The following is a 57,671-nucleotide window of genomic DNA, read 5'->3' as shown; positions in this document are numbered from 1 at the left end:
TGCGGGTGAGCGGGCCGAGCAGGAGCAACGCGGTCAGGTACTGGGAGGACTGGCCGGCGTCCAGCACCACCTCGCCGCCGTCGACGCCGTTCGCGGTGACCGTGAGCGGGTGGTGGCCCTCCGCCTCCTCGTGCCGCAGGTCCACGCCGAGGTCGTGCAGGGCGCGGGTGAGCGGCAGCAGGGGGCGGCGGCGCATCTGGGCGGAGGCGTCGAAACGGTAGGTGCCGTGGCCGGCGGCGGCGAGGGTCGGCAGGAAGCGGGCGGTGGTGGCGCCGTCCCTGCAGTACACGTCCGCCTCCGGGAGCGGGGGGCCCTGCGGGCGGCCGTCGACCTGCCAGGCGTCCGGGGTGCGGCCGACGCGGTAACCGAGGCGGACCAGGCCCTCCGCGAAGCCCTCCGTGTCGTCGGACCTGAGGGGGCGTACGAGGGTGGTGACGCCGTCGGCGGCCGCCGCGAGGAAGAGGGCGCGGGCGGTGAGGGACTTGGAACCGGGGATGTCGACGGGGGGCATGCGGGTCATGGTGAACCGTGGGGTGGGGTGGGTGTGGATGTGTCCGGGGAGTGGACCGGGGTGGGGTGGGGGCGCCTGGGAGCTCGGGGGGTGCTGGTGCGTCGGCGGCCGCGGGCCCGGTGGGGCTTCTCGCGCAGTTCCCCGCGCCCCTGAAAGCCCAGGCCCTGCGGGCCTGAACGACCACGGCCCTGCGGGCCCGAAAAGCACGGGGCGCAGCCCCTGCTTTTCAGGGGCGCGGGGAACTGCGCGACCAGCCCCCACTCAGCCGCACCCGCCGACGAACCGCACCCCCCGAGCCCCAAGGCGCAACACCCACCCCACCCGCACCAACTTCCGAAAACGCCCCCTCCCCGGGAACCCGAACCCACCCCACCCCGTCCAACCCCCATGCCGCCGGATGAGTCTCCGCAGTGCGGTGTCGGCCTCGCTACTGGCTGCGATCGCTGACCAACCCTCTCCGCCGCCTGCGGCCGGCCGCACGCCGTCACCGGCGCGCCCCCCTCCACTGCGCCGGTGACGGCCCCTCAGTCCCCGTGCGTGCGTTCCCTTGACCGGAAGAAACTTCCCGGATAATCGTGACACCTTGGAAGTTTCCTTCAGTCCTCCGGAAGGAGCGACGCACGTGCCCTCCAGACGTACCGTTCTCGCCGCCACGGCAGGCGTCACCTCGGCCCTGGCCCTCGGCACCGACGCACAGGCCGGCGCCCGCCCTCACGACACGAAGCTCCGTGCCCTGGTCGCCCGCATGAGCCTCGAAGAGAAGGTCGGCCAGCTCTTCGTGATGCGGGTCTACGGGCACTCGGCGACCGCGCCGGACCAGGCCGACGTCGACGCCAACCTCCAGCAGCTGGGCGTGCGCACGGCCGCCGAGTTGCTGGAGAAGTACCGGGTCGGCGGGATCATCTACTTCTCCTGGGCGCACAACACCCGCGACCCGCACCAGATCGCCGCCCTGTCGAACGGCATCCAGCGGGCCTCCCTCGGCCTTCCCCGGGGCCTGCCCGTCCTCGTCTCCACCGACCAGGAACACGGCATCGTGGCCCGGGTCGGCGAGCCCGCCACCCTGCTGCCGGGTGCGATGGCCCTCGGCGCGGGCGGGTCCCGTGCGGACGCCCGCGAGGCCGGACGCGTCGGCGGAGCCGAGCTGCGGGCGATCGGCATCCGGCAGGACTACGCCCCCGTCGCCGACGTGAACGTCAACCCGGCCAACCCCGTCATCGGCGTACGCTCCTTCGGCGCCGCCCCGGAGGCGGTCGCGGGGCTGGTCGCCGCGCAGGTGAAGGGGTATCAGGGCGCCGGGGTCGCGGCGACCGCCAAGCACTTCCCGGGCCACGGGGACACGGCCGTCGACAGTCACTACGGCTTTCCTGTCATCGAGCACACCCGGGAGCAGTGGACGGCTCTGGACGCCCCGCCGTTCCGCGCCGCGATCCGCGCCGGCATCGACTCGATCATGACCGCGCACATCATGGTCCCCGCCCTGGACCCCTCCGGCGACCCGGCCACCCTCTCCCGGCCGATCCTCACCGGCATCCTGCGCGGCGAGCTGGGTTACGACGGGGTCGTCGTCACCGACTCGCTCGACATGCGGGGCGTGCGGGAGAAGTACGGGGACGCCCGGGTGCCGGTGCTGGCGCTGAAGGCGGGCGTGGACCAGCTCCTCAATCCGCCCTCGATCGACGTGGCGTGGAACGCGGTCCTCGCCGCCGTACGCGCCGGCGAACTGACCGAGGCGCGGCTCGACGAGTCGATCCTGCGGATCCTGCGGCTCAAGGCGAAGCTCGGGCTGTTCGAGCGGCCGTATGTGAGTGACGCCGGCGTCGAGCGGGTGGTGGGGATCCGGCGGCATCTCGACACCGCCGACCGGATCGCCGAACGGACCACCACCCTCCTGGTCAACGAGGGTTCGCTGCTGCCGCTGTCCCGGCGTACGCACCGGAACGTGCTGGTGGTGGGCGCCGACCCGACCTCGCCGTCCGGCACCACGGGACCGCCGACGGCCGTCCTCGCCGCCGAACTCGCCTCCCTGGGCTTCACGGCGACCAGCCTGTCGACCGGTACGGCACCCACGCAGGCCCTCATCGACCAGGCCGTGGCGGCGGCCCGGGGCAAGGACGCGGTGGTCGTGGGGACGTACAACGTGACGGCGGGCAGCACCCAGCGGACCCTGGTCGCGCGGTTGCTGGCCACCGGGGTGCCGGTGGTGGCCGTCGCGATCCGCAACCCGTACGACGTGGCGCAACTACCGGAGGTGAAGGGCTACTTGGCGGCGTACTCCTGGACGGACGTCGAGGTGCGGGCGGCGGCGCGGGTGCTGGCCGGGCGGGTGGCGCCGCACGGGAGGCTGCCGGTGCCGGTGCAGCGGGCCGACGACCCGGCGCGGGTGCTGTTCCCCCTCGGGCACGGCCTGACGTACGAACCCTGACGTCAGGAACTGATGTACGGCCCTGACCTGCGGACCCCGGCGTAAGGCCCCTGACGTACGGGGCCTACGCCGCACTCCTCGCGCACCACCCCCAAGTGGCGCAAAGCACACGGTATGTCTGGCGTGGCCCTCGCCACGGGGTCACGCTGGACAGGGGTTCGTCGGGGGGTGGCCATGCGAAGGGTGTGTCTCGTTCGACAGGTGTGTCTCGTTCGACAGGTGTGCACGGAGGTGCTCGTGGCTGCCGTGATACTCGCCGTCGCGGCACTCTCCGGCTGTCAGGCCTGGTCGGGCGGGGTCGGCGAGGAGCAGCCCGGGGAGCGGGCGGCCGCGACCACGACGGACCCGCCGACCCGGCCGGCCGGGTACGGGACGGTGTTCCTCGGGGTCGACGAGTGCAGTTCGTTCGGGACGACCAGCTTCACCGAGGTGCCCTGCGCGAGCGAGCGGGCCGCCGCCCGGGTCGTGGCCCGGCACGACGGCCGGGTGGGACAGGGGCCGCTGTGCCCGCCGACGACCGACTTCGTCCTGCACATCAGCGAGTCCACCGGGGAACAGGACGGCTACGACGAGGACGGCGACGGTTCCGTACCGCAGGGCTACGCCTGTATGCGGGGGCTCCAGCCGCCGCACCCGGGCGATCCCGGCGGCGGTGGCGGCCCCCGCACCATCGTCGGCGACTGCGTCTACGGCGCCGGCCGGGGCGAGGTCCGTGAGACCGCCTGCGACGGCGGGGGCAAGCACGCTCCCGAGTACGAGGTGACGACGGCCGTCGACACCGAGGCGCAGTGCCCGGCCACGACCGGCCTGTACGTGCGGTTGGGCGGCAGCCGACCGGTGGGGTGCGCGGTACCCGTATGACAGGGGTCGAGCCCCGGGCCGCTGTTCGGCGGTCCCGGGGCTCGACTTCTGTGCTGCTGTGACGCTCAGGCGTCCTACGGCCGCAGCGCGGGCTCCCGCTCGACGTCACGCTTGTCGAGCTTGGAGTCGAACTTCGCCAGCGGCTTCGCCTTGCTCGGGTCCTGCTGGACCGTGGCCGGGGCGACGCCCGCCCACTGCAGGATCCGGGCGGTGGCCAGGTCCTTCTGTGCCTCGACGAGACCGGCGACGTTGGCACCGTGGTTGGCGCCGGGGGCCGTGAACACGTACGAGTCGCGGGCCTTCTTGCCCAGGTGGAACGGCTCGGCGCCCCACGGGTCGTTCTGCCCGTAGACGAAGAGCATCTGCTTGGCGTTGTTGCGGACCCAGGTGTCGACGTCCCGCATGGCGTACGGCTGGAACTTCATCTTGATGTCCCGGGGCACGAAGTTCCGGGGCGGCTGGTAGCCGTAGCGGATGTACTTCTTCTCGATGTGCGGGAAGTGGATCGTGGGCGCGCCCAGCTGCGTACCGGCCTGGTAGAAGTACGGCGTGTACGGCTCCAGGCCCTGGTCGGTGTAGAAGGAGAAGCCGGAGATCGTGTCGACGGACGTCCAGATCTCGTCGTCCGTGGCCTTCTTGGCGTCCTTCGGGATGACGTCGCTGTCACAGTCGGCGAGCTTGCTGTACTGCCAGAAGCCCCAGACGTAGTCGAGGACGACCGCCTCGTACGCCTTGTCGAGGCTGCCGACCGTCTTGAAGGTGAAGCCCTCGGCGGCGGCGACCTCCGCGTACTTCTTCTCCAGCGGCTCACGACGGACGAGGGCCTCGCGCTGCACGGCGTTCAGCCGGTCGCGGCACTCCTTGGTGCCGACCTTGGCGAAGAACCGGTCGTACGCCGAGTCCTCCTTGTTGACGACGTCGTTGGGGGCGACGTACGCGACGACGCCGTCCATGTCCTTCGGGTAGAAGCGCTCGTAGTAGGTGGCCGTCATGCCGCCCTTGGAGCCGCCGGTGGAGATCCACTTCTTGCCGTAGATCTTCTTCAGCGCCTTGAAGATCCGGTGCTGGTCGCTGGCCGCCTGCCAGATGTCGAGCTTGGACCAGTCGGCCGGGTCGGGCCGGGACGGGTTGAAGAAGCGGTACTCCATGGAGACCTGGTTGCCGTCCACGATCTGCGTGGGCTCACGGCGGCCGGGGTTGGTGGAGACGTTGTAGCCGCCGGTGTAGAAGACCGTCGGACGGGCCGTGTCCTTGTGCAGCATGGTGATCCGCTGCTGGAACGTGCCCTTCTTCGGGTTCCTGTGGTCCACCGGCTGGGTGAAGTTGAGGACGAAGAAGCGGTAACCCGGGTACGGCTTCTCCTCGATCAGGCTCACCCCCGGTATCGCGAGCAGTCGGTCCTTGATGTCACCGGCGTCCGACCCCGCGGCGTGGGCCGTCCCCGCCGTGCTCAACGTGCCTATGAGCACCACGAGCGACAGCACCCATCCGAGTGCTTTGCGCATGCGTTCTCTCCCCTATGCAGCTGCTGTGCGCCGGAAGCTATCGGAGCGAGTGCCGGGGCACCAGGGAAGAAAGGGGCCAACTGGACTGCTTTCGGCCGCAGATGGGAGCGATAGGGAAAACCCTGTGCGGCGGGGGAGGTTCAGCGAAGGATCCAGCCCGAGTCGAAGGTCTCGCCGCCGGCGCGGGCCTTGATCCACACGGCGCGGCGGCCGGCGTGTACCGTCACCGGACCCGCGGGGCGTTTCTTGTTGAGGACCCACTGGCCGCCCCAGGCCCGGATGCGGATGGTGCCCTTGCGGGCCTGCTTCCTGGGCACGAGGACGGCGCAGACATAGCGGCTGCCCTTGCGGTAGACCCGCACGGTGCCGGTGTCGAAGGTCAGCGTCCGCACCTTGCGTCCGGGGCACGACGCGGCGGCGGCCTCGGCGCTCGCCACCGGGCCCGCCAGGGTCAGCAGACCTGCGATCGTCAGTACGGCCAGCACGAGCGCCGTCGGCCGACGCGTCCCCCGCCTGCTCACCCGCTGCCCCTCCCGTCACACGACCGTACTGATGTACGGACGCACGACCCCCCTCGAACGGTTGCGCGCGCGGGGCGAAACGCTCCGAAGGTCCCCTATGACCGCAGCGCCGGCTCGCCCACGAAGGTGCGCCAGAGGGCGGCGTACCGGCCGTCGCGGGCCAGCAGTTCGTCGTGGGTGCCGTCCTCGGCGACCCGGCCGTGGTCCATCACGACGACGCGGTCCGCGCGGGCGGCCGTGGTGAGGCGGTGGGCGACGACCAGGGTCGTGCGGCGGCCGGCGAGGCGGTCGGTGGCGTGGTTGACCTGGGCCTCGGTGGCGAGGTCCAGGGCCGCCGTCGCCTCGTCGAGCAGCAGGATGTCGGGGTCGACCAGCTCCGCGCGGGCCAGCGCGATCAGCTGACGCTGTCCGGCGGAAAGGTTCCGGCCGCGTTCGGCGACCTCGTGGAGGTAGCCGCCGTCGAGCGTGGCGATCATGTCGTGGGCGCCGACGGCACGGGCGGCGGCCTCCACCTCGGCGTCGGTGGCCTCGGGGCGGCCGTAGGCGATGGCGTCCCGGATCGTGCCCTGGAAGAGGTACGCCTCCTGGGGGACGACACCGAGCCGGTGCCGGTAGGAGGTGAGGTCGAGGTCGCGCAGGTCGGTGCCGTCGACCGTGACCCGGCCGCCGGTGGGGTCGTAGAAGCGGGCGACCAGCTTGACCAGCGTCGACTTGCCGGCGCCGGTCTCACCGACGAAGGCGACGGTCTGCCCGGCGGGGATGGACAGCGCGACGCCGCTGAGGGCCTCCTCGGCCCCGTCGCCGGAACCGTAGGCGAAGTCCACGTCCTCGAAGGCGATGTCGCCGCGCAGGGACCGCACCTCCAGGGGTTCGGGGGCCGCCTTCGTCGACGTCGGCTCCTGGAGGAGTTCCTGGATGCGGCCCAGGGAGACGGTGGCCTGCTGGTAGCCGTCGAAGACCTGGGAGAGCTGCTGGACGGGGGCGAAGAAGAGGTCGATGTAGAGGAGGTAGGCGACCAGGGCGCCGGTGGTGAGGGTGCCCGCGTCGACGCGGTGGGCGCCGACGATCAGGACGGCCGCCGCCGCGGCCGAGGACAGGAACTGCACGAACGGGAAGTAGATCGAGATCAGCCACTGGCCGTGGACGCGGGCCCGGCGGTAGCTGTCGCTGCCGGCCGTGAAGCGCTCGCCGCCCGCGCGCTCGCCGCGGAACGCCTGCACGATCCGCAGCCCGGCCACCGACTCCTGGAGGTCCGCGTTGACCACGGACACCCGCTCGCGGGCCAGCTCGTACGCCTTCACGCTCGCCCGGCGGAAGAAGACCGTGCAGACGATCAGCGGCGGGAGCGTGGCGAAGACGACGAGGGCGAGCTGGACGTCGATCACGAGCAGGGCGCCCATGATGCCGAAGAAGGTGACGACGGAGACGAACGCGGTGACCAGTCCGGTCTGCAGGAAGGTCGAGAGGGCGTCGACGTCCGTCGTCATCCGCGTCATGATCCGGCCGGTCAACTCCCGCTCGTAGTAGTCGAGTCCGAGGCGCTGGAGCTGGGCGAAGATCTTCAGGCGCAGGGAGTAGAGGACGCGTTCGCCGGTACGGCCGGTCATCCGCATCTCGCCGATCTGCGCCGCCCACTGGGCGCCGACCGCGAGCAGCCCGAGCAGGGACGCGGCCCAGACCGCGCCGAGGGCCGCCTGGGAGACCCCGTCGTCGATGCCGTGCCGGATCAGCACCGGCAGCAGCAGGCCCATGCCCGCGTCGACGGCGACCAGGGCCAGGCTGAACAGCAGGGGCAGACCGAAGCCGCGCAGCAGCCGTTTCAGACCGTACGACTCCTCCGGCGCGACCGCGCGGGCCTCGTCGACGCCGGGGGTGTCGGTCGCCGGGGGCAGCGCCTCGACCTGGGCGAGGAGTTCGGGGGTGGCGGGGGTGCCGTCGAAGGCGGTGTCCCGGGGCTCCCGGTCGCCCGTCCACAGCCGGGGGGTGATGCCGCGCTCGGCGTCGAACTCGGCGTCCAGCTCGTCCCGTATCGAGTCGCGTGCGGAGGTGTCCTCGGCCTTGGCGAGCGAGGTCGGCGGGAGGTGGCCGGGTGAGACACCGCCCAGCTCGTCCGGGTCGGTGAGCAGCCGGCGGTAGAGGGCCGAGCGGCGCTCCAGCTCCTCGTGGGTGCCCAGGTCGGCGAGGCGGCCCTCGTCGAGGACGGCGATGCGGTCGGCGAGGCCGAGGGTGGAGCGGCGGTGGGCGATGAGGAGGGTGGTGCGTCCCTCCATGACGTGGGACAGGGCCTCGTGGATCTCGTGCTCCACGCGGGCGTCCACGGCCGAGGTCGCGTCGTCGAGGACGAGCAGGCGCGGATCGGTGAGGAGGGCGCGGGCGAGGGCGATCCGCTGGCGCTGGCCGCCGGAGAGGGTGAGCCCGTGCTCACCGACCTTGGTGGCGTAGCCGTCGGGCAGCTCGGCGATGAAACGGTCCGCCTGGGCGGCGCGGGCGGCGGTCTCGATCTGCTCGTCGGTCGCGTCCGGGCGGCCGTACGCGATGTTGGCGCGGACCGTGTCGGAGAAGAGGAAGGAGTCCTCGGGGACCAGGCCGATCGCGGCGCGCAGCGAGTCGAGGGTGAGTTCGCGGACGTCGTGGCCGCCGATGAGGACGGCGCCGTGCGTCACGTCGTAGAAGCGTGGCAGGAGGAGCGAGACGGTGGACTTGCCGGAGCCGGAGGAGCCGACGACGGCGAGGGTCTCGCCGGGGCGGATCTCGAAGCTGAGGCCGTCGAGGACGGGCCTGATCTTGCCGTCGGCACCCTCGTACCCGAAGGACACGTCGTCGAACTCGACGGTCGCGGGCGCGTCGGCGGGGAGGGCCTTCGTGCCGTCGGTGAGCGTCGGCTCGGTGTCGATCAGCTCCAGGACGCGTTCCGTACCGGCTCGGGCCTGCTGCCCGACGGTGAGGACCAGGGCGAGCATGCGGACCGGGCCGACCAGCTGGGCGAGGTAGGTGGAGAAGGCGACGAACGTGCCGAGCGTGATGTGGCCCCGCACGGCCAGCCAGCCGCCGAGCGCCAGCATGGCGACCTGGCCGAGGGCGGGGACGGCCTGGAGGGCGGGGGTGTACCGGGAGTTGAACCGGATGGTCCGCAGCCGCCCGGCGAAGAGCCGCCGCCCGACCTCCCGGAGCTTCCCGGTCTCCTGTTCCTCCTGCCCGAACCCCTTCACCACGCGTACGCCGCTGACGGCGCCGTCGACGACGCCCGCGACGGCGGCGGCCTGGGCCTGGGCGTACCAGGTGGCGGGGTGCAGCTTGGTGCGGCTGCGCTGGGCGATCCACCACAGGGCGGGGGCGACGGCGATCGCGACCAGGGTGAGCGGGAGGGACAGCCACGCCATGATCACGAGGGAGATCAGGAACAGCAGGATGTTGCCGATGGTCATCGGCAGCATGAAGAGCAGGCCCTGGATCAGCTGGAGGTCACTGGTGGCGCGGCCGACGACCTGGCCGGTGGACAGCTGGTCCTGCCGGCGGCCGTCGAGCCCGGTGATCGTGCCGTACATCTCCGTCCGCAGGTCGTGCTGGACGTCGAGGGCGAGGCGGCCGCCGTAGTAGCGGCGGATGTAGGTGGACACGTACACGAGGAGGGCGGCGCCGATCAGGGCCGCCGCCCACGGGCCCATGTCCCGGGTCTTGTCCCCGATCACGTCATCGATGATCACCTTGGTGATCAGGGGGACCAGTGCCATCACGGCCATACCGGCCAGTGACGAGCCGAGGGCGAGGATCACGTCCTTGGGGTACCGCCAGGCGTATCCGGCCAGTCTGCGCGCCCAACCTCGGTCGCCCCCCTGCTGCGCTGCCACGCCGGTGCCCTCCGTTCGTCCTGGTCTCCGCAAGACACCAACGCGGGGGGCTGCGGATTTCATCCCGCCGCAACAATCGGGCGGCGCCCAGTGGCTCGGGGGTGGGGGTTCGTCGGCGGGGTCGGGCCCACAACCCCCACCTAAGCCGACGCCTCCGCCCGCTCCTCCTCGGCCGTCTCGACGGCCTCCTCCGCCGTCTCCTCGTCCCCGCTGAACAGGCAGATCGCGGCGCACCCGGCGGCGATCAGCGCGGCGATGTACCAGTTCGCGCCGGGGACGTCCCAGGACAGGGCCAGGTCGAAGAGGAGGCCGGCCAGCAGGGAGCCGATCATGTTGCCGGCGCTGCGGAAGAAGTGCATCGCGCCCATGGCCTTGGCGAGGCGGTCCGCCGGGACCTTGCGGGCGATCCAGATGTCGAAGGAGGGGACGAAGAGGATCTCGCCCAGCACCACGGTGAGGCAGCCCACGACCACCCAGGGAGCGGTGCGGCCCGCGCCGAACGCCGTGAACGCCACGACCATGCCCGCCAGACCCAGCGCCATCACGGCCCCCGGGCGCAGGTGCTTGATCAGGAACTTGAACAGGGGGTACTGCAGCACCAGCACCGTCAGGCCGGTGATCCAGAAGGGTGCCGAGGGGGCCCATCCGGACGCGTACTCCTCCATGTGCAGCGGGATGCCGACCATGAAGCCGATGGAGAGGAACCAGAAGACGGCGGAGAGCAGGAAGTAGCGGGTGGCGCCGCGGACCTCGATGCCCTTGAAGACCGCCGTGCTCAGCAGGGGGACCCGGTCCACCGGCTTGTCCACGCTCCCGAAGCCGTCCCTCGGGATGAACGCCGACGCGGCCAGGCAGAAGCCGATGAAGATCGCGAAGACGACGGAGAAGAGAGTACGGAGGTCCACGTCCGCGAGGAGGCCGCCGGCCAGCGCACCGCCGAAGAGACCCACCTGCGCCGACATCTGGAAGGTCGAGAAGGCCTTCGGGCGCTCGTCGTCGGGGTACGAGACGAGGATGTTCTTCAGCCCGGGGAAGGCCGTGCCCGAGCCGAGGCCGATGAAGAGGGCCAGCACGCTGTACACGACGACACCGCTGCCGAAGCCCATCAGGCCCAGCGCCACCGCCTCCGTCGCGGTGCCCGCGAACACCGCGCCCCGGATGCCGATCCGGGCCGCGACCCCCTCGTAGAAGAAGGTCGCGGCGAGGCGGCCCACGTAGGTCATGCACATCACGACCCCGGCCCAGAAGCCGCTGTCGGTGCCGCCGAGGGAGGCGACGAGTACGGGGAACCAGATGAAGTTCCCGATGTGGGCGAGGAAGATGCCGGCGTTCACGCCGATCAGTGCCCGCCTGCGTTCGATGGTCACGCGGCCGTTCCCTTCAGGTCGGTGGTGGCGATGCGCGCGCGGAGATCCGCTATCTCGCGGGCCAGCGCCGGGCGGTCGATCTCCGTGCCCCGGACGACCGTGCGGACGGGCAGGGCCGACAGCGGGCGGTCGGGGGCGCAGGGGTGGAGGAGGTTGTACGTGGCGGGGGCGCCGGCCCGCAGGGGGTGCGCGCCCGTGGTGTCGCCGCTGAGTTCCTCGAAGTAACGGCGGCCGCCGACCGTGGCCTGGTGGCGCAGCATCCCGTCCAGTGCGGTGTCGTCGCCGCGCAGCAGGTCCAGCTCGCTGAGCAGGGAGTAGCCGTGGTACGCGCCGGTGTTGCCGGAGTCGGTGCCGACCAGCAGGTCGCCCCGGCCCAGGGCCGCGAGGGCGTTGCGGCGCATGTCGGCGAGGGCGGCGGTGCGGGTCTCCTGGACGCCGTACTCGATGCCGTACGGCTTCTCGATGCCCTTGACGAAGTCGAGGTTGCGGACGTCCTGGGTCTCGGCGAAGCCCTCGCGGGAGTATTCGGTCAGGAACTCCTCGCCCGTCATGATCATCGGGCGGAGGCCGGCCAGGGTGGACACGAAGCGCGCCCCCTCGAACTCCTTCCAGTCGATGTCGTCGAGGGTGCGGTCGCGCACGGTGTGGGCGAAGAGGCGGAAGCCGCACTCGTACGCCCAGCGGGTCTCCTGGAGGGTGTTGCAGTCGATGACCGCGGTGACACCGCGTTCCCGCGCCATGCGGGCGGTGAAGCGCAGGACCTTCTCGGACAGGCGGGAGAAGCGGACCGGGCTGCCGGGCTGTTCGGTGCCGTCGGTGAACATCACCTTCAGGAAGGTGCCGCCGCGTTCGGCGTTGGCGCGCAGGGCGTGGTCGAGGTCGGACTCGACGGCCAGCATGTGCACCGGGGCCGGGAACTCGACGCCGTGGCCGGTGCGGCCCGCCGCGTCGGTCGTGGCCGTCACCGCGTAGCCGCAGTGCGCGATCTCCGGGTACGGCCACGGGGAGGCCTCGCGGCCGGCCGCCCAGGCGTCGGCGACCAGCGGGAAACCGAACATGTCCACGACGTGGGTGACACCGTGGTACAGGTACTGGAGGGCCACGATCCGGGGGTCCTCGACCGTGTCGTCCCAGTTCGCGGGGAGCGAGACATGGGCGTGGGTCTCGGTGTAGCCGGGCCAGAGCTCGTGCTCGCCGCCCTGCCGGGGGCCGGTCGGCGTGAAGGCCGTGAAGACGCCGTTCTCCGTGGTGACGTCGTACAGCGCCCCGGGGTCGAGGGCCGGGACGGCCACCCCGTGCAGGGTGACCGTCCCCGTGCGGCCGGATGCGGCCTCGCTCATCGGGCCACCTCGACCTTCAGGCGCAGGTCGATGGCGTCCAGGGCCTCCTCGTTGCGCTTGTTGACCTCGTCGCGGTCGGCGCCGGTGAAGATGATGTGGCCGATCCAGTCGAAGTTGCTCTTGGAGAGACGGCTGACCTCGACGCCGGGCTTCTTGTAGGCGAGGGCGCTGTGGAAGCCGGGCAGGTCCTTCAGGCCGTCGAAGCCGATGGACTCGACCGTGCCGGCGACCGGGGAGCCGAACCAGTGGCCGCCCGCGATGGTCTCGCCGGGGAAGGGCAGTTCGGGGCGCTCGCCGAGGGCCTGGCGGATGACCTCCAGGTAGGCGTCGACGCCGGAGCTGATCTGCATCAGGCTCGGCACGATGCCGCCGATGAGCCGGCCGTTGACCTCGCACAGCACCGGGCCGTCGGGGCCGAGCAGGAACTCGGTGTGGATGAAGCCGAAGTCGACGCCCAGTTCGTTCAGGACCTTGGTGGTCATCTCGAACAGCTCGTCCTGGAGCGGGTGTCCGGTGAAGTAGGTGGCGCCCATCTCGATGAAGTGCGGGAAGCCGCTCAGCGGGCGGTCGGTCAGACCGAGGTTGACGACCTCGCCCTTGCCGAGCACGCACGACTCGACCGAGATCAGCTCGCCGGGGACGAACTCCTCGATCAGGATGTCCGGGATACGGACGACGCCGCGCCCGTAGTCGACGACCTCCGCCAGCTCGGCGAGGTACGCGGTCAGGTCGTCCTCGTCCTTCAGGTGCAGGACGTGCAGGCTGGCGGTGCCGTCGGACGGCTTCACCACGCAGGGGAAGCCGACCTCGCGGACGGCCGCCTCGACCTTGGTCATGTCCGAGACGTGCGCGAAGCGCGGCTGCCGGATGCCCGTGCCGTCGAGGGTGAGGCGGGTGAGGTGCTTGTGGCGGGCGTTGCGGGCGCCGTCGACGCTCATCCCGGGCAGGCCCAGCGCCTCGGCGACGGCGGCGGTGTGGACGGTGTGGTACTCGCTGTACGTGGTCACGCCGTGCACCGGGCGCTCGGCGTGGACCTCGCGGGCCAGGGCCGTCAGCTCCTCGATGGAGAACGCCTTCTCGCTCTTGATGACCTGGCAGTTGGGGTGCGCGTAGGCGGCCTCGGTGAGCGGCGAGACGGCGAGGTAGAAGTCGGGGTCGACCGAGACGAGGGTGACGTCGTGGCCGAGGTCCAGGGCGTTGGCGATACCGGCCATGCCGTTCGGGTTGCACTCGATCATGAGGATGTGCATGTCAGGACTCCTTGAAGAGGCTTGTGGGGTGATCAGTTCGGGGGCGACGGCTGCCGTGGGGCGATCGGTCCGTGGGGGCGACCGGTCCGTGGGGGCGACCGGTCCGTGGGAGCGATCGGTCCGTGGGGGCGATCGCTTCGGCTCGGCGTGGTCAGTCGGCGGCGCGGTCCAGCGCGTCCAGGACGGCGGGCAGGTCCAGGCCCAGCGCGGCCATGACCTCCTCGTGGTCGCCGCCCTGGGAGGGCCAGCCGCGGCCGGCGCTCACGGAGGTGACCAGGCACTCCGGGAGCAGCAGCGCGAGTGCCTCCGCGATGCCGCCCTGGCCCCGGTGCTCCTCGACGACCACGAACCGGGAGTGGTGGCGGGCGAGTTCGGCGGCGGCGGGCGTCAGGTTCTCGTGGTCCAGGTAGACGAGGTGCGCGTGGGAGGTGCCGGGCACGGTCCGCCGGGCGGCGAGGGCGAGGCGGGTGCCCTCCTCGCCGACGGAGACGAGGCAGACGGCGCCGGGGTCGGCGGCGCTGAACTCCCAGTTCACGAGCGGGAGTTCGGCACCGTGCATCGGCAGGGACTCGTACGTCGCGTTGCGTCCCGTGCGGATGTAGTGCGGGCGTCCGGAGCGGACCGCCTCCCGGACCACCGCGCGCATCTCGGCGTCGCCGTAGGGCGCCGCGATGGTCACGCCCGGCACGCTGCGCAGGATCGCCAGGTCCTCCAGGCAGTGGTGGGTGGTCCCGAACCAGGCGCCGGAGACGCCGGCGTAGGGCGCGACGACCGTGACACCGGCGGCCAGATAGCCGAGCGTCAGCTTCAGGCTCTCGGCGGCGCGCAGGGCGGCGAACGGGGCGAAGGTGCTGACGAACGGCTTGTGGCCGCCGGCCGCGAGCCCCGCCGCCATGTCGACCATCGCGCCCTCGGCGATCCCGAGGTTGAAGAAACGCTCCGGGTGGGCGGCCTGGAAGGGGTGTCCCTTGCCGCCCAGATCCGCCTCCAGGCAGACGATCGTGTCGTCGAAGGCGGCGAGCCGGGTCAGCTCGTCCCGGTAGGCGTCGCGGCCGGAGAGGGTCACCGGCCGCTCGTCGGTGTCGGGCATCGGCCGCTCGGGCGCGGTGGTTGCCGTCGGGCTCATCGGATCGCTCGCTTCCACTTGGCGGCGCGCGCCTGGTCGATGGTCACGTAGTGGCAGGCGGCCTTGCCCTCGACGGCTCGCACGCCCTTGCCCTTGACGGTGTCGGCGACGACGGCGAGGGGGCGCCGGGCGGTCGTGCGGTCCTCGGCCAGCAGGGCGGTGAGGACGCCCAGGTCGTGGCCGTCCACCTCGGTGACGTCGAACCCGAACGCGGCGAAACGCTCGGCGAGCCGGGGCAGCGGGGAGATGTCGGCGACCATGCCGTCGTTCTGGCCGCCGTTGCGGTCGACGACGAGGACGAAGTTGCCGAGCTCCTGTGCGGCGGCGACCTGGCAGGTCTCCCAGACCAGGCCCTCCTGCAGCTCGCCGTCCCCGGCGACCGCGATGCCGAGCCCGTGGAGCCCCCGCAGCCGCTGCGAGAGCGCCCAGCCGGCGGCGTACGGGACGCCGTGGCCGAGGCTTCCGGTGGGGAAGCGGACGCCGGGCACCTTGGGGCCGGGGTGGCCGGTGTAGGGGTGGCCGGCGAGGCCGTACAGCGGGGCGGGGTTCTCGGGCAGGGCCCCGCTGACGTGCAGGGCCGCGTAGAGCCCGGCGGCCGCGTGGCCCTTGCTGAGGACGACCTCGGTGCCGTCGCCGGCGGAGGCCCGGTGCAGGGCGGCGATCAGGATGTCGAGGACGGAGAGGCTGCCGCCGAGGTGGCAGCCGCGCGGGCTCGCCGCCATGTCGACCACCAACCGGCGGGCCAGGACGGCTCGTTCGGCGAGGATGGCCACCAGGTCGGCCGGGGCCACCAGGCCGGCCGGAGCCACCGGGCCGGCCGGGGCCGCCGGAGCCGCCGGGACCGTCGGGACCGTCGGGACCGTCGGGACCGTCGGGACCGTCGGGACCGTCGGGACCGTCGGGACCGTCGGGACCGTCGGGACCGTCGGGACCGTCGGGACCGTCGGCGCGGCAGAAACCACCGCGTCCGCCGGGGCGGCAGGGACCGCCAGGGCCGCCGGGACCGTCGGGACCGTCAGGTCCGCCGGGACCGCCAGGTCCGCCGGGACCGTCGGGACCGCCGGCGCGGCAGAAACCACCGCGTCCACCGGGGCGGCAGAGACCGCCGGGACCGCCGGGGCGGGAGGGACCGCCGGGGCGGCAGGGGCCGCCGGGGCGACCGGCGCGGCAGGGCCCACTTCGGCGCCCGGCTCGGCCTGGGTCACCGGATCGGCCGGGTCGCCGTCCCCGGCCCGGAGTCCGTCGAGTACCGCCGTGCTCATCGCCGGCTCCCCTCGCGCAGGTCGGGCAGATCGGGCAGGGCAGGCGGGGCGGGCACGTCGGACAGGGCGAACCACCGGTGGACCGCGTCGGCGAGCAGGGTGCGGGCGGTGCGGTACTCCATGGGGTCGATGCGTTCCTCGTCGGTGTGGTCCAGGGAGGAGTCCCCGGGGCCGTACGCCACCATCGGGACGTCGTGCCAGGTGGTGGCCAGCGTGTTCATGTCGGACGTGCCCTTCTTCACCACGAAGCGGGGCCTGATCCCGGCCTGTGCGAAGGCCCGGGTGAAGACCTTCACCAGCGCGCTGGAGCGGCCTCCGGCGTGCCCGGGGGTGGCCCGCAGCACCTCGACGCGGACGTCGTCGGCGGCATGCCTCAGCGCGGCGGCCGTGAGCGCCTGCACATCGGCCTTGGGCGGCACCCGGAAGTTGAGGATCCCGATGGCGGTGGAGCGCTCGCGCCCGCTCTCCACGCGGACGTCGATGACCGCGCTGAGCGCGTCCGGCGCCTCGGCGAGCACCGACGCCCGGATCCGGGCGAGGACGTCGATCAGGTGGTCCGGCGCGGACACGGCGTCCATCCCGGCGGAGTGGCCGCTGGCCACGGATGCCGTGATCCGGAGCTTGAACAGCCCGAAGTAGCCGAGGGTCAGGGTCCCCGAGCCGCTGGGCTCGCCGATGACGACGGCGTCGGCCGGGTACCGGTCGCGGACGTGGAAGGCGCCCTTGGAGGAGGAGATCTCCTCCTCCACCGCGCCGACCACGCGCAGCTGGGCGTCCTCGGGGATGTCCGCGTGGGCGAGCACCTCCAGGAAGTTCGCCAGGCTGCCCTTGGCGTCGACACTGCCCCGCGCCCACAGTTCGCCGTCGCGCCACTCGGCCGGCCAGTGGTGGGGGACCGTGTCGAGGTGGCCGAGGAGCAGCAGCCGCCGGGGGCCGTCGCCCCGGGTGGCGACGAGGTTGCCGACCTCGTCGACCCGGGCGTCGATGCCGCGCTCCCGGCACCACTCGGCCAGGTAGGCGGAGAGTTCGGCCTCGTCCCGCGACACCGACGGCACACAGGCGACGCGGGTGAGCAGCCCGAGGTCGGCCGCCGGTTCCTTCGTACGCCAGAACCGGGTCCAGCCGGACGGTACGCCCATCGTGTGCGGACCGGTGATGGCGACGTCGGCGCCGCTGTCCGTCATGGCGATCTCGGCGGCCCGCACCTTCTGCCGCATCCTGCCGCCCGCGTACTTCGCGCCCTCGCCCGGATAGGCGTCGTAGAGCGTGGAGTCGGGGACGGCAGGGTCGGTCAGCAGTCCGGCGGTGCCGGTGACCAGCCGCAGGTGGTCCGCGCCGAGCGCGCCGGTCAGGACGGCGGCGAGCACGTCGGCGTCCACGTTCAGCGGGGCGCCGCCCGCCGGGTCGGCGACCGGCGGCGACAGACAGACGACGTCGTACGCCTCCAGCAGCGCGGTCAGGCCGTCGACGTCGACGGCCGTCGGCACACCGGCCCGGTGGTCGCGCACGACCAGGGTCCGGCCCGCGCCGGACACCGCCTTGAGCGGCCGGTTGGCCCTGCCGCTCACGAGCCCGCCGCGCGCGGCGACGGAGGTGAACACGCTGAGCCCGAGCGCGCGCAGCTCCCGCTCCACGGCCGGCAGCGTCACCCGCTCGTAGGCGTCGACGAGGTGCGTCATCTCCTCCGGCGGGCAGTACCGCACCACGTCCCCGTTGGCCAGCCGCAGGTGCGGCATCGGCCGGTCGATCGCCGCGTAGTGCCGTTCGATCCCGGTGGCCCCACCGGCCACGAGCAGCACCCGGGCACCCCGGGCCACCAGATCGGCGAGCTCCTTGTGGATGGTGCCGCGATCGAGAGTGGCGCTGCCTGCCTTGACGACGTAGAGGGGCCCGGTGGGCCGGAGGACGGGGCGGGCGGGGACGGAGAAGGTCGCGGACCGCGTGTCGGGGGCGGCGGCCGGGGCCGGAGTGGTTCCTGTTGTCGTCACCGGTCGTTCCAGCTGGGTCGTCATGGGGACACCGCCGTGGTCGGCAGGCCGGAGGTCTCGTCGAAGCCGTGCATCAGGTTCATCGCCTGGACGGCCTGGCCCGCCGCGCCCTTGATCAGGTTGTCCAGGGCGGCGACGGCGACGACTTGCCCGCCCTGGACGGCGATGGCGACCTCGGCGACGTTCGAGCCGACGACCGCCTTCAGCATCGGGAAGTCCTGCGGGGCCTTCGGCGCCGGGCGGACCCGGACGAACGGCTTGCCGACGTACGCCTTGGCGTAGGCCCGCTTGACGTCCAACGAGGTGACGCCGTCCCGGAGTTCGGCGTAGGCGGTGACGAGGATGCCCCGGGCCACGTCCAGGCTGTGCGTGGAGAAACGGAGGTCCACGGCCGCACCGGTGAAGTCGGCGATGGCCTGCCGGACCTCGGGCGCGTGCCGGTGCCCGTACAGCTTGTGCACCCGGAAGTTCCCGCTGCGCTCGGCGGGCGGCTCGTTACTGCCCCGGCCGCCGCCGGTCGAGCCGGTCTTCGCGTCGACGACGACCCGGTCGGTGGCCAGCGGCTCGGCGCCGGCGAAGAGCGGGTACAGGGCGTAGATCGTGGTGACGGCCATGCAGCCGGGCAGGTTCACGAACCGCCCCTCCGGCACGTCGCCGCTCAACTCCGGTACGTAGTAGGCGAAGTCCTCCAGCGGCGGGTGCTCGGCTGTCTTCGGGTAGTGCGCCCGCACCTCGTCCTCGGCCCGCAGTCGGAAGTCGCCGCCCAGGTTCAGCACCCGCTTGGCGTGCGCCGCGATCAGCGGCAGCCGCTCGGGCAGCGCTCCGGTGGGCAGGCAGCAGAAGGCCACGTCGACGGGGTCGGTCCGCGCCAGCTCGGCCAGCGGCCGGAACCTCAGCGCGCCCGCCTTGGGATGGTTGCGCAGCCAGGGGTGCACGCTGCCGATGACGGCACCGGCGGCCCGCTCGGCGGACAGGAAGGCGAGTTCGACGTGGGGGTGTTCGAGGAGCAGCCGGATGACCTCGCCCCCGGTGTATCCGCTGGCGCCGACGACGGCGACGCGGATCTTCTGGTTCGTGTTCCCGTGGTCGGTGTTCCCGATGTCAGCCAAGGCGGGCCGCCTTCTCGTACGGCCGCACGTAGTCGCGCTCCTGGACCAGCTTGCGGATGGCGTCGGGGCGGCGGGCGACCTTGCGGAAGGCGTCGGCGTAGCGCAGGATCCGCTCGTACTCGACCGGGGAGCGCAGCTCGCGGCAGAGGACGAGGGTCGAGTCGAGCATGCCGAGGGTGACGGGGAAGTCCTCCGGCCGGTGGTCGCGCACGGCGCCGGGGTTGAGGCTGAAGGGGTAGCCGTTCCCGAACCCGTCCCGGTGCCGGAAGGGCAGGTGGCAGGGGATCGGCGTGTTCTGCCACTCGCGCGCCGGCACGCCCTCCGCGACCAGCAGCTCGTGGACGGCCTCCTTGACGGCGTGCACCGGCAGGTCGTCGAGGCCGACGGCCCCGGGGTGCAGGGTGAGCCGGTACATGTTGTAGGCGTGGACGTGCCCGTCCGGCACGTGCGGCGGCGTGAACAGTCCCGTCTCGCGCAGGGCGTCCCCGAGCAGCGCCGCGTTGCGGGCGCGGATCTCGTCGTAGTACGGCAGCCGCTTGAGCTGGCTGCTGCCGAAGGCGGCGGCGACCCAGGACATCCCGTAGTCGATGCCGTGGCGGGCGAGATAGGAGACGGCCCGCCGGTACGACTCCTCCTCGGCGAAGAAGGCGATACCCCCCTCCCCGCCCAACGGGAAGTTCTTGTCGGCCATCAGGCTCTGCCCGGCCGCGTCCCCGAGGGAGCCGGCGACCCGGTCGCCGATCTTCGCGGAGTGGGCGTGGGAGGCGTCCTCGACGAGGGCGATGCCGTGCCGGTCGGCGAGCGCGCGCAGCGCGGGGACGTCGGCGGGCAGCCCGTGGACGTGTACGGGCATGAGCGCCCGGGTCCGCTCGGTGATCGCGGCGGCCGCGGCGGCCGGGTCCATGCAGTAGGTGACCGGGTCGATGTCGACGAACACGGGCACGGCGTGGGCCGCGACGACGGCCTGCGCGGTGGCGATGAAGGTGAACGCCGGCACGATGACCTCGTCGCCGGGCCGCACCCCGGCGCCGACGAGCGCCATGTGCAGGCTGGAGGTACCACTGGCCGTGGGCAGCGCGAACCCGGCGCCCACATAGGCCCGGTAGGCCTCGGCGAAGTCGGCGACGACCTTCTCGGGCGCCTGCCGCTGGGCGAGCATCAGGTTGAACACGTCTTCCTTGGTGATGACGGGGAAGAGCGTGCGGCGGAGCGCCTTGGGGATGATCTCGGCGCCGCCCAGGGCGGCGAGTTCGTCGTCGAGGTCCGCCGGATTCGGCAGCGGCAGCGGCGAGTTGGGGAAGTCGGTGATCATGACTGGTTCGCTCCGGAAGTCGCGGCGAGGCGGGGCTGTGCCGTCTGGGGCTGTGCCGTCTGGGGTTGTGCCGCCTGGGTCAGGGCCATCCGCACACAGGCGGCGACCAGCGGACTGAGCCGGTAGTTGAACTGCACGCCGGGGACGAGGTCGGCGTCCGCCTCCTCCTGCGTCCACATCGTGCGCAGGTCGTAGGCGCCGAAGATCTTCAGCCGCTCGGCGCGGGCCCAGAGCTTCGGGTCGTCGGTGAGCACGGCGGCGGCCGGACCGAAGCCGAGACCGGTCAGGTCGACGACCAGCGCCGGCGCGGTGGCCCCCGCGGCCAGCTCGCCGAGCCGGTCGGCGTTGGCCGGGTCCAGCGCCAGGTAGTCGTACGCGGCGGGCTCGTCGTACGACGTCACGCGCACGCCCAGCCAGGCCAGGAACGCGGCGGTCTCCGCGTCCGGCTCCGCCAGGGCGACGCTGTCCCCGTGGCCGATCCCCTGACCGGCCAACGCGGCGTGGATCGCCCCCGTCCGGCTGTTGAGCAGCACGGCTTTGCTCCGCCGCGTCTTCTTCGTCAACAGCCGTTCCAGACCGGGCAACTCCCGGTCGCTCTTCTCGATACTCATCACCACGCCCGAGGTCAGAACCCGGGTGAGCACGGTGGCGGTGTCGAACAGTTCCATAAGGTGTTGGGCCTCTCTGATCCGCTTGCGTGAAGTGGGGGTGGGAGTGAGGGGTGAGGGGGTGGGGTGTGGGGGCGCCTGGGAGCTCGGTGGGTGCGGGTCGTCGGCGGGTGCGGGTCCGTGGGGCTTCTCGCGCAGTTCCCCGCGCCCCTGAAAAGCAGGGGCTGCGCCCCGTGCTTTTCAGGCCCGCGTGGCCGTCGCCTTCAGGCCCGCGTGGCCGTCGCCTTTCAGGCCCGCGGGGCCTGGGCTTTCAGGGCGCGAGGACTTGCGCGACCAGCCCCCACGCACCCGCGGCCGACCACCGACCGCGGGGGCGGGAAACGGACCGGTGCCCTAGACGGCGGCGACGGCCGCCGGCGACGCCACCTGCTCGGCCACATACGCCGCGTACAACCCCGCCACATCCACCCCGTGCTCCGCCGACGACTTGGCGAACTCCGGATTGGCGTTGACCTCGAGCACGAGCAGCTCCCCGGCCACCCGGTCCTCCACCAGGTCCACCCCGTAGAACCCGGGCCCCAGCACATCGACCACCTGCTGACACAGCTTGTCGATCTCGGCGGTCACCTCGACCCGCTGAACCCGCGCCCCCAGATGCGTGTTGGTCCGCCAGTCCTCCGACACCCGCTGGATCGCCACCACGGGCGTCCGCCCCACCACCACGACCCGCAGATCGTGCCCGGGCTTGTCGACGTACTCCTGGACGACCACGGGGAACAGCTTCCCGCCCGCGTCCGCGGACTCCCGTCCTCCGGCCCACGCCTCGACACACTCGGCGTTGGCCATTTTGGTGACGCCCCGCCCCCACGAGCCGCTCACCGGTTTGACGACGGCCGGCATCCCCAACTCGTCCACGGCGGAACGCACTTGGTCGTAGCTGAAGGCGTGCCGGGTGACCGGGTGCGGAATGCCGTGGCGGGCGAACAGCAGCGACTGCAGCCCCTTGTCGTTGCAGGCCTCGATGACGGAGGACCGGTTGAGGGTGGTCACCCCGGCGTACTCCAGCCGCCGGGAGACACTGATCGCGTCCCGGTGGGACAGGTTGCGGATCACGGCGAGAGCGGGCGGGCCACCGCCGGTGCGGCCCGCCACGACCTCCGCCAGATCCTCCATCAGCAACGGCCGAGCCGTCAGCCCCTCGGCCCGCAGCGCCCCGAGGAGCAGCTTCTCCTCGGGCCGCAGCATCGTCACCGAGAGCAGGACCTGATCGGCGGTCGTCACTCGCCCCAGTCCTCTTCCACCTCGGGGGCGAGGTCGAGCCGTACGCCGGCGGCGGCGGACTTCTCGACCACCTCGTGCTCCTGGCCGCAGGCCGTGCACTCGGTGATCTCCCCCTTTTCCCAGTCCTCCTGGACCTCGAATTCGGTGTCGCACACCAAGCACTTCGGTGCGGCAATGGCGGTGGTCATTTCCTTGGGACTCCCTCGTTCGTTCAATGTGAAACCGACTGCCGGAACCCATGAACCGGACCCGTGAACCGGCAGCCGGAATTCACCGGACATCGAATGGACCTCTAATGGGACCTCGACCCGGCCGGACGGCTCTGCCGTCAACCGTTTTCTTTGCTAACTCACACCGTCAGCAGGTCACTTGGCGCCCCGTCAGTGGCGGACCAGGGCGGCGACACCGCGCGGACGCTGTGTGAGCAACCGATGAGCGCTGTGCGATCGCCACGCGCGCCTTAGGCGCGGTTTGCGTGCGCTTTACGCGCGTTGAGCGGACCGGTGCGCTCGGCTCAGGGCCAGCCGGGGTCGGCCGGCGCGTTGGACGCCTGGGCGCTTGCGACCGTGGTGCGTTCGGCCGTCTCGACGGTGACGGAAAGGGTCAGCACCGCGGCGGCGACAAACGCGAGCGCCCCGGCCGTTCTGCGCATGTACTTCATTTCCAGTACCCCCCAGAAGAATTATCGGACTCGCGGCTCTTCGCCGGTGTCCACACGAAGAGCATGCCCTGGGCGGCCGGTTGCCGGAAGCGATTGAAGGGGTCATGATCGTGCACTGCAGGATTCTGAAGGGGGATGGCATGTGCGGTGAGTCGGACATACCCGGGGGCGACGACTCCTCTGCGGAGGTATGTGGGGTGGGCATCGAGTTCTATCGCACCGCGCTGCTGGCGGGAAGGGCCCCGCGCGCGGACGCGCCGGGCTGTGTGAGCGCGTTCGGGCTCGTGGCCCCGGCGGTGGACGACCCGGAGGCGATGGTGCCGATTCCGCCCTCGGTGGCGACGGCGGCGCTGGCGCACCCGATGGAGCGGCTGATCCTGGAACAGCAGCAGGCCCTGGCCGCCGTACGGGCGTCGATGTCGCAGGCGGAGAGCGTCTACCGCACCGCCCGCCGCCAGGAGAGCGAGTCGTCCCAGCGGCTCACGCCCGCGCCGGCGATCACCGCCGCGCTGGACGAGGCGATCCGCGGCACGAGGATCGAACTGCTGACCGCGCACCCGGGCGGCAGGCGTCCCGAGGAGGTCCTGGTCAAGGCCCTGCCGCGGACGCTGGAGGCGCACCGCAAGGGCGTCAAGCAGCGCACGCTCTACCAGCACACCGTCCGCGCGCACGGCCCGACCCTCGACTACATCAAGCAGGTCACCGACCTGGGCGTCGAAGTACGCACGGTGGACGAGGTGTTCGACCGGATGATCATCTGCGACCGGTCCGTCGCGTTCATCCCCGACATGGGCAAGGACCACGGCACCCACGCCCTCAAGGTCACCGACCCGGGCGTCGTGCACTTCCTGGTCTCCGCCTTCGAGTACGCCTGGGAGCGGGCGCGGCCGGTCGTCTACGAGCACGACCAGCAACGCCCCGCTCTCCTGACCGACGAGACGCGGCTGCATGTGCTGCGCCTCATGGTCGACGGCTACACGGACGCCGCCATCGCCAGCCGGCTGGGCATCAGCCCCCGTACCGTCGCCAGCCACCTCAAGAAGGTGGGCGACCTGCTCGGCAGCAACAGCCGTGCCCAGCTCGCCTACCTCACGGCCAAGAGCGGCTTGCTGGAGGACGTGGCGGCGGCCGACTGCGGCTGCGAGAGGCAGAGTTGACCGCGCGGGCCCACCCGCGTCCGGGCCTGACTCAGTCGACCCGGACGCGGAGGGAGTAGAAGCGGGTCGTCTGGACGGCGTTCTGGTTGTCGTCGCTGACCAGCAGCACCTCCAGCCGCCCCCCGGGCCGCCCGGCCCCGGTGACGGTCATGCCCTCGATGTTGTCGAGCAGCGGGTTGGGCTGGGGCTGCTTGGCCGTGGCGCCCAGGGAGGGGCAGTTCACGAGGTCGGCGAGGAGCGTCTTGCGGACGAGCCGGACGCCGTCGCCATGACCGGTGCCGTCACCGATGCCATGACCGGTGCCGTCACCGGCGTCGGCGCGGTTGCCTGCGCGGTCGCCGTCCTGGCCGGTGAGGACGGCGACGCCGCCGGTGTCGGTCGCGCGACGCGTGTCGGCGGCGTAGAGGCGGACCGTGTTGCCGACCCCGGCGGTGAATCCGCGCTCCAGGACGAGCAGCCGCCCACCCGGGAGACCGGCCACCTCGACGACGCCGAGGCCGGTGTCCGCGCGGTAGCCGTACTGGGCGGAGAGCCTGAAGTCCCCCGCGCCGCCGTGCCGTTGCCAGGTCTGGAAGCGCACCACCCCGGCGGTGTCCCCGGCGAGCGTGCCCTCCATCGAGGCGAGCAGGGTGCGTCCGCCGGGCAGCAGGGTGAGCCCTTCGAAGGTCTGGTTGGCGACCGCCCGGCCGGCCGGGGCGACCTTCAGCGCGTCCGGCACGGGCAGGCTGCCCAGGATCCGCCCCCGCCGGTCGTGACGCCGTACGGTCGGCTCGGTCTCGGAGGTGATGAGCCGGGTGCCGTCCCGGTCGACGGCGAGCGCCTCGGAGTCGAGCGCGGCACCCGTCTCCGTGGCGAGTGGGAGGACGCCCTCGGGCGCCCGTGTGCGGCGGTCCAGGGTGAAGAGTGCGGACCGGTCGGAGACGGCGAGGAGTGAGCCGTCACGGTCGACGGCGAGGCCGGAGAGGTTCCCGACGAAGGTGTCCGCGTAGGTCGTCTTGTCGAGGGCGTCGGAGTAGCCCTCGATCGACACGGACGACGAACAGGCGTGGTCGCGCGGCGGGTCGGCCTGGACGGGCCCGGCGGCGGCGAGAGTGGTGGCGGCCGCCGCCAGGCCTGCGGAGAGGGTCGCGACGAGGCTTCTGAGAGGCATGGCGTCACGGTAGGACGACGCCGGTGAGCCGCGGACGGCCTCGCCGTGAACGTCCGATATCAGCCGGTGCCAACCCCGGCCCCCGTGCCGTCGGCGGCACCGGTCTCCGGTACCGGCACGGTGGCCTCCTGCGGCCGGTCGGTGGGCACGTACCGCTGCACGCCCGCCGCGCCCGAGGAGCTCTTCGGAGCGGGCACGAGATCCTTGTGGATGGCCTTGGCGACACCCTGGATGGTGTTCACCCCGTACTGCATGTCGGGGTTGCCGTGGGTGAGGACGGTGATCGTGTAGTCCCGTCCGCCGCCCTTGAACGTGCCGACGCTGTGCACCCGCCAGCCGTGCGTGGCGCGGGACAGCCACCCGTTCTTGACGTGCACCTTCACGGTGGACGGCGCCCCTGCCGGGGTGCCCCAGCGCTGCGAGGAGACGACCTTGTTCATGAGCTTGAGGATGTACGCCCGCGCGTTGTCGCTCAGGACGGTGTTCTTCGCGGTGAGCAGCGCGAGCAGCCGCTGCTCGTCCCGGACGGTGATCTGGGTGAGGCCCCAGTAGTTGTTCGCGCCCGGCTTGGTCTGCGTCATCTTGGCGGCCGTGAGGAACGCCTTGATCTTCTTGACGCCGAGCTGCTTCCACAGGGTGCTGGTGGAGGCGTTGTCCGACTTGGTGATCATGGCGGTGGCGAGCTTGGTCTCACGGTCGGTGAGATACCTGTTCGTCTTCTTGGCGTCGTACAGCAGCGCGGCGAGCACGGTCACCTTCACGACGCTGGCCGAGTCGAAGGCGGTGTCCCCGCGCAGCGTGCAGGTGGTGCCGGTCGCCCGGTCGTGCAGGCCGACCGCCACCGTCCCCTTCCGCTTCGCCAGCGCCGTCGTGATGTCCTTCTGCAGCTTCTCGGCCAGCCCCGCCTGCTGGGACGTACAGCTGACCTGCGGCGCGGCGACCGCGGCCGGCGCGAACGCCGCGGCCGCCGACGTGAGGACCATTCCGGCCCCGATCCCCGCAGCGACCACACGCGCCCGTCTGGACGCCGGCGACACCCGGGATACCCCCGATATCCGGTGAGTCATCAAACCTGTCCCATTCCTTGAGCGACTGGAACCCGCCTCTGACGGGTTCACCACAGTCGACTCGTAAGGACGATCGATAGTTGTACGTGAGTTCCCTTCGTCACGGCACGGGGTAGGGAGGACGCAGAGGCCCGCCGGGCCGACGGAGAAGGAGTGCCGGATTGGCTGACACACAGCCCTCCCCCGCGTATCTGTGCGGTCAGCTCTACGCGACGCTGCACGCGCTCCAGGCCATCGGCAAACGCGACCGGCGGCTGGGGAACGACAGCTCCCTGAGCCGGGCCAAGCGGCATCCGGGCCCGCAGTTGCGTGAGCAGCTCAAGAAGGCGGGCGAGCAGTTGCTCGCCGCGCGCACCCGGGGCCCCAGGCACTGGCAGGCCGCCAGCGAGATGTTCCGCGCGATCGCGGACTTCGTCCCGCCCAGCGGCAGGTTCCCCGACTACCTGGACACGAAGGCGCAAGGCGATTTCGCGTCGGGCTTCCACAGCCAGTTCGGCAAGTACGCCGTCGCGCACGACGCATTGATGAAGTGACCGGCGGGCGAGGCAGTAGCCTCCCCTCATGACCGCCACCCTGCAGACGATCCACGACGTGCCCGTGCTGATGTGTGCCGCCGAGGGCGGGGTGATCGGGGGTGAGAGCGACGCCCTGGACCTCATCGGGGATGCCGGGTACCAGGGCGCCGCGTGGGTCGCCGTTCCCGTCGAGCGGTTCGACGAGCGGTTCTTCCGGCTGAGCACCCGCGTCGCGGGCGACATCATCCAGAAGTTCGTGCAGTACCGCGTCGGTCTCGCCGTCGTCGGTGACATCTCCCCGTACACGGCCGACAGTTCGGCCCTGCGCGACTTCGTCCGGGAGTGCAACCGCAACCGTCAGACGTGGTTCCTGGCCGATGTCGAGGAACTGCGGGAGCGGCTCAGGGGCTGAGCCCGCCCACTCAGGGACCGAGCCACCCGCTCAGAGGCTGAGCCACCCGCTCAGGGGCTGTGAGCCGCCCCCGCACCCGGCTCACACCAGCTCGGGGTGGCGTTCAGCCCGCCGCTCCGGCTGGCGCGTCGACGCGGCCTTCGGCGCCCAGCGTCTGTCGACCCGTACATAGCCGTATACGACCGAGGCCATGACCAGGAGGAGAAGCGGCCCGTACACCCACGGGTGTCGGGCCATTTCCACCGGCAGAAAGCGATACGCCAGCAGAAGCCCCACGAACACCGTCGCGCCATGGACGACCAGCGCGGTTCCCGCCCTGTCCCAGCCACGGTCGAACGTCCGCAGCGCCGCCTCGATCGTGATGGTGAACACGACACCGGCGATGAGATCCACGCCGTAGTGATATCCGAATCCCAGTGTCGCGGTGAGCGTGGCGACCAGCCAGAAGGTTCCCGCGTACCGCAGAAGGCGCGGCCCACGGCGGGAGTGGATGAAAATCGCGGTGGCCCACGCCGTATGGAGGCTGGGCATGCAATTGCGCGGGGTGATCTCGTCGTACACCATCGGGTGCGGGGCGGTGAGCGGCGGTGGCGTGTCGGGCCAGATGTTGGCCAGTGCCCAGTGCTCCCCGCCGGTGCCGAACGCGCCCGTGCCGTAGGCGAAGACCGGTCCGACCACGGGGAAGATCATGTAGATGCTCGGCCCGAGCAGGCCGATCACCAGGAAGGTGCGCACCAGGTGGTGGCGCGGGAAGCGGCGTTCGGCCGCCACGTGCCGCAGTTGGTAGAGCGTCACGACGACCGCCGCCACCGCGAGCTGGATGTAGACCCAGTCGAGCAGATGGGTGCCGACGGGGCCGGTGGCCCTGACCATCCGGCCCACCAGCCACGAGGGGTTGCCCAGGGCGTGGTCGGCGGTCGCGAGGTACGGGTCGAGCACCGTGGGCCGGGTCTTGGACGTGATCAGCAGCCAGGCGTCACCCGTCTTGCGGCCGGCCACCAGCAGCAGGCCGAGCCCGACGCCTTTCAGCAGGAGCACTCGTTCGCGGCCGGTGCGACGGGTGACGGCGATGACCGCGCAGCCGAGGATCACCCACAGCGCACCGTTGCCGAACATCATTCTGGCGTCGAGAAACCATCGGACCAGGAAGAAGACGATATCGATTCCGATGGCGGCACCGGCCGCGATGAACCGTTCTCGCCAGGTGAGCACCACCATCGTCAACGCCATGCTGGCATAGAGCAACGGCCCCGATTTCGGGGCGAGTATCACCTCGCTCGCCTGGTTGGTGATCGGCCCCGGCAGGCCGTATCCCCTCGCGGCGATCTCCAGCGCGACAAAGAATCCGACGGCCGCGACACTCGCCCCGGCCCACAGAATCGTCCTCGGTCGACGCCACTTGACGGACGCGAACGTGCTTCGTATTCGCGGGAGCGCCCGCGAGATCAGGGATATCAATTATCCGGCCGTCGTCTCGTTCGATCGGCCGGGTCTCTTCTTGGTGGGCAACATGGCTTTCCGGTGTGGGGGTGAACGGGTGGACGGACGGCGGGTGGACGGGCAGACGGACGGACAGGCGGGTGCCACGGGCGAGCGGACAGACCGACGGACCGGACCACGCCAGGCGTGATCGCTGTAAGGAAGACGGCTCATCCCCCGTCGAGGTTGCTCTGCACCCGACAACTACGCAAGACCTCCAACCGGCCCAGCACGGCTGAATCCGCACGTCAATGGGGGTCTCCCCTTAAATAGGGGCAGGTGAAGGGGGATTGAGGCACGAGGGTTGCCCCGTTGGCCGAATCGTCACCAGATCGCCTTCCGGCCGTAACACCTGGACTGACCCGTCCATGCCAATCTCTCGGTTACCCACACAGTCAACCCGCGTAGAACGAGGCTCCCCGAAGCAACTCCTCGTCCTGCGCGGCCCTCTGGGAAGGGACACCCCTCATGCCTGCTGCGCGGATACGCAGTTGGAAGTCGGTCGCTCTCGCGACGTCGGCCGTGCTCGTCGGTATCGTCCTCCCGGCGGCCACCGCCACCCCCGCCTCGGCGACGACGACCGCGTACGACGACACGTACTACGCGAGCGCGATCGGCAAGACCGGTACGGCCCTGAAGTCCTCGCTGCACTCGATCATCGACGGTCACACGACCATCTCGTACTCGGCGGTCTGGAACGCGCTGAAGGTCACCGACCAGGACCCCAACAACACCAACAACGTGAAGCTGCTCTACAGCGGCATCTCCCGCAGCAAGTCCCTCAACGGCGGCAACTCCGGCAACTGGAACCGCGAGCACGTGTGGGCCCAGTCGCACGGCGACTTCGGCACCTCCGCCGGCCCCGGCACCGACCTGCACCACCTCCGCCCCGAGGACGTCACGGTCAACGCCATCCGCGGCAACCTCGACTTCGACAACGGCGGCAGCAGCTTCACCAACAGCGGCGGCAGCCTCTACGACTCGAACTCCTTCGAGCCCCGGGACGCGGTCAAGGGCGACGTGGCCCGCATGATCCTCTACATGGCCGTCCGGTACGAGGGCGACGACGGCTGGCCCAACCTGGAGCCCAACGACTCCGTCAACAACGGCGGCACCCGCTACCACGGCCGCCTGTCCGTACTGAAGGCCTGGAACGACGAGGACCCGCCGGACTCCTTCGAGGAGCGCCGCAACGACCTCATCTACAGCAACTACCAGGGCAACCGGAACCCGTTCATCGACCACCCGGAGTGGGTCGAGGCGATCTGGTAGCCCCACCCCGAGCACGGTGAGCCCCCGACCCGTACGGGTCGGGGGTCCGCCGTTCCCACAGCCGCACCTTTACTTCCGCCTGCGTGAATGCACAGCCGACTGCCGGCCACACCACAGTGCGCGCCGGAAGGCGAGCGAGTACGGCGGAAGCGGGACGTCGTCGGACAGTGCCGGTGGCGCCGGCGCCGGCCAGTCGGCGAGCGTGTACCGCCTGGACCCGTCGGACGTGACGTAGACACGGAGGCCGTACCCCACCCGGGAACCCACCCGGCGGCACCCGCCTGGAGCCCTCTTGGACGCCCCCCGCGTCCAGGGGCCCGGCAGTTACGCACCCATGACATTCGGACGTACAACCGGCGAACCCCCAATCGAGTCGGACTACATGGACGCGGCGCTTCCGCCCCGCCGAAACCCCCCGACCCGAAAGGGACGTGCATGTCACGAGCACGAGCAGCAGCACGACGCAGCACCCGTACCGCGCGCGTGAGCGCCCCCTTGGCCGCGGTGGTCCTGCTGGCCGGAGGGCTGACCGCCCTGTCGCTCGGCCCGGCCTCGGCGGCCCCCGCGACGGTGGGCGTGGCGGACGACTTCAACGGCGACGGGTACGCCGACCTGGTCGTGGGCGCCCCGAACGCCACGGTGTCCTCGAAGGCCAAGGCGGGCTATGTGGCCGTCCTGTACGGCTCGAAGAGCGGGGTCTCCCCCACGAAGAAGAAGCTGATCAGCCGGTCGACGAGCGGCGTGCCCGGCTCCGCCACCGCCAACCAGCGCTTCGGCTCGACGTTCACCAAGGGCGACCTGGACCGTGACGGCTACGGCGACCTGGTGATCGCCGGCGGCACGGCGGGGTCGGTGATCGTCTGGGGCTCGTCGTCCGGGCTGACCGGCGGTACGAGCATCGCCCAGTACGGTGCGGCCCCGCAGGCGGGCGACTTCGACGGCGACGGCAAGACCGACCTCGCGCTGTTCTCCGCGCAGTCCGTCGGCGGCGACGACCCCGAGGGCGCGCCCGCGGCCCTGTGGAAGGGCCCGATCTCCCGCGCGGGCAAGCCCGCCGCGGTCCTCCCCCTCCTCGACAAGTCCCTTTGGTGGGGCTGGTACGAGGACGACGCGTCGTGCGACACCGGCGGCGGCTGCGAGAACGGCCCGTCCTCCATCACCGGCCCGGTCGTCTCCGGCCAGGTCGGCGACGTCAACGGCGACGGCCGGGACGACATCGTCCAGTGGCACTACACGGGCGACGGCACCTGGGGCAACCGCCTGCTCCTGGGCGGCGCCTCGGGCTTCACCCGCGGCTTCGCACCCGGGGACGACACGAGCCGCGACCCGGCCGGCACCGGCATCGGCGACGTGAACGGTGACGGCTACGACGACGTGGTCGTGGGCGCCGAGGGCTGGTCCGACCAGGTCCGCGTGGCCTACGGCTCGCCCACCGGCACGTCCGAGGGGAACGTCCAGACCTTCGACCAGAGCCTGCCCGGCTTCCCCGGCGCGCAGGAGGAGGGCGACCTGGTCGGCTCGGCGGTCTCGGTCGCCGACGTCACCGGCGACGGCTACGCCGACATCGCCCTCGGCATCGCGTACGAGGACGTCGACGCCATCGTGAACACCGGCTCGGTCGCCCTCGTCCCGGGCACCGCCTCCGGTGTCACGGGTGCCGGCACCAAGGTCTTCCACCAGAACACCGCCGGGATCCCCGGGGTCGCCGAGGCGGACGACAAGTTCGGTACCACCACGGCCCTGCTGGACCTCAACGGCAACGGTCACCCCGACCTCGCCGTGGGCGCCCCCGCCGAGAACAGCGACAACGGAGCCGTCTGGGTCCTCCCCGGCACCACCACCGGCCCGACCACCACGTCGGCCCTGGCCTTCGGCCCCGGGGACGTGGCGGGCCCGGTCACGGACGCGATGTTCGGAGCGGCTCTGCGCTGAGCCCGGTCGCTCTGCGCTGGGACCGGTCTCTCTGCGCCGAGACCTCGCTCCGTGCCGACACCACTCGCGGCGCGCGTGCCCGTCGGTACCGGGTACGCGCGCCGCACCCACGCCCGCGGGCGCCGGTCAGGCCGTGTGGCGCGGGGATCGCATGCCGGGAGTCAAGGGACAGGGCAGAAGCGGGGCGTGGAACGCCGCCGCGCGATGGTGGACGCGGCGATCACGCTCTTCTCCCAGCAGGGCGTACGAGGCACGGGCGTAGCCGCGATCGCCGAACAGGCCGGCGTCACCCCCTCCGCCCTCATCCACCACTTCGGCAGCAAGGACGGCCTGGTCCAGGCGGTGCTGGAGGAGGCCGACCGCCGCGCCCTGGCCCGCCTGTCGGCCACCCCGGCCTCCGAGCCCACCCTCACGGAGGCCTTCGACTGGTTCGTACGCGACGCCGAGCACACGGCGGCCACCGAGCGCGAACTGACCGCCCTGCACACCACGTTGACGGCCGAGAACCTGACGCCCGGCACGGCCTTGCACACCTGGTTCCGCGACCGGGGCCGAGCCCTCGGCACCCACCTGACGGCTCTCTTCACCCGCGCGACATCGGACGGCTCGGCCCGCCCGGACGTGAACCCGACGACGCTGGCCACCGAGGTGGCCGCCTTCCTGGAAGGGGCCCACCTTCTCTGGCTCCTGGACCCGAACAGGTGGACCTGCCCGCCGTGCACCGCGGCTACTTCGAGGGGTTGGCCGCCCGCCTCCGCCCCTGACCGCGTCAGGTGACGTGCGTCATCACAAGTGCGTCGGCGCGAACATCCGCAGCACCGTCGGCAGCACGACCACCGAAGGGCCCTGCGTGGCAAGGGACTTGGTCAGGTCGGCCGCGAGGGTCTCGGGGGTCGTCCGGGTGGCCGGGACGCCGAAGGACTCGGCCAGGGCCACGAAGTCCGGGCGGGTCAGTTCCGTGCCGGTCGTCTGGCCGAACGCGTCGGTCATGTACTCGCGCAGGATGCCGTAGCCGCCGTCGTCGACGATGAGCCAGGTGACGTCGAGGTCGTACTGCCGGGCCGTGGCCAGCTCCGCGATCGAGTACAGCGCGCCGCCGTCGCCGGAGACGGCCAGCACCGGCTGGGTCGGGTCGGCCGCCGCCGCGCCGAGGGCCGCCGGGAAGGCGTAGCCGAGGCCGCCGGAGCCCTGCGCGGAGTGCATGGTGTTGGGGTGCTTGGGGTCGAACGCGGACCAGGCCCAGTACGCCAGGATCGTCATGTCCCAGAAGGAGGGAGTCCGGGCCGGCAGAGCCCGCCGGATGGAAGCCAGCAGGTCCTGTTCGAGGGTGAGTCGTTGTCCGTCGATCCGCTCACGCACCCTCGCGAGCACGTCCCGCACCCGCTCCGGCGCCGCCGCGTCCTCCCGGGGCCCCTCGATCGTCTCCAGCAGCGCCGTCAGCGCCAGCCGCGCGTCCGCGTGGATGCCCAGCGCGGGATGGTTGGACTCCAGCTTCCCGAGGTCCGCCTCGATCTGGACGACCCGGCCCCGGGGCTTGAACGTGTGGTAGTTCGAGGAGAGTTCACCGAGGCCCGAGCCGACGACCAGCAGGACGTCCGCGTCCTCCAGGAAGTCCGTCGTGTGCCGGTCCTCCAGCCAGGACTGGAGCGACAGCGGGTGCGTCCACGGGAAGGCCCCCTTCCCCCCGTACGTCGTCACGACCGGCGCCGACAGCCGCTCCGCCAGCATCCGCAGCTTGCCGGAGGCGTCCGCCCGTACCACCCCGCCGCCCGCGATGATCGCCGGACGGGCCGCCGTCGACAGCAGATGGGCGGCCAGCGCGGTCAGTTCGGGGCGCGGGGGCAGTTCCTCGGGGAAGGCGTCGCCGCCCGTCACCACCGGGATCGACGTCTCGGCGAGCAGCACGTCCTGCGGGATCTCCACCCACACCGGGCCGTGCGGGGCCGACAGCGCCGACTTCCAGGCGGCCTCGATCGCGGACGGGATCTGGGACTGGGTGCGGACGGTGTGGACGGACTTCACCACACCCCGGAACGAGGCCGCCTGGTCCGGCAGTTCGTGGAGGTAGCCGTGGCGCCCGCCGCCCAGGCCCGCGGTCGGGATCTGACTGCTGATGGCGAGGACCGGGGCCGAGGCCGCCGCCGCCTCCTGCAGCGCCGCCAGTGACGTCAGCGCGCCCGGCCCGGTGGACAGCAGCAGCGGCGCCGCCTCGCCCGTGATCCGGCCGTACGCGTCCGCCGCGAACCCCGCGTTGTTCTCCACCCGCAGACCGATGTAGCGCAGGTCGGAGCGGCGCAGCGCATCGAACAGGCCGAGCGCGTGCTGGCCGGGGAGCCCGAAGACCGTCGTCGCGCCGAGCCCGGCCAGCGTCTCCACGACCAGGTCCCCGCCGGTGCGGCCGGGGGGAGGGTTCAGCGCGGCCTCCGTCTGGGCGGCCGTCGGGCGGAGTACCAGGTCGTGGTCGTGGGTCACTTGCCTTCGTTCTCCTCACGGGTTGCGGCGATCTGCCGGGACATGATCGTGGTGAGTTCGTACGCCGTGTGCGAGGCGGCCACCGCGGTGATCTCGGCGTGATCGTACGCGGGCGCCACCTCGACGACGTCGGCGGAGACCAGGTTGCAGGCGGCCAGGCCGCGCAGGATCTCCAGGAGCTCCCGCGAGGTCATGCCGCCCGCCTCCGGCGTGCCCGTGCCCGGCGCGTGGGCCGGGTCGAGGCAGTCGATGTCGATGGAGATGTAGAGGGGACGGTCCCCGATCCGCTGGCGCAGCTGGTCGGCGATCTCGTCCACCCCGCGCCGCATCACGTCCGCCGACGTGACGATCCCGAAGCCCATCTTCTCGTCGTCGGTGAGGTCCTGCTTGCCGTACAGCGGCCCGCGCGTGCCCACGTGGGAGAGGGCGGACGTGTCCAGGATGCCCTCCTCGACCGCCCGCCGGAACGGGGTGCCGTGCGTGTACTCGGCGCCGAAGTACGTGTCCCAGGTGTCGAGGTGCGCGTCGAAGTGGAGCAGCGCCACCGGGCCGTGCTTCTTGGCGACCGACCGCAGCAGCGGGAGCGCGATGGTGTGGTCGCCGCCGAGGGTCATCAGCCGGGCGCCCGTCCCGAGCAGCTCGTCCGCCGCCGCCTCGACCGTCTCCACCGCCTCGTTGATGTTGAACGGGTTGGCCGCGATGTCACCGGCGTCCGCGACCTGGGCGAGGGCGAACGGGGAGGCGTCCTGGGCCGGGTTGTAGGGGCGCAGCAGCCGGGACGCCTCGCGGATCGCGTTGCCGCCGAAGCGGGCGCCCGGCCGGTAGGAGACACCCGAGTCGAACGGCACTCCCACGACGGCGACATCCGCCCGGCCCACCTCGTCCAGGCGCGGCAGCCGGGCGTAGGTCGCGGGTCCGGCGTAGCGCGGGACACGGGAGGAGTCGACCGGGCCGCGGGGCGAGTCGACCGGTCCGCGGGGCGCGTCGACGGGGCCACGGGTCGTCTCGGGGTCAGTCATGAGGTTCTGCCTTCTTTCGTACGTCTCACCGCGAGTGTGCCGCGTATGTCCCACTCGGTACGACTCCGCCACCGGCCGGTGGCGGCACCGACACTAGGTGGCCGACGAACGACTGCGAAGTGTACGTTTCATCCATTCGAGCCGTGCTGGATAGAAGGAACGCACACCATGCCGGACCCGGCCGCCCCCGCCGCCCCCGCCGTCCCGCCCACCCCGCCCGTGCCCCTCTCGGCGCTGCTGGCCCATGGCGACCTGGGCCTGCGGCAGATCGCCGGCCCGGTGGACGCGGGGACGGCGATCCACTGGGCGCACACCTCGGAGATGTCGGACCCGTACCCGTATCTGCTCGGCGGCGAGCTGCTGCTGACGGCCGGCGTGCACATCCCGGCGGCGGCCGACCCGGGCGCCTCCTGGGACACCTCCTCGGACGCCTCCTCGGACGACTACTTCGACGGCTACGTCGCGCGCATCGTCGCGGCGGGCGGCGCGGCCCTCGGCTTCGGCGTCGCCCCCGTCCACGACCGCGTCCCGGGGGCCCTGGCAGCCGCCTGTGACGCCCACGGCCTGCCCCTGATCGAGGTCCCGCCCAGCACCACCTTCTCCGGCGTCGCCCGCGCGGTCTGGCTGCTGATGGCCCGCGCCCGCCACGCCGAACTCCGTCGCGTCACCGAGGCCCAGCAGGGCCTGGCAGCCGCCGCGTCCCGCCCGGACCCGGTCCACGCGGTCCTCCGCCAGCTCGCCCGGCGCGTCTCCGGCCGGGCGGTGCTGTACGGCCCGGAGGGCACGGAACTGGCGTCGTACGGACGCACGCACGGCGAGGCGGCCGACCAGGGCCTGGCGGCCCTGACGGCCGTGGTCCGCCCCAGACCCCTCAGCGGCACGAGGAACCGCGCGACCAACCACGAACCACCCGCACCCGCCACGCCTCCGCGATCCCCCGAGCCCTCCCCGCGCACCCCCAGCCCCAGCCCCAGCCCCACCCCCACCTCCGCCACCGACACCGCCGACGGCGCCCACCTCGCCGCCTACGCCCTCACCTCCCCAGGACAGGGCTTCACCCTCGGCATCGCCACCCCCCACCGCACCCCCGGCGACCACACCATCGCCTCGGTCGCCGCCGTCCTCCTCTCCCTCCTCACCGGGGAACACCGCAGCGGCACCGGCGCGGCCCGCACCTCGGCGCTGGTACGGCTCCTGCTCGGCGCCGAGCCGCAGGAGGTCGCTCCGCTCCTGGGCGCGGGCACCCACTGGCACGTGGTCCACGCCCGCCCCGCCGAGGGCGCCCCCCGGCCGGAAGCCCTGGCCGCCGCCGCGCTCGGCGCCGCCCTCGGCTCCGCGCTGGCCGACGCCCACGGCGGCGTCGTACGCGTCCTCGTCCCCGCCGACCGCGAGATCCCCGAGCAGCCCGGCTGGACGTGCGGGGTGAGCGCCCCCGCCGAGCCGCACGCGTGGCCCGCCGCCGACGTACAGGCCGCCCGCGCTCTGGCCCGCGCCCGGGCCACCCGGGCGGCGCTGGTCCGGCACGGGCTCCCGACGACGCTGGCCCAACTCGTGCCGCCGGAGGACGCGACCGCCCACGCCCAGGCCCTGCTGGCCCCGCTCACCGCCGCCCCCGGTGCCGCCGCGCTCACCGAAACCCTGCGCACCTGGCTCTCCCTGCACGGCAGTTGGGACCGCACGGCCGTCGCCCTGTCCGTGCACCGCAACACGGTCCGCCAACGCGTCGCCCGCTGCGCCGCGTTGCTGGACACGGATCTCGACGACCCGGACGTCCGCATGGAGTTGTGGTTCGCGCTGCGGCAGGAGTGAGCCGACGGGCCCGCTCGACCGGCCGACGCGGAGTGACGCAGGTCGCAGCGGGCGGGACGCCCGCGACTCGCGCAGTTGTCTGCCTCACAATGGACGCATGCCGATACCCGGGACCCCCAGCCGCGCCGAGCTCGTCGAACACCTCGTACGGACGCGTATCGCGGGCGACGTCGCCACGCCGCGCGAGAACAACCTCTCCCACTACCGCGAACTGGCCAACGGCAACCGCCACTACTGGCTCGGCCTGGAGCTCGGCGACCGCTGGAGCGACGAGCAGGACGTGCTGGCCGTGATGGCGGAGCGCGTCGGCGTGAACGACGACCCGGGGTACCGCTACGGCCAGGACACCATCGACCCGGACCTGACGGTCGACGCGCTGGAGCGCATGGCGGCCCGGCTGCGCAAGGCGGCGGAGGGCGGGCAGCGCGTCCTGTTCGCCACCGGGCACCCCGGCGGGCTGCTCCAGGTCCACCACGAGACCGCGCGGGCGCTGCGCGCGGCCGGCTGCGAGATCGTCGTCATCCCGGACGGCCTGCAGACGGAGGAGGGGTACGTCATGCAGTTCGCGGACGTGGCCGTCCTCGAACACGGCGCCACGCTGTGGCACACCCACTCCCCCGAGCCGATGCGCGCCATCCTGCGGGGCCTGGAGGGCGCCGGCCGGCCGCTGCCCGACCTGGTCGTCGCCGACCACGGCTGGGCGGGCTGCGCCGGCCAGCTCGGCATCGACTCCGTCGGGTACGCGGACTCCAACGACCCGGCCCTCTTCCTCGGCGAGTCCGAGGGCACCCTCCAGGTCGTGGTTCCCCTGGACGACCACGTGGTCAGCCCGCGCCACTACGACCCGATGTCGGCGTACCTGCTGGAGCAGGCGGGGCTCAGCGGGGAGTAGTCCCGGGGTCCCTCGGGACGCGCACCACGCCCTCCTGGATGACGGAGATCGCGAGGCGGCCGTCCTGGGTGTAGATCCGGCCCTGGCCGAGACCCCGGCCGGCCGCCGCCGACGGTGACTCCTGGTCGTACAGGAGCCATTCGTCGGCGCGGAAGGGCCGGTGGAACCACATGGCGTGGTCGAGGGAGGCCCCGACGACGTCCCCGACGGCCCAGCCGCCGCGTCCGTGCGCGAGCAGGATGGAGTCGAGGAGCGTCATGTCGGAGACGTAGGTGGCGAGGACGACGTGCAGCAGGGGGTCGTCGTCGAGCTTTCCGTTGGCGCGGAACCAGACCTGGGAGCGGGGTTCGCGGGGCTCGCCGTAGCGGCCGTAGGGCGGGTCGTCGACGTAGCGCAGGTCGACGGCGGCGCGGGCCTCCAGCATCTTCTCCACGACGGCCGGGTCGAGGTCGTACGCCGGGAGGCGTTCCTCGGCGGTGGGGAGGGTCTCGGGGTCGGGCGCGGCGGGCATCGGGGCCTGGTGGTCGAGGCCGTCCTCGTACCGCTGGAAGGACGCCGAGAGGGCGAAGATCGGCTGGCCGTGCTGGACGGCGACGACGCGGCGCGCGGTGAAGGAGCGGCCGTCGTTCATGCGCTCCACGGTGTAGACGATGGGCGCGCCGGCGTCGCCGATGCGCAGGAAGTACGCGTGGAGGGAGTGCGGGAGCCGGTCGGCGGGGACGGTCCGCCCGGCGGCGACGAGCGCCTGGGCCGCGACCTGCCCGCCGAAGACCCGGGGGACGATGGCGGGCCGGGACTGGCCGCGGAAGATGTTCTCCTCGATCTGCTCCAGGTCGAGCAGATCGAGGAGAGACTGGAACGCGGGCTGACTCATGAGGTCAGTTGTACTGTGCAGCGGTTTCCGGTGCCTTACAGACCCGTGTCCCTACAGACCCATGTCCTTGGCGATGATCGTCTTCATGATCTCGCTGGTGCCGCCGTAGATGCGGTTGACGCGGTTGTCCGCGTACAGCCGGGCGATCGGGTACTCGTTCATGAAGCCGTAGCCGCCGTGCAGCTGGAGGCAGCGGTCGATGACGCGGTGGGCGACCTCGGTGGTGAACAGCTTGGCGGAGGCGGCCTCGGCGGCGGTCAGCTCGCCCGCGTCCAGCGCCTCGGTGGCGCGGTCCACGACGGCCTCGGCGGCGTCGACCTCGGCCTGGCAGGCGGCCAGCTCGAACTTGGTGTTCTGGAAGGCGGCCACCGGCTGACCGAAGACGGTGCGCTCCTTGACGTAGTCCTTGGCGAACCGGATGGCCGCCTTGGCCTGCGCGTAGGCGCCGTAGGCGATGCCCCAGCGCTCGGAGGCGAGGTTGTGGCCGAGGTAGTAGAAGCCCTTGTTCTCCTCGCCGAGGAGGTCCTCGACGGGCACCTTGACGTCGACGAACGCCAGCTCGGCGGTGTCGGAGGTCTTCAGGCCGAGCTTGTCGAGCTTGCGGCCGACCGAGTAGCCCTCGGCCTTGGTGTCCACGACGAAGAGGGAGATGCCGTGGCGGCGGTCCTCGGCGGTGGCGGAGGCGGTGCGGGCGCAGACGATCATGCGGTCGGCGTGGACGCCGCCGGTGATGAAGGTCTTGGCGCCGTTGAGGACGTAGTGCGTGCCGTCCTCGGAGAGCTTGGCGGTGGTGCGCATGCCCGCGAGGTCGGAGCCGGTGCCCGGCTCGGTCATCGCGATGGCCCACATCTCCTCGCCGGAGACGAACTTCGGCAGGAAGCGCTTCTTCTGCTCGTCGGTGGCGAGCAGCTTGATGTAGGGCAGGCCGAGCAGCACGTGCACGCCGGAGCCACCGAAGGTGATGCCCGCGCGGGCGGTCTCCTCGTAGAGGACGGCCTCGAACTTGTAGGAGTCGATGCCGGCGCCGCCGTACTCCTCGTCGACGCGGATGCCGAAGACACCGAGCTCGGCGAGCTTGTAGTAGAAGTCGCGCGGCGCCTGGCCCGCGGCGAGCCACTCGTCGTACACCGGCACGACCTCGGCCTCGATGAAGGCACGGAGGGTCTCCCGGAACGCCTCGTGATCCTCGTTGAACACCGTACGGCGCACCGCCGCCACCCTTCTTGCGCCTAAACCGGCGCCGCTCTCGCGTACCTGGTTGCTCGCCGTCGGGGTTCCTCGGCCGAGGGTCGCGGTCCATCGGCAGATGGTCGCGGCCCACCGGACACGGCTAAGCGCTTGCTCAGACAACCGTACCGGCGGGTAGCGAAGCCCGTCCAGACCCTTCCCTCCGTAACGCTCGTCACTCCGGCGCCGCAGCCGCCCCGAACGCCCCCCGCGCCATCCGGTGCAGCAACTCCGCCATGGCCGTCCGACCCGGGAGGGAGCCGGGGCGGCCGAGGTGCGGCGTGGAGTTCAGCAGGCCGAAGACCGAGTGCACGGCGGAGCGGGCGGCGGGCTCCGTGAGGCCCGGGTGGACCTCGCGCAGCACCTGCACCCACAGCTCGACGTACTGGCGCTGGAGCTGGCGTACGAGCTTGCGGTCGCTGTCGCGGAGGCGGTCCAGCTCACGGTCGTGCAGGGTGATCAGGGGGCGGTCGTCCAGGGCGAAGTCGATGTGCCCCTCGATGAGCGAGTCGAGGACCACGTCGGCGGGCCCCCCGTCGGCCTCCGCCAGCCGCCGCTTGGCGCCCGTCAGGAGCTGCTCACTGATGCCGACCAGCAGCTCGGCGAGCATCGCGTCCTTGCCGGCGAAGTGCCGGTAGAGACCGGGGCCGCTGATACCCACGGCGGCTCCTATCTCGTCGACACCGACGCCGTGGAAGCCGCGCTCGGCGAAGAGCCGCGCGGCCTCCTTGAGGATCTGCTCGCGACGGGTGGGGGCGTCGGTTCTGGTGGTCATGTGAGCAATTCTAGACAGGGAGGTTAGCGGTCGTTAACCTGAGGGAAATGCGTTAACGCTCATTAACTAGGTGAGGGGTTCGCAGGATGCACGAGGCACCGGAGCTTCACAGCGCGGCCGACCCCGCGTCGGAAGCCTGGCGGGCCAACGAGGAGGCCCACCGCGCGCTGGCGGACGAGCTGCGCGGCAAGCTCGCCGCCGCCCGGCTCGGCGGCGGCGAGAAGGCGCGCGCCCGGCACACCGCGCGCGGCAAGCTGCTGCCGCGCGACCGGGTCGACACCCTCCTCGACCCCGGCTCCCCGTTCCTGGAGCTGGCGCCCCTGGCCGCCGACGGGCTGTACGAGGGGCAGGCACCGGCGGCGGGGGTGATCGCCGGGATCGGCCGGGTCGGCGGGCGCGAGTGCGTCGTCGTCGCCAACGACGCCACCGTCAAGGGCGGCACCTACTACCCGATGACGGTGAAGAAGCACCTGCGCGCGCAGGAGGTGGCCCTGGAGAACCGCCTGCCCTGCCTCTACCTCGTCGACTCCGGCGGTGCCTTCCTGCCCATGCAGGACGAGGTCTTCCCCGACCGTGAGCACTTCGGCCGGATCTTCTACAACCAGGCGCGGATGTCGGGGGCGGGCATCCCGCAGATCGCCGCCGTGCTGGGCTCGTGCACGGCCGGCGGCGCGTATGTCCCCGCCATGAGCGACGAAGCCGTCATCGTCCGGGGGCAGGGCACGATCTTCCTCGGCGGCCCGCCGCTCGTGAAGGCCGCCACCGGTGAGGTCGTCACCGCCGAGGAGCTGGGCGGCGGCGAGGTGCACTCCCGGATCTCGGGTGTCACCGACCACCTCGCGGAGAGCGACGCCCACGCCCTGCGCATCGTGCGGACCATCGTCTCCACCCTGCCCGCCCGGGGCCCGCTGCCCTGGTCGGTCGAACCGGTCGTCGAGCCCAAGGTCGATCCGTACACGCTGTACGGGGCGGTGCCGGTCGACTCCCGCACCCCGTACGACGTGCGGGAGGTCATCGCGCGCGTGGTCGACGGCTCCCGGTTCGCCGAGTTCAAGGCGGAGTTCGGGCAGACCCTCGTCACCGGCTTCGCCCGGATCCACGGGCACCCGGTCGGGATCGTCGCCAACAACGGCATCCTGTTCTCCGAGTCCGCCCAGAAGGGCGCCCACTTCATCGAGCTGTGCGACCAGCGCGGCATCCCGCTGGTCTTCCTGCAGAACATCTCCGGCTTCATGGTCGGCCGGGACTACGAGGCGGGTGGCATCGCCAAGCACGGCGCCAAGATGGTGACGGCGGTGGCCTGCACCCGCGTCCCCAAGCTGACGGTCGTCATCGGCGGCTCGTACGGCGCGGGCAACTACTCGATGTGCGGCCGGGCGTACTCGCCGCGCTTCCTGTGGATGTGGCCGAACGCCAAGATCTCGGTGATGGGCGGCGAGCAGGCCGCGTCCGTCCTCGCGACCGTGAAGCGGGACCAGTTGGAGGCGCGCGGCGAGGACTGGCCGGCGGCGGACGAGGAGTCCTTCAAGGACCCGATCCGCGCCCAGTACGAGCGCCAGGGCAACGCCTACTACGCCACCGCCCGGCTGTGGGACGACGGGGTCATCGACCCCCTCGACACCCGCCAGGTCCTGGGCCTGGCCCTGACCGCCTGTGCCAACGCGCCCCTGGGTGACCCCCAGTTCGGCGTCTTCCGGATGTGAGGGGGAGCTGACAGTGAGCATGTTCGACACGGTTCTCGTGGCCAACCGGGGCGAGATCGCCGTCCGCGTCATCCGCACCCTGCGGTCGCTGGGCGTCCGCTCCGTCGCGGTGTACTCCGACGCGGATGCCGACGCCCGGCACGTCCGGGAGGCCGACACGGCGGTACGGATCGGTCCGGCCCCGGCGAGCGAGAGCTATCTCGTGGCCGAGCGGCTGCTTCAGGCGGCTGCCCGCACGGGCGCACAGGCGGTGCACCCGGGGTACGGCTTCCTCGCGGAGAACGCCGCCTTCGCGCGGGCGTGCGCCGACGCGGGCCTCGTCTTCATCGGTCCGCCCGCCGACGCCATCTCCCTCATGGGCGACAAGATCCGCGCCAAGGAGACGGTCCGGGCGGCCGGGGTGCCGGTGGTGCCCGGCTCCAGCGGCAGCGGTCTGACGGACGGCCAACTCGTCGACGCCGCACGGGAGATCGGCATGCCGGTACTGCTGAAGCCCAGCGCGGGCGGCGGCGGCAAGGGCATGCGGCTGGTCCGGGACGCGGCCGTGCTGGCCGACGAGATCGCCGCCGCCCGCCGCGAGGCCCGCGCCTCCTTCGGCGACGACACCCTCCTCGTGGAGCGGTGGATCGACCGCCCCCGGCACATCGAGATCCAGGTCCTGGCGGACGGCCACGGCAACGTGGTGCACCTCGGCGAGCGCGAATGCTCCCTCCAGCGCCGCCACCAGAAGATCATCGAGGAGGCGCCCAGCGTCCTGCTCGACGAGGCCACCCGAGCCGCCATGGGCGAGGCGGCCGTCCAGGCGGCCCGGTCCTGCGGCTACTCCGGCGCGGGCACGGTCGAGTTCATCGTCCCCGGCGGTGACCCGTCCTCGTACTACTTCATGGAGATGAACACCCGCCTCCAGGTGGAGCACCCGGTGACCGAGCTGATCACCGGTGTCGACCTGGTGGAGTGGCAGCTGCGGGTCGCGGCGGGCGAGCGGCTGGCGTTCGGTCAGGAGGACGTGACGCTGACGGGGCACGCGGTCGAGGCCCGCCTCTGCGCCGAGGACCCCGCGCGCGGCTTCCTCCCCTCCGGCGGCACGATCCTGCGGCTGCGCGAACCCCAGGGCGACGGCGTCCGCACGGACTCCGGCCTCAGCGAGGGCACGGAGGTCGGCTCGCTGTACGACCCGATGCTCTCCAAGGTCATCGCGTACGGCCCCGACCGCGCCACCGCCCTGCGCCGGCTCAGGGCGGCCCTCGCGGAGACGGTCACCCTGGGCGTCCAGACGAACGCCGGGTTCCTGCGGCGGCTGCTGGCCCACCCGGCGGTGGTGGCGGGCGAGTTGGACACGGGGCTGGTCGAGCGGGAGGTGGACGGGCTGGTGCGGGACGAGGTGCCGGTGGAGGTCCTCGCGGCGGCGGCGCTGCTGCGCCAGGCCGCGCTGACCCCGGCCGACGGCGGCGGCCACTCCGGCACCGGCTCCGGCTGGACCGATCCGTTCGACGCGGCCGTCGGCTGGCGGCTGGGCGGTGAGCGGGCCTGGACGGCGCACCATCTGCGACTGCCGGGGCACGAGCCGGTGACCGTGCGGGTGCGCCGTGCGGCGGACGGCACGACCGAGGTGCTGCCGGACGGGACCGACACCCCCCTGCGGGGGTCCGGGTGCGCGCTCCCGCGTCCCGGGGGCGAGGGCCGGCTCACGCTCCACCTCGACGGCGTCACCCACACCTTCGACCACGCCGCCGACTGGCTGGGCCGCGACGGCGACGCCTGGCACGTGCGCGATCACGACCCCGTGGCGGCGTCCCTGAGCCGCTCCGCGCACGCCGGCGCCGACTCGCTAATGGCCCCCATGCCCGGCACCGTCACCGTGGTGAAGGTGGCCGTCGGGGACGAGGTGACCGCCGGTCAGAGCCTGCTGGTGGTGGAGGCGATGAAGATGGAGCACGTGGTCTCCGCGCCGCACGCCGGGACGGTCGCCGAGCTGGACGTCACACCGGGCACGACGGTCGCCATGGACCAGGTCCTCGCGGTCGTCGCACCCCACGAGGAGGTGGAGCGATGACCCTGCCCATGACGGTCCGCGAACCCGGTCTGCCGGCCCGCGTCCGGATCCACGAGGTCGGTGCCCGGGACGGCCTGCAGAACGAGAAGTCGACCGTGCCCACCGAGGTCAAGGCGGAGTTCGTCCGCCGCCTGGCCGACGCGGGACTCACCACGATCGAGGCCACCAGTTTCGTCCACCCCAAGTGGGTGCCCCAACTGGCCGACGCGGAGCGGGTCTTCCCGCTCGTGAGCGACCTGCCGGTGGCCCTCCCCGTCCTCGTCCCCAACGAGCGCGGCCTCGACCGCGCCCTCGCGCTCGGCGCCCGCCGGATCGCCGTCTTCGCCAGCGCCACCGAGTCCTTCGCCAAGGCCAACCTCAACCGCACGGTCGACGAGGCACTGGCGATGTTCGCACCGGTCGTCGGCCGCGCGAAGGCGGAGGGCGCGCACGTCCGCGGCTATCTGTCGATGTGCTTCGGCGACCCGTGGGAGGGCGCGGTCCCGATCCCCCAGGTGACCAAGGTCTGCCGCGCCCTGCTCGACATGGGCTGCGACGAACTCAGCCTCGGCGACACCATCGGGGTGGCGACACCGGGTCACGTACGGGCGCTGCTGACCGAACTCGACGTCCCCGTGGACAAGCTCGGCGTGCACTTCCACGACACGTACGGCCAGGCCCTCGCCAACACCTATGCGGCGCTTCAGCACGGCGTCACCACCGTGGACGCCTCCGCGGGCGGCCTCGGCGGCTGCCCGTACGCGAAGTCCGCCACCGGCAATCTCGCCACCGAAGACCTCGTGTGGATGCTGCGCGGACTCGGCATCGACACCGGCGTCGACCTCGGCCGTCTCGTCGCCACCAGCGTGTGGATGGCCGGACACCTGGGCCGACCCAGCCCGTCCCGCACCGTACGAGCCCTGTCCCACGAGGACGACGAGGGCCACGAGGACCTGAAGGAGCAGTGACATCCATGAACCACCGTCTCTCCCCCGAACTGGAAGAACTCCGCCGTACGGTCGAGGAGTTCGCGCACGACGTCGTCGCACCCAAGATCGGCGACTTCTACGAGCGGCACGAGTTCCCGTACGAGATCGTGCGCGAGATGGGCCGCATGGGGCTGTTCGGACTGCCGTTCCCCGAGGAGTACGGCGGCATGGGCGGCGACTATCTGGCGCTCGGCATCGCGCTGGAGGAGCTGGCCCGGGTGGACTCGTCCGTGGCCATCACCCTCGAAGCCGGGGTCTCCCTGGGCGCGATGCCGATCCACCTCTTCGGCACACCGGCCCAGAAGGCGCAGTGGCTGCCGCGGCTGTGCTCCGGCGAGATGCTGGGCGCGTTCGGCCTGACGGAACCGGACGGCGGCTCGGACGCGGGCGCGACCCGTACGACGGCCCGCCTGGACGAGTCGACGAACGAATGGGTCATCAACGGCAGCAAGTGCTTCATCACCAACTCGGGCACGGACATCACGGGCCTGGTCACGGTCACGGCGGTGACGGGCCGCACCCCGGAGGGCAAGCCGCTGATCTCGTCGATCATCGTCCCGTCGGGCACCCCCGGCTTCACGGTCGCGGCGCCCTACTCCAAGGTCGGCTGGAACGCCTCCGACACCCGGGAGCTGTCCTTCTCCGACGTACGGGTCCCCGCGGAGAACCTCCTCGGCGAACTGGGCCGCGGCTACGCCCAGTTCCTGCGCATCCTCGACGAGGGCCGCATCGCCATCTCGGCCCTCGCCACGGGCCTCGCCCAGGGCTGTGTGGACGAGTCGGTGAAGTATGCGAAGGAACGTCACGCCTTCGGTCGCCCGATCGGCGCCAACCAGGCGATCCAGTTCAAGATCGCCGACATGGAGATGAAGGCCCACACGGCTCGGTTGGCCTGGCGCGACGCCGCCTACCGGCTGGTCTCCGGCGAACCCTTCAAGAAGGAGGCCGCCCTGGCGAAGCTGTACTCGTCGACGATCGCCGTGGACAACGCCCGCGACGCCACCCAGATCCACGGCGGCTACGGCTTCATGAACGAATACCCCGTGGCCCGCATGTGGCGCGACTCGAAGATCCTGGAGATCGGCGAGGGCACGAGCGAGGTGCAACGGATGCTGATCGCCCGGGAGTTGGGTCTCGTCGGCTGACCGACGGGCCGTCGCCGCCGGTCGACAGCGTACGTTCGAATGATGGCCGGAATCAGCGATGACAGTGCGCCTCCGGCACTCTCCCACCCGGCTCGCCACACGCGAGCCGGGTACCTTTTTGCCCCGTATGGGATGCGGCCGGAACTCCCCGCGATACCCTGCACATTGGTGACGCAAGCCACAGGTTTACACCCCATCGACGCTCGCCAGCGCGCAACGACCTTTGATTCACAGGCGATTCAAAGATTGAGGCGGGAGTGGACCCGGGTATCCCACTCCCTGGAACCACCCTCTGGACAACGGATGAGGTTAGGCTAACCTACCTTCGAACTCGCCCTCGGGCGGCACTCCGCCCCGTTCGAAAGTAGCCATACACATGTCCAACGCCAGAGCCGCTCACCTCACCCGCCGTGGCATCCTCGCCGCCGGTGGCGCACTCGGTCTCGGTGCCGTGCTCGCCGCCTGCGGGGACGAGGACTCGACGAGCAGCAGCACTGGCTCCGACAAGGAGACGGCTGCCGCCAAGTCCGGCCCCTGGTCGTTCAAGGACGACCGCGGCGAGACCGTAAAGACCGACGAGGTCCCGTCGACCATCGTCGCCTTCGTGGGTGTCGCCGCCGCGCTCCACGACTACGGCATCGGCGTCAAGGGCGTCTTCGGCCCCACCAGGACCGCCGACGGCAAGGCCGACGTCCAGGCCGGCGACCTCGACATCAACAAGGTCACCATCCTCGGCAACGTCTGGGACGAGTTCAACGTCGAGAAGTACGCCTCCCTCTCCCCCGACGTCCTCATCACCACGATGTTCGACGACGCCGGCACCCTCTGGTACGTGCCCGAGGCCTCCAAGGACAAGATCGCCAAGCTCGCGCCGAGCGTCGGCATCTCCGCGTACGACCGTCAGCTGACCGAGCCGCTGCAGCGCGTGCTGGAGCTGGCCAAGTCCCTCGGCGCGGACACGGAGTCCGAGAAGATCACCGCCGCCAAGAAGCGGTTCGAGGACGCGGCCGCCCGGCTGCGCGCGGCCACCAAGGCCAAGCCCGACATCAAGGTGCTCGCCGGCTCCGCCAGCCAGGACATCTTCTACGTGTCCGGTTCGAACCTCTCCATCGACCTGGAGTACTTCAAGGCCCTCGGCGTGAACTTCGTCGAGCCGAGCGCCGCCGCGCTGAAGGCCAGTGGCGGCTGGTTCGAGAACCTCAGCTGGGAGAACGTCGACAAGTACGACGCGGACGTCATCATCATGGACAACCGCACGTCGGCGATCCAGCCGGACGCGATCGAGGAGGCGACGTGGAAGAAGCTTCCCGCGGTGAAGGCCGGTCAGGTCATCGGGCGTAACCCCGAGCCGATCCTGTCCTACGACAAGTGCGCGCCACTTCTCGAGGAGCTGGCCGAGGCGATCGAGAAGGCGAAGAAGGTCAGTTAAGGCCGAGGTCGTGGGGCGGCTGCGGCTCCGGTGGGGCTTCTCGCGCAGTTCCCCGCGCCCCTGAGTCTCCCGGGGTCGCCCCCTCCCACATTCGTACCGCCCCTGATTCAGGAGCCCATCTCATGACGACGGCCGTAGCCACCCCCTTCCGTTTCTTCTCCCTTCAGGTCGTGCGGACGGAGCGGCTGGGGCCGTCTCTCGTGCGTGTCTCGTTCGCGGGGGACGATCTGAGGTACTTCCACTCCGACGGCCGGGATCAGTCACTCTCCCTCTTTCTGCCGCATCCGGGGCAGGACACCCCGGCCATCCCCTTCGAGCTGGGCGACGGCTGGTGGCAGGGGTGGCGGGAACTGCCGGACGACGTACGGGCGGTGATGCGTTCGTACACCCTGCGGGGGCTCCGCTCGGACGTCCACGGCGACACCGTCGAGATCGACATCGACTTCGTGCTGCACGGGGTCGAGCCGGGGGCCGCCGCGCCCGCCGGTCCGGCGTCCCGGTGGGCCGCCCAGGCCGCCCCCGGACACCGGGTCGTGCTGCTCGGGCCCGCGATCGCGGACAACCGCGCGATCCGTTTCCGTCCGCCGACCGACACCGACCTGGTGCTGATCTGGGGCGACGACACCGCGCTGCCCGCCGCCTCGGCGATCCTGGAGTCGCTGCCTGCCGGTACGCGGGCGCGGGTCTGGCTGGAGGTCCACCACGCGGGGGACATCCAGGATCTGGTGACGGAGGCCGACGCCGAGATCACCTGGCTGGTGCGGAGCGAGGGGGCGCCGACCGCCCTCGACACCATCCGTGCGGCCCAACTGCCGCCCAGTGAGCTGCCGTACGCCTGGATCGCCGGTGAGTCCGGCCGCGTGAAGGAGTTGCGCCGTCATCTCGTGCGGGAGCGCGGGATCGACAAGCGGCGCGTCACCTTCGTCGGGTACTGGCGCGAGGGCCTGACGGAGGAGCAACTGCGGGAGCGCGGCGAATAGTCGGGCGTCACCGCCGGCACCGGAACCGGAGTCACTGAAGTGACCACGGTCACGGCCGAGCCAGGATTTCGCTCAAGTTAATTAGGTTAGGCTTACCTAAGTTGGACGACGTGATGTCACCCCCCACTCACCTCTCCGTCCCACCCGGACCGCCCCGCTCGGAGGACCTCCCCATGCGCTCGCACCTGCTCAATGACACGACCGCGGAGCGGTACCGCCGCACCGTGACCGAAGGCGTGGAGCGGGTGGCGGCCAAACTCGCCACCACCGAACGACCGTTCACCGGTGTCACCGTCGACGCCCTCTCCCCCCGCATCGACAAGATCGACCTCGACAAGCCGCTGCACGACACGGCCGCCGTCCTCGACGAGCTGGAGGACGTCTATCTGCGGGACGCGATCTACTTCCACCACCCGCGCTACCTCGCCCACCTCAACTGCCCGGTCGTCATCCCGGCCGTGCTGGGCGAGGCCGTGCTCTCCGCCGTCAACTCCTCCCTGGACACCTGGGACCAGTCGGCCGGCGGCACCCTGATCGAGCGCAAACTGATCGACTGGACCAGCGAGCGCATCGGGTTCGGTCCGTCCGCCGACGGGGTGTTCACCTCCGGCGGCTCGCAGTCCAACCTCCAGGCGCTGCTCCTCGCCCGCGAGGAGGCCAAAACCGACAGCACCGCCAAACTGCGGATCTTCGCCTCCGAGGTCAGCCACTTCAGTGTGAAGAAGTCGGCGAAACTGCTGGGCCTGGACCAGGACGCGGTCGTCTCCATCCCCGTCGACGGCGACAAGCGCATGCAGACCATGGCGCTCGCCCGTGAGCTGGAGCGCTGCAGGAACGACGGCCTCGTCCCCATGGCCGTCGTCGCCACCTCCGGCACCACCGACTTCGGTTCCATCGACCCGCTGCCCGAGATAGCCGAGCTCTGCGCCCAGTACGACACCTGGATGCACGTCGACGCCGCCTACGGCTGCGGCCTCCTCGTCTCCCGCAAGCGCCGCGACCTGCTGAACGGCATCGAACGCGCCGACTCCGTCACGGTGGACTACCACAAGTCCTTCTTCCAGCCGGTGAGTTCGTCCGCCGTCCTGGTCCGCGACGGAGACACCCTGCGCCACGCCACCTACCACGCGGAGTACCTCAACCCGCGCCGCATGGTCACCGAGCGCATCCCCAACCAGGTCGACAAGTCCCTGCAGACCACCCGCCGCTTCGACGCGCTCAAGCTGTGGATGACCCTGCGCACGATGGGCGCCGACGGCATCGGCCAGCTCTTCGACGAGGTCTGCGACCTGGCGGAGGAGGGCTGGAAACTGCTCGCCGCCGACCCGCGCTACGACGTCGTCGTGCAGCCCCAGCTCTCCACGCTGGTCTACCGCTACATCCCCGAGGCCGTCACCGACCCGGCGGAGATCGACCGCGCCAACCTGTACGCCCGCAAGGCCCTGTTCGCCTCCGGCGACGCCGTGGTCGCGGGCACCAAGGTCGGCGGTCGCCACTACCTGAAGTTCACCCTGCTCAACCCCGAGACCACGGCCGAGGACATCGCCGCCGTGCTCGATCTGATCGCCGGCCATGCCGAGCAGTACCTGGGAGAATCCCTTGACCGCGTCGCTTCCTGAACCCGCCGTGAAGACCTACGACTTCATCGGCATCGGACTGGGACCCTTCAACCTCGGCCTCGCCTGCCTCACCGAGCCCATCGCCGAACTCGACGGGATCTTCCTGGACTCGAAGCCGGACTTCGAGTGGCACTCGGGGATGTTCCTCGACGGCGCCCACCTCCAGACCCCGTTCATGTCGGACCTGGTCACCCTCGCCGACCCGACCTCCCCGTACTCCTTCCTGAACTACCTGAAGGACTCGGGCCGCCTGTACTCGTTCTACATCCGCGAGAACTTCTACCCCCTGCGGGTCGAGTACGACGACTACTGCCGCTGGGCAGCGGGCCGGCTGAGCAACGTCCGCTTCAGCACGACGGTGACGGAGGTGACGTACGAGGACGACGTCTACGCCGTGCGCACGGCCGACGGGGACGTCCTGCGTGCCCGGCGGCTGGTCCTCGGCACGGGCACCGTCCCGTACATCCCCGAGGCCTGCCAGGACCTGGGCGGCGACTTCTTCCACAACGCGCAGTACATGCACCGCAAGGCGGAGCTGCGGTCGAAGAAGTCGATCACGATCGTCGGCAGCGGCCAGAGCGCCGCGGAGATCTACTACGAACTCCTCTCCGAGATCGACGTCCACGGCTACCAGCTCAACTGGGTCACCCGCTCCCCGCGGTTCTTCCCCCTCGAATACACCAAGCTGACGCTGGAGATGACGTCCCCGGACTACATCGACTACTTCCGCGCGCTGCCCGAGGAGACCCGCTACCGGCTGGAGAAGCAGCAGAAGGGCCTGTTCAAGGGCATCAACGGGGATCTGATCGACTCGATCTTCGACCTGCTCTACCAGAAGAACGTGACCGCCGGCGGCCGCCCGGTACCGACCCGCCTGCTCACCAACTCGTCCCTCAACAGCGCCACGCACGAGGACGGGCGGTACGTTCTCGGCCTGCGCCAGGACGAGCAGGGCAAGGACTTCGAGATCGAGACCGAGGGCCTGGTCCTGGCCACCGGCTACCACTACCGGCCGCCGGCCTTCCTCTCCTCGATCAACGACCGGCTGGTCTTCGACGGCCACGGCCGCTTCGACGTGGCCCGCAACTACGCGATCGACACCACCGGCCGGGGGATCTTCCTCCAGAACGCGGGCGTCCACACCCACAGCATCACCTCGCCCGACCTGGGCATGGGCGCGTACCGCAACGCGTACATCATCCGCGAGCTGCTCGGCACCGAGTACTACCCGGTGGAGAAGACGATCGCCTTCCAGGAGTTCGCCGTATGAGCGGCCTGAACGGCACGGACTTCACCTTCCGTCCCCTGGACCCGCTCACCGACGCCGAGCTGCTGCACGGCTGGGTCACGCACCCCAAGGCGGCGTACTGGATGATGCAGGACGCCAGGCTGGAGGACGTCGAGCGGGCGTACATGGAGATCGCGGCCGACCCGCACCACCACGCCCTGCTGGGGCTGCGCGACGGCGAACCCGCGTTCCTCATGGAGAAGTACGACCCCGCCCACCGCGAACTCGTCGGCCTGTACGAGCCCGAGCCCGGGGACGTCGGCATGCACTTCCTGGTGCCGCCGACGGACACCCCGGTGCACGGCTTCACCAGGGCCGTGATCACCGCCGTGATGGCGCACCTCTTCGAGGACCCGGCCACCCACCGGGTCGTCGTCGAGCCGGACGTGTCCAACAAGGCCGTCCACGCCCTCAACGAAGTCGTCGGTTTCGTCCCCGACCGCGAGATCGACAAGCCGGAGAAGCGCGCACTGCTGAGCTTCTGCACGCGAGAGCAGTTCTTTCGCAGCCAGAGCCTGGCTGCCCGAGGAGTAGCCGTATGACCCTGTCCGACGCCGTAGCGCATCTGTCCCCCCACCGCTGGGCACGGGCCAACCGCCTGCTCATCCGCAAGGCCCTCGCCGAGTTCGCCCACGAGCGGCTCATCACGCCGGAGGCCACCGCCGACGGCCGCTTCGAGGTCCGCAGCGACGACGGTCAGACCCGCTACGGGTTCACCGCCGTCCGGCGTGCCCTCGACCACTGGCAGGTCGACGCCGACTCGATCACCCGTCGCCGGGACGGCGTCGACCTCCCCCTCGCCGCGCTGGACTTCTTCATCGAGCTGAAGCGGTCCCTGGGCCTGAGCGACGAGATCCTCCCGGTCTACCTGGAGGAGATCTCCTCCACCCTCGCCGGCACCTGCTACAAGCTCACCAAGCCGCAGACGCCCGTAGCCGAGCTGGTGGACGCCGGCTTCCAGGCCATCGAGACCGGGATGACCGAGGGCCACCCCTGCTTCGTCGCCAACAACGGCCGCCTCGGCTTCGGCGTCCACGAGTACCTGTCCTACGCTCCCGAGACGGCGAACCCGGTCCGCCTGGTCTGGCTGGCCGCGCACCGCTCCCGGGCGGCGTTCACGGCGGGCGTGGGCATCGAGTACGAGGCCTTCCTGCGGGACGAACTGGGCGCGGAGACGGTCGCCCGCTTCCGCTCGGTCCTCACCGACCTCGAACTGGACCCCGCCGACTACCTCTTCATCCCGGTCCACCCCTGGCAGTGGTGGAACAAGCTCTCCGTCACCTTCGCCGCCGAGGTGGCCCAGCAGCACCTGGTCTGCCTCGGCGAGGGTGACGACGAATACCTGGCCCAGCAGTCGATCCGGACGTTCTTCAACAGCTCCGCCCCCGGGAAGCACTACGTCAAGACGGCCCTGTCCGTCCTCAACATGGGCTTCATGCGCGGCCTGTCGGCGGCGTACATGGAGGCGACGCCGGCGATCAACGACTGGCTGGCCGGGCTCATCGACAGCGACCCGGTCCTGAAGTCCACGGGTCTGTCGATCATCCGGGAGCGCGCGGCCGTCGGCTACCGGCACCTGGAGTACGAGGCCGCCACCGACAAGTTCTCCGCGTACCGCAAGATGCTGGCCGCGCTGTGGCGCGAGAGCCCGGTGTCCATGCTCCAGGAGGGCGAGTCCCTGGCGACGATGGCCTCCCTGGTCCATGTCGACCACGAGGGCAGGGGCTTCGCGGCGGCACTGATCGAGCGCTCGGGGCTGACCCCGACCGACTGGCTGCGCCGCTATCTGAAGGCGTACTTCACCCCGCTCCTGCACAGCTTCTACGCCTACGACCTCGTGTTCATGCCGCACGGAGAGAACGTGATCCTGGTCCTGAAGGACGGCGTGGTCGAGCGGGCGATCTACAAGGACATCGCCGAGGAGATCGCGGTCATGGACCCGGACGCGGTGCTCCCACCGACGGTCGAACGCCTCCGCGTCGACGTCCCCGAGGACAAGAAGCTCCTGTCCCTCTTCACGGACGTCTTCGACTGCTTCTTCCGCTTCCTGGCCGCGAACCTCGCCGAGGAGGGCGTCCTGGACGAGGAGGACTTCTGGCGCACGGTCGCCGAGACCGTCCGCGACTACCAGCACGCGATGCCCGAACTCGCCGACAAGTTCGCCCAGTACGACATGTTCGCCCCCGAGTTCGCCCTGTCCTGCCTCAACCGCCTCCAACTCCGCAACAACAAGCAGATGGTCGACCTCGCGGACCCGGCGGGCGCACTCCAACTGGTCGGCAACCTGAAGAACCCCATAGCGGGCCTGTAACCACCGCCCCACCACAAACTGACGGGCACCTCGGAGTACGGTCCTCCGAGGTGCCCGTCGCATGGGGCCGTCATCCAGCTGCGGGCCAAAGGCGACGCAGCCGCGGACGCGAAAGCCGACGGACCGCGGACGGGAAAAGCACGGGGCGCAGCCCCTGCTTTTCAGGGGCGCGGGGAACTGCGCGAGAAGCCCCACTCACCCGCACCCGCCGACGAGACACGCACCCCACCCCCCTACCGCGCACCCCACGGCACCCCCGGCGCCCGAAAGTACCCAACCCCCAACGCATCCCACCGCGCCCCCTGCGCACCCAACCGCACCCGATACCCCTCCCAGTCGAGCGCACCCACCGGCGACCACCCCAACTCGGCAACCCCCACCACCCTCGGGAACGCCATGTACTCAACATCCTCCGAGGTCACGATCGTCTCGCTCCACAACGGCGCCTCGACCCCCCGGACAGCCCCCGCCGGCACCCCCGCCAGATAGGCCCCCGGATCCCAGTCGTACGCCCGCCGCACATCCACGTACCCGGCCCAGTCCAGCCCCAGCGGCGTGTCCTTGTCGTACTTCATGTCGAGGTAGATCCGGTCGGCGGGCGACAGCACGATCCCCGTCCCGTTGCGCGCGGCGGCGGCCACCCGCTCCTTCTCCTCCGCACCCGTGCTGTCCAGCCCCCAGTACTGCGCGAGAGCACCCCGCGCCGGCGCGGCCCCGGTCAGCTGGTGCCAGCCGACCACGGTCTTGCCGTACCGCTCGACGACCGGCTGCACCCGGTCCATGAACTTCGCGTAGTCCTCGTGGCTGGTGGAGTGCGCCTCGTCGCCGCCGATGTGGAGGTACCGCCCCGGCGTGAGCGCGGCCAGCTCCCGTACGACGTCGTCCACGAAGTCGTACGTCACGTCCTTGTCGACGCACAGGGAGCTGAATCCGACCTCGGTGCCGGTGTAGAGCGGGGGCGCGACACCGTCGCAGTTCAGCTCGGCGTAGGAGGCGAGCGCCGCGTTGGTGTGACCCGGCATGTCGATCTCGGGGACGACCTCCAGGTGACGCGAGGCCGCGTACCGGACGATCTCCTGGTAGTCGGCCTTGCTGTAGTGGCCGCCGGGGCCGCCGCCGACCTGCGTGGAGCCGCCGTACGAGGCGAGGCGCGGCCAGGAGTCGATCGCGATGCGCCAGCCCTGGTCGTCGGAGAGGTGCAGATGCAGCTTGTTGAACTTGTAGAGCGCCAACTGGTCGATGTAGCGCTTCACCTGGCCGACGGTGAAGAAGTGGCGGGAGACGTCCAGCATCGCGCCGCGCCAGCCGTAGCGCGGGGTGTCCTCGATCGTGCCGCCCGCGACCAGCCAGGGGCCCGGCTGCACGGAGTCCTTCTCGACGGCGGCGGGCAGCAGTTGGCGCAGGGTCTGGACGGCGTGGAAGAGCCCGGCGGGCGCGCGGGCGGTGAGGGTGACGCCCAAGCGTCCGCTCCGCAGCCGATACCCCTCCTGGCCGAGACCCGTCTCCCCGGGGGCCAACCGGAGGCGGATTCCGGCCTCCTGGCGTTCGGTCACCGGCAGCCGGTATCCCGTCGAGGGCCGCAGGATCCCGGCGAGGTACTCCCCCACCCGGTGAGCCTCGGGGCCGCCGTCCACGACGATGCGCGTACCGCTCGTCAGCCGGTACGGCTCTCCGTCGGCCCGGACCGAGGCGGGGGCCGGGATCACCCGCCCCAGCGGGACGGTGGCGGCGTCGGCAGAGGCGTCGGCAGGGGCGTTCTCGGACACGGGCGTGGCTCCCACGGCGAAGATCCCGGCCGCCACCACCAGCAGCAGCGAGCCGAGAAGGCGGGTCGATCCGTGGTGCGATCTCACGACGAGCTCCCTCCACTTATCGAACTGTGCGCCTCCCACCATCGCCTCTCCACCCCCTTCAGGTCTAGACCATCTCTCCTCGCAGCCGATGGAAGAATCCCCGCATGGCGGAAATCCTCCAACGGGACGGCACGTGGACCTTCGACGGCGACACCCTGCGGCTGACCCCGGGCCGCGACAAGAGCGTGAGCCTGCTCCGCAAGACCCTGGGTGAACTCGCCGTCCCGCTGGGCGCGTTGGCGGGCATCTCCTTCGAGCAGGGCAGGAAGTCGGGACGGCTGCGGCTCCGGCTGCGCGACGGCTCCGACCCCCTCCTCCAGGCGACCGGCGGCCGGCTCACCGACACCGACGACCCGTACCAGCTGAGCGTCGACGCCGACCGGTACGGCGTCGCCGAGTACTTCGTGGACGAGATCCGCAACGCGCTGCTCCTGGACGAGGTGCCGACCGACGCGGTGGACACCTATCTCCTCACCGGTCCGGCCGTCCCGCTCTCCGTCTCCGCCGGGGACGGCACCGCGAGCTTCGACGGCGACCGCGTACGGCTGGAGTGGAACTGGAAGACCGAGGACGCGAAGGCCGCGGCCGGAGCGCGGACACTGTCACTGACGGACATAGCGGCCGTCGAGTGGCATCCCTCGGTCGGCCTGGAGAACGGCCACCTCCGCTTCACCGTGCGGAACGCGCCGACCAAGGCCCCGCCCAAGTACGACCCCAACTCCGTCGAGCTGTGGGGCTTCAAGAAGGACCCGCTGATGGCCCTGGTCGCGGCGGCCGTTCAGGCGCGGCTGCCGCATCCGGCGGCCGCGGCGCCGCAAGAGCTCACTCCGCCCCCGTCGCCCCGGGACCGGGCCGCCCCCGAGGAGGACCACGACGCCCTGCTGCGCCGCCTGCGCGAACTGGGCGACCTGCACCGGTCCGGAGTGCTCACGGACGAGGAGTTCACGTTGGCCAAGCAGGCGGTCCTCAAACGCCTCTGACGTCTTGGGCGCAACGGGATACGGGACCCTGTGCGGACAGCGCACGAACAGCCACTCATAACACGCTCAACGTTCCCCCAAGGGTCAGTAACAGTACCCTGCCCGATATCGGGCAGAATTCTTGCGAAACGCCCTCCGGTACCCCAGGATCTACCGAGTGCACGACGAACTTGTTGATCATTTGACGCGATCCTCGCCCCTCAACCGGGGCGAGGCGCTGCGTGTGATCCAGGACGTGCTCGCCTACTTCGACGAGACGACCGAGCAGTACGTCCGTCGCCGCCACCGCGAGCTCCAGGCCCAGGGCCTGGTGAA

The 57,671-nt window shown here is 71.4% G+C and carries 47 protein-coding genes (2 of these 47 cut by a window edge); 22 read left to right on the top strand and 25 right to left on the bottom strand.

Annotation, left to right across the window (positions count from 1 at the left end; translation table 11 throughout):
* Positions 1 to 511 carry the beginning of a 3-phosphoshikimate 1-carboxyvinyltransferase gene (gene aroA, locus K1J60_RS28220; RefSeq protein WP_220648643.1) on the bottom strand. Its footprint begins 725 nt before the window's first position, so the window shows 511 of its 1,236 coding nt (coding positions 1–511); it begins with the start codon at positions 509 to 511; the stop codon falls past the left edge of the window.
* A gap of 622 nt (positions 512 to 1,133) precedes the next feature.
* Here aroA and K1J60_RS28215 point away from each other — a divergent pair.
* Complete coding sequence (locus K1J60_RS28215) at positions 1,134 to 2,936, top strand: glycoside hydrolase family 3 protein (RefSeq protein ID WP_220648642.1); 1,803 nt, start codon at positions 1,134 to 1,136, stop codon at positions 2,934 to 2,936.
* Positions 2,937 to 3,173: 237 nt separating this feature from the next.
* The gene (locus tag K1J60_RS28210; RefSeq protein ID WP_220648641.1) at positions 3,174 to 3,797 is read left to right on the top strand and encodes a hypothetical protein; all 624 of its coding nucleotides are present in this window, start codon (positions 3,174 to 3,176) and stop codon (positions 3,795 to 3,797) included.
* A 74-nt stretch (positions 3,798 to 3,871) separates the two neighbouring features.
* On the opposite strand, the gene K1J60_RS28205 is transcribed toward K1J60_RS28210, so the two are convergent.
* The 15 genes from K1J60_RS28205 to K1J60_RS28135 form a co-directional block, all read right to left on the bottom strand.
* Positions 3,872 to 5,302 carry a S28 family serine protease gene (locus tag K1J60_RS28205; protein ID WP_220648640.1) on the bottom strand — a complete coding sequence of 477 codons (1,431 nt, stop codon included), beginning with the start codon at positions 5,300 to 5,302 and terminating at the stop codon, positions 3,872 to 3,874.
* Positions 5,303 to 5,442: 140 nt separating this feature from the next.
* Positions 5,443 to 5,823 carry a hypothetical protein gene (locus tag K1J60_RS28200; protein ID WP_220648639.1) on the bottom strand — a complete coding sequence of 127 codons (381 nt, stop codon included), beginning with the start codon at positions 5,821 to 5,823 and terminating at the stop codon, positions 5,443 to 5,445.
* 95 nt (positions 5,824 to 5,918) lie between these two features.
* Entirely contained in the window at positions 5,919 to 9,671 is a 3,753-nt protein-coding gene (locus K1J60_RS28195) for an ABC transporter ATP-binding protein (protein ID WP_220648638.1), read from the bottom strand.
* 140 nt (positions 9,672 to 9,811) lie between these two features.
* Complete coding sequence (locus K1J60_RS28190; RefSeq protein WP_220648637.1) at positions 9,812 to 11,038, bottom strand: MFS transporter; 1,227 nt, start codon at positions 11,036 to 11,038, stop codon at positions 9,812 to 9,814.
* Positions 11,035 to 12,378, bottom strand: coding sequence for an amidohydrolase family protein (locus K1J60_RS28185; RefSeq protein ID WP_220648636.1), 1,344 nt, complete (start codon positions 12,376 to 12,378; stop codon positions 11,035 to 11,037). The genes K1J60_RS28190 and K1J60_RS28185 overlap by 4 nt, the downstream gene beginning before the upstream one ends.
* Positions 12,375 to 13,628 (bottom strand): ATP-grasp domain-containing protein, encoded by a 1,254-nt coding sequence (locus K1J60_RS28180; RefSeq protein WP_220648635.1) that lies wholly within the window; start codon positions 13,626 to 13,628, stop codon positions 12,375 to 12,377. Before K1J60_RS28180 ends, K1J60_RS28185 begins: the two co-directional genes overlap by 4 nt.
* Before the next feature lie 151 nt (positions 13,629 to 13,779).
* A complete protein-coding gene (locus K1J60_RS28175; protein ID WP_259407954.1) occupies positions 13,780 to 14,754 on the bottom strand; it encodes a transketolase family protein in 975 nt (324 codons plus the stop codon).
* Positions 14,751 to 16,016, bottom strand: a complete 1,266-nt coding sequence (locus tag K1J60_RS46090) for a 1-deoxy-D-xylulose-5-phosphate synthase N-terminal domain-containing protein (protein ID WP_259407953.1) — start codon at positions 16,014 to 16,016, stop codon at positions 14,751 to 14,753. The genes K1J60_RS28175 and K1J60_RS46090 overlap by 4 nt, the downstream gene beginning before the upstream one ends.
* Complete coding sequence (locus K1J60_RS28165) at positions 16,013 to 18,028, bottom strand: M20/M25/M40 family metallo-hydrolase (protein WP_220648634.1); 2,016 nt, start codon at positions 18,026 to 18,028, stop codon at positions 16,013 to 16,015. The genes K1J60_RS46090 and K1J60_RS28165 overlap by 4 nt, the downstream gene beginning before the upstream one ends.
* Entirely contained in the window at positions 18,025 to 19,113 is a 1,089-nt protein-coding gene (gene argC, locus K1J60_RS28160; protein ID WP_259407952.1) for an N-acetyl-gamma-glutamyl-phosphate reductase, read from the bottom strand. The genes K1J60_RS28165 and argC overlap by 4 nt, the downstream gene beginning before the upstream one ends.
* A complete protein-coding gene (locus K1J60_RS28155; protein ID WP_220648633.1) occupies positions 19,106 to 20,425 on the bottom strand; it encodes a DegT/DnrJ/EryC1/StrS family aminotransferase in 1,320 nt (439 codons plus the stop codon). The genes argC and K1J60_RS28155 overlap by 8 nt, the downstream gene beginning before the upstream one ends.
* Positions 20,422 to 21,093 carry a PLP-dependent aminotransferase family protein gene (locus K1J60_RS28150; protein WP_259407951.1) on the bottom strand — a complete coding sequence of 224 codons (672 nt, stop codon included), beginning with the start codon at positions 21,091 to 21,093 and terminating at the stop codon, positions 20,422 to 20,424. The genes K1J60_RS28155 and K1J60_RS28150 overlap by 4 nt, the downstream gene beginning before the upstream one ends.
* A 333-nt stretch (positions 21,094 to 21,426) precedes the next feature.
* Complete coding sequence (locus K1J60_RS28145; protein ID WP_220648632.1) at positions 21,427 to 22,314, bottom strand: RimK family alpha-L-glutamate ligase; 888 nt, start codon at positions 22,312 to 22,314, stop codon at positions 21,427 to 21,429.
* Positions 22,311 to 22,502 carry a lysine biosynthesis protein LysW gene (locus K1J60_RS28140; protein ID WP_220648631.1) on the bottom strand — a complete coding sequence of 64 codons (192 nt, stop codon included), beginning with the start codon at positions 22,500 to 22,502 and terminating at the stop codon, positions 22,311 to 22,313. The genes K1J60_RS28145 and K1J60_RS28140 overlap by 4 nt, the downstream gene beginning before the upstream one ends.
* A 326-nt stretch (positions 22,503 to 22,828) precedes the next feature.
* Complete coding sequence (locus tag K1J60_RS28135; protein ID WP_220648630.1) at positions 22,829 to 22,975, bottom strand: hypothetical protein; 147 nt, start codon at positions 22,973 to 22,975, stop codon at positions 22,829 to 22,831.
* Between the two features lie 197 nt (positions 22,976 to 23,172).
* Here K1J60_RS28135 and K1J60_RS28130 point away from each other — a divergent pair, with 197 nt between their 5' ends.
* Positions 23,173 to 24,132, top strand: a complete 960-nt coding sequence (locus tag K1J60_RS28130) for a LuxR C-terminal-related transcriptional regulator (protein ID WP_259407950.1) — start codon at positions 23,173 to 23,175, stop codon at positions 24,130 to 24,132.
* Positions 24,133 to 24,163: 31 nt separating this feature from the next.
* On the opposite strand, the gene K1J60_RS28125 is transcribed toward K1J60_RS28130, so the two are convergent.
* Positions 24,164 to 25,282: an esterase-like activity of phytase family protein gene (locus K1J60_RS28125; protein ID WP_220648628.1), complete on the bottom strand. Its 1,119-nt coding sequence runs from the start codon at positions 25,280 to 25,282 to the stop codon at positions 24,164 to 24,166.
* 59 nt (positions 25,283 to 25,341) lie between these two features.
* A complete protein-coding gene (locus K1J60_RS28120) occupies positions 25,342 to 26,349 on the bottom strand; it encodes a serine hydrolase (protein WP_398683417.1) in 1,008 nt (335 codons plus the stop codon).
* A gap of 161 nt (positions 26,350 to 26,510) precedes the next feature.
* Between K1J60_RS28120 and K1J60_RS28115 the strand changes: the two genes are divergently transcribed.
* Both K1J60_RS28115 and K1J60_RS28110 read left to right on the top strand, forming a co-directional pair.
* Positions 26,511 to 26,882 carry a type I-C CRISPR-associated protein Cas8c/Csd1 gene (locus tag K1J60_RS28115; RefSeq protein WP_220648626.1) on the top strand — a complete coding sequence of 124 codons (372 nt, stop codon included), beginning with the start codon at positions 26,511 to 26,513 and terminating at the stop codon, positions 26,880 to 26,882.
* A gap of 28 nt (positions 26,883 to 26,910) precedes the next feature.
* On the top strand, positions 26,911 to 27,276 hold the full coding sequence (locus tag K1J60_RS28110) for a DUF4180 domain-containing protein (RefSeq protein WP_220648625.1): 366 nt from the start codon (positions 26,911 to 26,913) through the stop codon (positions 27,274 to 27,276).
* A gap of 81 nt (positions 27,277 to 27,357) precedes the next feature.
* Here the strand turns inward: K1J60_RS28110 and K1J60_RS28105 are convergent, their stop codons facing one another.
* Positions 27,358 to 28,656: a phosphatase PAP2 family protein gene (locus K1J60_RS28105; protein ID WP_259408325.1), complete on the bottom strand. Its 1,299-nt coding sequence runs from the start codon at positions 28,654 to 28,656 to the stop codon at positions 27,358 to 27,360.
* A 567-nt stretch (positions 28,657 to 29,223) separates the two neighbouring features.
* On the opposite strand from K1J60_RS28105, the gene K1J60_RS28100 reads away from it, so the two are divergent.
* From K1J60_RS28100 to K1J60_RS28090, 3 genes are all read left to right on the top strand, one after another.
* On the top strand, positions 29,224 to 30,027 hold the full coding sequence (locus K1J60_RS28100; RefSeq protein WP_220648624.1) for an endonuclease I family protein: 804 nt from the start codon (positions 29,224 to 29,226) through the stop codon (positions 30,025 to 30,027).
* Between the two features lie 435 nt (positions 30,028 to 30,462).
* Positions 30,463 to 31,959 carry an FG-GAP-like repeat-containing protein gene (locus K1J60_RS28095; RefSeq protein WP_220648623.1) on the top strand — a complete coding sequence of 499 codons (1,497 nt, stop codon included), beginning with the start codon at positions 30,463 to 30,465 and terminating at the stop codon, positions 31,957 to 31,959.
* Positions 31,960 to 32,145: 186 nt separating this feature from the next.
* On the top strand, positions 32,146 to 32,736 hold the full coding sequence (locus K1J60_RS28090; RefSeq protein WP_259407949.1) for a TetR/AcrR family transcriptional regulator: 591 nt from the start codon (positions 32,146 to 32,148) through the stop codon (positions 32,734 to 32,736).
* Positions 32,737 to 32,745: 9 nt separating this feature from the next.
* On the opposite strand, the gene K1J60_RS28085 is transcribed toward K1J60_RS28090, so the two are convergent.
* Both K1J60_RS28085 and speB read right to left on the bottom strand, forming a co-directional pair.
* Complete coding sequence (locus tag K1J60_RS28085) at positions 32,746 to 34,431, bottom strand: thiamine pyrophosphate-binding protein (protein WP_220648622.1); 1,686 nt, start codon at positions 34,429 to 34,431, stop codon at positions 32,746 to 32,748.
* The gene (speB, locus tag K1J60_RS28080; RefSeq protein ID WP_220648621.1) at positions 34,428 to 35,450 is read right to left on the bottom strand and encodes an agmatinase; all 1,023 of its coding nucleotides are present in this window, start codon (positions 35,448 to 35,450) and stop codon (positions 34,428 to 34,430) included. Before speB ends, K1J60_RS28085 begins: the two co-directional genes overlap by 4 nt.
* 168 nt (positions 35,451 to 35,618) lie before the next feature.
* On the opposite strand from speB, the gene K1J60_RS28075 reads away from it, so the two are divergent.
* A complete protein-coding gene (locus K1J60_RS28075; RefSeq protein WP_259407948.1) occupies positions 35,619 to 37,259 on the top strand; it encodes a PucR family transcriptional regulator in 1,641 nt (546 codons plus the stop codon).
* Between the two features lie 97 nt (positions 37,260 to 37,356).
* Positions 37,357 to 38,151: a phosphatase gene (locus tag K1J60_RS28070; protein WP_220648619.1), complete on the top strand. Its 795-nt coding sequence runs from the start codon at positions 37,357 to 37,359 to the stop codon at positions 38,149 to 38,151.
* Here K1J60_RS28070 and K1J60_RS28065 read toward each other — a convergent pair.
* From K1J60_RS28065 to K1J60_RS28055, 3 genes are all read right to left on the bottom strand, one after another.
* Positions 38,138 to 39,025 (bottom strand): acyl-CoA thioesterase, encoded by an 888-nt coding sequence (locus K1J60_RS28065; protein WP_220648618.1) that lies wholly within the window; start codon positions 39,023 to 39,025, stop codon positions 38,138 to 38,140. The genes K1J60_RS28070 and K1J60_RS28065 overlap by 14 nt on opposite strands.
* Positions 39,026 to 39,076: 51 nt before the next feature.
* Entirely contained in the window at positions 39,077 to 40,234 is a 1,158-nt protein-coding gene (locus tag K1J60_RS28060) for an acyl-CoA dehydrogenase family protein (RefSeq protein ID WP_220648617.1), read from the bottom strand.
* Positions 40,235 to 40,427: 193 nt separating this feature from the next.
* A complete protein-coding gene (locus K1J60_RS28055; protein WP_220648616.1) occupies positions 40,428 to 41,027 on the bottom strand; it encodes an SACE_7040 family transcriptional regulator in 600 nt (199 codons plus the stop codon).
* Positions 41,028 to 41,113: 86 nt separating this feature from the next.
* Between K1J60_RS28055 and K1J60_RS28050 the strand changes: the two genes are divergently transcribed.
* From K1J60_RS28050 to K1J60_RS28005, 10 genes are all read left to right on the top strand, one after another.
* Positions 41,114 to 42,730, top strand: coding sequence for a carboxyl transferase domain-containing protein (locus K1J60_RS28050; RefSeq protein WP_220648615.1), 1,617 nt, complete (start codon positions 41,114 to 41,116; stop codon positions 42,728 to 42,730).
* A gap of 19 nt (positions 42,731 to 42,749) precedes the next feature.
* Entirely contained in the window at positions 42,750 to 44,783 is a 2,034-nt protein-coding gene (locus K1J60_RS28045; RefSeq protein WP_220651734.1) for an acetyl/propionyl/methylcrotonyl-CoA carboxylase subunit alpha, read from the top strand.
* Positions 44,780 to 45,730, top strand: coding sequence for a hydroxymethylglutaryl-CoA lyase (locus K1J60_RS28040; protein WP_220648614.1), 951 nt, complete (start codon positions 44,780 to 44,782; stop codon positions 45,728 to 45,730). Before K1J60_RS28045 ends, K1J60_RS28040 begins: the two co-directional genes overlap by 4 nt.
* Positions 45,731 to 45,735: 5 nt before the next feature.
* Positions 45,736 to 46,896 (top strand): acyl-CoA dehydrogenase family protein, encoded by a 1,161-nt coding sequence (locus K1J60_RS28035; RefSeq protein WP_220648613.1) that lies wholly within the window; start codon positions 45,736 to 45,738, stop codon positions 46,894 to 46,896.
* Between the two features lie 376 nt (positions 46,897 to 47,272).
* Entirely contained in the window at positions 47,273 to 48,325 is a 1,053-nt protein-coding gene (locus K1J60_RS28030; protein ID WP_220648612.1) for an ABC transporter substrate-binding protein, read from the top strand.
* Between the two features lie 122 nt (positions 48,326 to 48,447).
* The gene (locus K1J60_RS28025; RefSeq protein ID WP_220648611.1) at positions 48,448 to 49,305 is read left to right on the top strand and encodes a siderophore-interacting protein; all 858 of its coding nucleotides are present in this window, start codon (positions 48,448 to 48,450) and stop codon (positions 49,303 to 49,305) included.
* A gap of 173 nt (positions 49,306 to 49,478) precedes the next feature.
* Positions 49,479 to 50,924, top strand: coding sequence for a lysine decarboxylase DesA (gene desA / locus K1J60_RS28020; RefSeq protein ID WP_220648610.1), 1,446 nt, complete (start codon positions 49,479 to 49,481; stop codon positions 50,922 to 50,924).
* Positions 50,878 to 52,194, top strand: a complete 1,317-nt coding sequence (locus K1J60_RS28015) for a lysine N(6)-hydroxylase/L-ornithine N(5)-oxygenase family protein (RefSeq protein ID WP_398683408.1) — start codon at positions 50,878 to 50,880, stop codon at positions 52,192 to 52,194. The genes desA and K1J60_RS28015 overlap by 47 nt, the downstream gene beginning before the upstream one ends.
* A complete protein-coding gene (locus K1J60_RS28010) occupies positions 52,191 to 52,754 on the top strand; it encodes a GNAT family N-acetyltransferase (protein ID WP_220648608.1) in 564 nt (187 codons plus the stop codon). The genes K1J60_RS28015 and K1J60_RS28010 overlap by 4 nt, the downstream gene beginning before the upstream one ends.
* On the top strand, positions 52,751 to 54,523 hold the full coding sequence (locus K1J60_RS28005; RefSeq protein WP_220648607.1) for an IucA/IucC family protein: 1,773 nt from the start codon (positions 52,751 to 52,753) through the stop codon (positions 54,521 to 54,523). The genes K1J60_RS28010 and K1J60_RS28005 overlap by 4 nt, the downstream gene beginning before the upstream one ends.
* A 233-nt stretch (positions 54,524 to 54,756) precedes the next feature.
* Here K1J60_RS28005 and K1J60_RS28000 read toward each other — a convergent pair whose 3' ends face one another.
* Positions 54,757 to 56,376: a beta-N-acetylhexosaminidase gene (locus K1J60_RS28000; protein WP_259407947.1), complete on the bottom strand. Its 1,620-nt coding sequence runs from the start codon at positions 56,374 to 56,376 to the stop codon at positions 54,757 to 54,759.
* Positions 56,377 to 56,480: 104 nt separating this feature from the next.
* Here K1J60_RS28000 and K1J60_RS27995 point away from each other — a divergent pair, with 104 nt between their 5' ends.
* Both K1J60_RS27995 and K1J60_RS27990 read left to right on the top strand, forming a co-directional pair.
* Positions 56,481 to 57,356, top strand: coding sequence for a DUF4429 domain-containing protein (locus K1J60_RS27995; protein WP_220648605.1), 876 nt, complete (start codon positions 56,481 to 56,483; stop codon positions 57,354 to 57,356).
* A gap of 157 nt (positions 57,357 to 57,513) precedes the next feature.
* Positions 57,514 to 57,671 carry the 5' portion of a hypothetical protein gene (locus K1J60_RS27990; RefSeq protein WP_220648604.1) on the top strand. It continues 100 nt past the right edge of the window, so only the first 158 of its 258 coding nucleotides appear in the window; its start codon is at positions 57,514 to 57,516; the stop codon falls past the right edge of the window.

This window comes from Streptomyces akebiae (assembly GCF_019599145.1).
GTDB classification, from domain to species: domain Bacteria; phylum Actinomycetota; class Actinomycetes; order Streptomycetales; family Streptomycetaceae; genus Streptomyces; species Streptomyces akebiae.
This window is presented reverse-complemented; position numbering and strand designations above follow the sequence as displayed.

Excerpts from the sequence above, each read along its gene's own strand:
- K1J60_RS28205 (WP_220648640.1), bottom strand. The coding sequence starts at position 5,302 with ATGCGCAAAGCACTCGGATGGGTGCTGTCGCTCGTGGTGCTCATAGGC.
- K1J60_RS28185 (WP_220648636.1), bottom strand. The coding sequence starts at position 12,378 with ATGAGCGAGGCCGCATCCGGCCGCACGGGGACGGTCACCCTGCACGGG.
- K1J60_RS28180 (WP_220648635.1), bottom strand. The coding sequence starts at position 13,628 with ATGCACATCCTCATGATCGAGTGCAACCCGAACGGCATGGCCGGTATC.
- K1J60_RS28175 (WP_259407954.1), bottom strand. The coding sequence starts at position 14,754 with ATGAGCCCGACGGCAACCACCGCGCCCGAGCGGCCGATGCCCGACACC.
- K1J60_RS46090 (WP_259407953.1), bottom strand. The coding sequence starts at position 16,016 with ATGAGCACGGCGGTACTCGACGGACTCCGGGCCGGGGACGGCGACCCG.
- K1J60_RS28165 (WP_220648634.1), bottom strand. The coding sequence starts at position 18,028 with ATGACGACCCAGCTGGAACGACCGGTGACGACAACAGGAACCACTCCG.
- K1J60_RS28155 (WP_220648633.1), bottom strand. The coding sequence starts at position 20,425 with ATGATCACCGACTTCCCCAACTCGCCGCTGCCGCTGCCGAATCCGGCG.
- K1J60_RS28150 (WP_259407951.1), bottom strand. The coding sequence starts at position 21,093 with ATGGAACTGTTCGACACCGCCACCGTGCTCACCCGGGTTCTGACCTCG.
- K1J60_RS28140 (WP_220648631.1), bottom strand. The coding sequence starts at position 22,502 with ATGACCACCGCCATTGCCGCACCGAAGTGCTTGGTGTGCGACACCGAA.
- K1J60_RS28135 (WP_220648630.1), bottom strand. The coding sequence starts at position 22,975 with ATGAAGTACATGCGCAGAACGGCCGGGGCGCTCGCGTTTGTCGCCGCC.
- K1J60_RS28125 (WP_220648628.1), bottom strand. The coding sequence starts at position 25,282 with ATGCCTCTCAGAAGCCTCGTCGCGACCCTCTCCGCAGGCCTGGCGGCG.
- K1J60_RS28120 (WP_398683417.1), bottom strand. The coding sequence starts at position 26,349 with ATGACTCACCGGATATCGGGGGTATCCCGGGTGTCGCCGGCGTCCAGA.
- K1J60_RS28110 (WP_220648625.1), top strand. The coding sequence starts at position 26,911 with ATGACCGCCACCCTGCAGACGATCCACGACGTGCCCGTGCTGATGTGT.
- K1J60_RS28100 (WP_220648624.1), top strand. The coding sequence starts at position 29,224 with ATGCCTGCTGCGCGGATACGCAGTTGGAAGTCGGTCGCTCTCGCGACG.
- K1J60_RS28095 (WP_220648623.1), top strand. The coding sequence starts at position 30,463 with ATGTCACGAGCACGAGCAGCAGCACGACGCAGCACCCGTACCGCGCGC.
- speB (WP_220648621.1), bottom strand. The coding sequence starts at position 35,450 with ATGACTGACCCCGAGACGACCCGTGGCCCCGTCGACGCGCCCCGCGGA.
- K1J60_RS28075 (WP_259407948.1), top strand. The coding sequence starts at position 35,619 with ATGCCGGACCCGGCCGCCCCCGCCGCCCCCGCCGTCCCGCCCACCCCG.
- K1J60_RS28070 (WP_220648619.1), top strand. The coding sequence starts at position 37,357 with ATGCCGATACCCGGGACCCCCAGCCGCGCCGAGCTCGTCGAACACCTC.
- K1J60_RS28065 (WP_220648618.1), bottom strand. The coding sequence starts at position 39,025 with ATGAGTCAGCCCGCGTTCCAGTCTCTCCTCGATCTGCTCGACCTGGAG.
- K1J60_RS28055 (WP_220648616.1), bottom strand. The coding sequence starts at position 41,027 with ATGACCACCAGAACCGACGCCCCCACCCGTCGCGAGCAGATCCTCAAG.
- K1J60_RS28050 (WP_220648615.1), top strand. The coding sequence starts at position 41,114 with ATGCACGAGGCACCGGAGCTTCACAGCGCGGCCGACCCCGCGTCGGAA.
- K1J60_RS28045 (WP_220651734.1), top strand. The coding sequence starts at position 42,750 with ATGTTCGACACGGTTCTCGTGGCCAACCGGGGCGAGATCGCCGTCCGC.
- K1J60_RS28040 (WP_220648614.1), top strand. The coding sequence starts at position 44,780 with ATGACCCTGCCCATGACGGTCCGCGAACCCGGTCTGCCGGCCCGCGTC.
- K1J60_RS28035 (WP_220648613.1), top strand. The coding sequence starts at position 45,736 with ATGAACCACCGTCTCTCCCCCGAACTGGAAGAACTCCGCCGTACGGTC.
- K1J60_RS28030 (WP_220648612.1), top strand. The coding sequence starts at position 47,273 with ATGTCCAACGCCAGAGCCGCTCACCTCACCCGCCGTGGCATCCTCGCC.
- K1J60_RS28025 (WP_220648611.1), top strand. The coding sequence starts at position 48,448 with ATGACGACGGCCGTAGCCACCCCCTTCCGTTTCTTCTCCCTTCAGGTC.
- desA (WP_220648610.1), top strand. The coding sequence starts at position 49,479 with ATGCGCTCGCACCTGCTCAATGACACGACCGCGGAGCGGTACCGCCGC.
- K1J60_RS28015 (WP_398683408.1), top strand. The coding sequence starts at position 50,878 with ATGCCGAGCAGTACCTGGGAGAATCCCTTGACCGCGTCGCTTCCTGAA.
- K1J60_RS28010 (WP_220648608.1), top strand. The coding sequence starts at position 52,191 with ATGAGCGGCCTGAACGGCACGGACTTCACCTTCCGTCCCCTGGACCCG.
- K1J60_RS28005 (WP_220648607.1), top strand. The coding sequence starts at position 52,751 with ATGACCCTGTCCGACGCCGTAGCGCATCTGTCCCCCCACCGCTGGGCA.
- K1J60_RS27995 (WP_220648605.1), top strand. The coding sequence starts at position 56,481 with ATGGCGGAAATCCTCCAACGGGACGGCACGTGGACCTTCGACGGCGAC.